The organism is Streptomyces sp. NPDC093984 (genome assembly GCF_044764595.1).
GTDB lineage: Bacteria > Actinomycetota > Actinomycetes > Streptomycetales > Streptomycetaceae > Streptomyces > Streptomyces cynarae.
Window position 1 is genome coordinate 399304 of the sequence record NZ_JBIWIM010000003.1, and the last position, 57671, is coordinate 456974.

The 57671-nt window shown below is 71.8% G+C and carries 48 protein-coding genes and 1 pseudogene (1 of these 49 running past the window's edge); 35 read left to right on the forward strand and 14 right to left on the reverse strand.

All coding sequences use genetic code 11. From position 1 onward, the window contains the following. Positions 1-190 precede the first annotated feature (190 nt). Positions 191-400 (reverse strand): hypothetical protein, encoded by a 210-nt coding sequence (locus tag ACIRC0_RS13975; RefSeq protein ID WP_403615559.1) that lies wholly within the window; start codon positions 398-400, stop codon positions 191-193. A gap of 113 nt (positions 401-513) precedes the next feature. On the opposite strand from ACIRC0_RS13975, the gene ACIRC0_RS13980 reads away from it, so the two are divergent. The 12 genes and pseudogenes from ACIRC0_RS13980 (at position 514) to ACIRC0_RS14035 (ending at position 17663) form a co-directional block, all read left to right on the forward strand. Continuing rightward, positions 514-1713 (forward strand): bifunctional adenosylcobinamide kinase/adenosylcobinamide-phosphate guanylyltransferase, encoded by a 1200-nt coding sequence (locus ACIRC0_RS13980; RefSeq protein WP_403615562.1) that lies wholly within the window; start codon positions 514-516, stop codon positions 1711-1713. Positions 1714-1795: 82 nt separating this feature from the next. Beyond that, positions 1796-2863, forward strand: coding sequence for a nicotinate-nucleotide--dimethylbenzimidazole phosphoribosyltransferase (gene cobT, locus ACIRC0_RS13985; protein ID WP_403615564.1), 1068 nt, complete (start codon positions 1796-1798; stop codon positions 2861-2863). A 66-nt stretch (positions 2864-2929) separates the two neighbouring features. After that, a pseudogene (locus tag ACIRC0_RS13990) lies at positions 2930-4654 on the forward strand (phosphatidylglycerol lysyltransferase domain-containing protein); the annotation flags it as partial. Positions 4655-5009: 355 nt separating this feature from the next. Then, positions 5010-5693, forward strand: coding sequence for a hypothetical protein (locus tag ACIRC0_RS13995; RefSeq protein WP_403615566.1), 684 nt, complete (start codon positions 5010-5012; stop codon positions 5691-5693). 39 nt (positions 5694-5732) lie between these two features. Beyond that, the gene (locus tag ACIRC0_RS14000) at positions 5733-6515 is read left to right on the forward strand and encodes an adenosylcobinamide-GDP ribazoletransferase (RefSeq protein ID WP_403615568.1); all 783 of its coding nucleotides are present in this window, start codon (positions 5733-5735) and stop codon (positions 6513-6515) included. Positions 6516-6769: 254 nt separating this feature from the next. Beyond that, complete coding sequence (locus tag ACIRC0_RS14005; RefSeq protein WP_403615571.1) at positions 6770-8299, forward strand: leucyl aminopeptidase; 1530 nt, start codon at positions 6770-6772, stop codon at positions 8297-8299. Between the two features lie 302 nt (positions 8300-8601). Continuing rightward, a complete protein-coding gene (lpdA, locus tag ACIRC0_RS14010; protein ID WP_103843875.1) occupies positions 8602-9990 on the forward strand; it encodes a dihydrolipoyl dehydrogenase in 1389 nt (462 codons plus the stop codon). A gap of 100 nt (positions 9991-10090) precedes the next feature. Beyond that, on the forward strand, positions 10091-11920 hold the full coding sequence (gene sucB / locus ACIRC0_RS14015; protein WP_403615574.1) for a 2-oxoglutarate dehydrogenase, E2 component, dihydrolipoamide succinyltransferase: 1830 nt from the start codon (positions 10091-10093) through the stop codon (positions 11918-11920). Positions 11921-12114: 194 nt separating this feature from the next. Next, positions 12115-12738, forward strand: a complete 624-nt coding sequence (locus tag ACIRC0_RS14020; RefSeq protein WP_200417025.1) for a GntR family transcriptional regulator — start codon at positions 12115-12117, stop codon at positions 12736-12738. Between the two features lie 565 nt (positions 12739-13303). Then, complete coding sequence (gene aceE, locus ACIRC0_RS14025; RefSeq protein WP_403615578.1) at positions 13304-16006, forward strand: pyruvate dehydrogenase (acetyl-transferring), homodimeric type; 2703 nt, start codon at positions 13304-13306, stop codon at positions 16004-16006. 77 nt (positions 16007-16083) lie between these two features. After that, a complete protein-coding gene (locus ACIRC0_RS14030) occupies positions 16084-17088 on the forward strand; it encodes a helix-turn-helix transcriptional regulator (protein WP_403615581.1) in 1005 nt (334 codons plus the stop codon). Between the two features lie 56 nt (positions 17089-17144). After that, positions 17145-17663, forward strand: coding sequence for a DUF4240 domain-containing protein (locus ACIRC0_RS14035; RefSeq protein ID WP_403616486.1), 519 nt, complete (start codon positions 17145-17147; stop codon positions 17661-17663). Between the two features lie 2 nt (positions 17664-17665). Here ACIRC0_RS14035 and ACIRC0_RS14040 read toward each other — a convergent pair whose 3' ends face one another. Next, positions 17666-17923 carry a hypothetical protein gene (locus ACIRC0_RS14040; protein ID WP_403615584.1) on the reverse strand — a complete coding sequence of 86 codons (258 nt, stop codon included), beginning with the start codon at positions 17921-17923 and terminating at the stop codon, positions 17666-17668. Between the two features lie 130 nt (positions 17924-18053). Then, positions 18054-18821, reverse strand: a complete 768-nt coding sequence (locus ACIRC0_RS14045; RefSeq protein WP_403615587.1) for a peptidoglycan recognition protein — start codon at positions 18819-18821, stop codon at positions 18054-18056. Between the two features lie 327 nt (positions 18822-19148). Here ACIRC0_RS14045 and ACIRC0_RS14050 point away from each other — a divergent pair, with 327 nt between their 5' ends. Further along, on the forward strand, positions 19149-20333 hold the full coding sequence (locus tag ACIRC0_RS14050; RefSeq protein WP_403615589.1) for a MarP family serine protease: 1185 nt from the start codon (positions 19149-19151) through the stop codon (positions 20331-20333). A 40-nt stretch (positions 20334-20373) separates the two neighbouring features. Here the strand turns inward: ACIRC0_RS14050 and ACIRC0_RS14055 are convergent, their stop codons facing one another. Continuing rightward, positions 20374-20862: a GNAT family N-acetyltransferase gene (locus tag ACIRC0_RS14055; protein WP_403615592.1), complete on the reverse strand. Its 489-nt coding sequence runs from the start codon at positions 20860-20862 to the stop codon at positions 20374-20376. Positions 20863-20933: 71 nt separating this feature from the next. On the opposite strand from ACIRC0_RS14055, the gene ACIRC0_RS14060 reads away from it, so the two are divergent. Then, entirely contained in the window at positions 20934-21836 is a 903-nt protein-coding gene (locus tag ACIRC0_RS14060; RefSeq protein WP_403615594.1) for a TIGR01777 family oxidoreductase, read from the forward strand. A gap of 188 nt (positions 21837-22024) precedes the next feature. Beyond that, on the forward strand, positions 22025-23395 hold the full coding sequence (locus tag ACIRC0_RS14065; RefSeq protein ID WP_403615596.1) for an NAD(P)/FAD-dependent oxidoreductase: 1371 nt from the start codon (positions 22025-22027) through the stop codon (positions 23393-23395). A gap of 14 nt (positions 23396-23409) precedes the next feature. Here the strand turns inward: ACIRC0_RS14065 and ACIRC0_RS14070 are convergent, their stop codons facing one another. Further along, on the reverse strand, positions 23410-24846 hold the full coding sequence (locus ACIRC0_RS14070; protein ID WP_403615599.1) for a regulator: 1437 nt from the start codon (positions 24844-24846) through the stop codon (positions 23410-23412). A 243-nt stretch (positions 24847-25089) separates the two neighbouring features. On the opposite strand from ACIRC0_RS14070, the gene lipB reads away from it, so the two are divergent. The 4 genes from lipB to ACIRC0_RS14090 all read left to right on the forward strand — a co-directional run bounded on the left by lipB (position 25090) and on the right by ACIRC0_RS14090 (position 28597). Beyond that, positions 25090-25887, forward strand: a complete 798-nt coding sequence (lipB, locus tag ACIRC0_RS14075; RefSeq protein WP_403615602.1) for a lipoyl(octanoyl) transferase LipB — start codon at positions 25090-25092, stop codon at positions 25885-25887. A 364-nt stretch (positions 25888-26251) separates the two neighbouring features. Continuing rightward, positions 26252-27241 carry a lipoyl synthase gene (gene lipA / locus ACIRC0_RS14080; protein ID WP_403615605.1) on the forward strand — a complete coding sequence of 330 codons (990 nt, stop codon included), beginning with the start codon at positions 26252-26254 and terminating at the stop codon, positions 27239-27241. A 277-nt stretch (positions 27242-27518) separates the two neighbouring features. Continuing rightward, on the forward strand, positions 27519-27716 hold the full coding sequence (locus tag ACIRC0_RS14085; protein ID WP_103843610.1) for a hypothetical protein: 198 nt from the start codon (positions 27519-27521) through the stop codon (positions 27714-27716). Positions 27717-27895: 179 nt separating this feature from the next. Further along, positions 27896-28597 carry a DUF4191 domain-containing protein gene (locus ACIRC0_RS14090; protein WP_403615607.1) on the forward strand — a complete coding sequence of 234 codons (702 nt, stop codon included), beginning with the start codon at positions 27896-27898 and terminating at the stop codon, positions 28595-28597. A gap of 87 nt (positions 28598-28684) precedes the next feature. On the opposite strand, the gene ACIRC0_RS14095 is transcribed toward ACIRC0_RS14090, so the two are convergent. After that, positions 28685-29152, reverse strand: coding sequence for an RDD family protein (locus tag ACIRC0_RS14095; protein ID WP_403615609.1), 468 nt, complete (start codon positions 29150-29152; stop codon positions 28685-28687). A 198-nt stretch (positions 29153-29350) separates the two neighbouring features. Here ACIRC0_RS14095 and glnA point away from each other — a divergent pair, with 198 nt between their 5' ends. The 3 genes from glnA (at position 29351) to ACIRC0_RS14110 (ending at position 32486) form a co-directional block, all read left to right on the forward strand. Beyond that, the gene (gene glnA / locus ACIRC0_RS14100) at positions 29351-30760 is read left to right on the forward strand and encodes a type I glutamate--ammonia ligase (RefSeq protein WP_103843613.1); all 1410 of its coding nucleotides are present in this window, start codon (positions 29351-29353) and stop codon (positions 30758-30760) included. A gap of 211 nt (positions 30761-30971) precedes the next feature. Continuing rightward, the gene (htpX, locus tag ACIRC0_RS14105; protein WP_403615613.1) at positions 30972-31895 is read left to right on the forward strand and encodes a zinc metalloprotease HtpX; all 924 of its coding nucleotides are present in this window, start codon (positions 30972-30974) and stop codon (positions 31893-31895) included. 6 nt (positions 31896-31901) lie between these two features. After that, complete coding sequence (locus ACIRC0_RS14110) at positions 31902-32486, forward strand: hypothetical protein (protein WP_403615616.1); 585 nt, start codon at positions 31902-31904, stop codon at positions 32484-32486. Positions 32487-32508: 22 nt separating this feature from the next. On the opposite strand, the gene ACIRC0_RS14115 is transcribed toward ACIRC0_RS14110, so the two are convergent. Further along, the gene (locus tag ACIRC0_RS14115; RefSeq protein ID WP_366029846.1) at positions 32509-32772 is read right to left on the reverse strand and encodes a hypothetical protein; all 264 of its coding nucleotides are present in this window, start codon (positions 32770-32772) and stop codon (positions 32509-32511) included. Between the two features lie 142 nt (positions 32773-32914). Between ACIRC0_RS14115 and ACIRC0_RS14120 the strand changes: the two genes are divergently transcribed. Further along, positions 32915-34126, forward strand: a complete 1212-nt coding sequence (locus tag ACIRC0_RS14120; RefSeq protein WP_403615618.1) for a winged helix DNA-binding domain-containing protein — start codon at positions 32915-32917, stop codon at positions 34124-34126. A 102-nt stretch (positions 34127-34228) separates the two neighbouring features. Here ACIRC0_RS14120 and ACIRC0_RS14125 read toward each other — a convergent pair whose 3' ends face one another. Further along, a complete protein-coding gene (locus ACIRC0_RS14125; RefSeq protein ID WP_388987245.1) occupies positions 34229-34537 on the reverse strand; it encodes a hypothetical protein in 309 nt (102 codons plus the stop codon). Positions 34538-34701: 164 nt separating this feature from the next. On the opposite strand from ACIRC0_RS14125, the gene ACIRC0_RS14130 reads away from it, so the two are divergent. The 9 genes from ACIRC0_RS14130 (at position 34702) to ACIRC0_RS14170 (ending at position 43256) form a co-directional block, all read left to right on the forward strand. Next, positions 34702-35061: an arsenate reductase family protein gene (locus ACIRC0_RS14130; protein ID WP_403615622.1), complete on the forward strand. Its 360-nt coding sequence runs from the start codon at positions 34702-34704 to the stop codon at positions 35059-35061. A 136-nt stretch (positions 35062-35197) separates the two neighbouring features. After that, positions 35198-35902 (forward strand): hypothetical protein, encoded by a 705-nt coding sequence (locus ACIRC0_RS14135; RefSeq protein WP_403615624.1) that lies wholly within the window; start codon positions 35198-35200, stop codon positions 35900-35902. A gap of 558 nt (positions 35903-36460) precedes the next feature. Continuing rightward, positions 36461-37489, forward strand: a complete 1029-nt coding sequence (glnII, locus tag ACIRC0_RS14140; protein ID WP_366029841.1) for a glutamine synthetase — start codon at positions 36461-36463, stop codon at positions 37487-37489. A 151-nt stretch (positions 37490-37640) separates the two neighbouring features. Then, on the forward strand, positions 37641-37763 hold the full coding sequence (locus ACIRC0_RS14145; RefSeq protein WP_366029840.1) for a hypothetical protein: 123 nt from the start codon (positions 37641-37643) through the stop codon (positions 37761-37763). Between the two features lie 108 nt (positions 37764-37871). After that, positions 37872-38453, forward strand: a complete 582-nt coding sequence (locus ACIRC0_RS14150; RefSeq protein WP_403615628.1) for a winged helix-turn-helix domain-containing protein — start codon at positions 37872-37874, stop codon at positions 38451-38453. A gap of 60 nt (positions 38454-38513) precedes the next feature. Continuing rightward, positions 38514-39536: an SDR family oxidoreductase gene (locus tag ACIRC0_RS14155; protein ID WP_403615630.1), complete on the forward strand. Its 1023-nt coding sequence runs from the start codon at positions 38514-38516 to the stop codon at positions 39534-39536. Positions 39537-39588: 52 nt separating this feature from the next. Further along, positions 39589-40866, forward strand: coding sequence for a sensor histidine kinase (locus ACIRC0_RS14160; RefSeq protein WP_403615632.1), 1278 nt, complete (start codon positions 39589-39591; stop codon positions 40864-40866). Next, entirely contained in the window at positions 40851-41504 is a 654-nt protein-coding gene (locus ACIRC0_RS14165; RefSeq protein ID WP_403615634.1) for a LuxR C-terminal-related transcriptional regulator, read from the forward strand. Before ACIRC0_RS14160 ends, ACIRC0_RS14165 begins: the two co-directional genes overlap by 16 nt. Before the next feature lie 201 nt (positions 41505-41705). Beyond that, the gene (locus tag ACIRC0_RS14170; RefSeq protein ID WP_403615636.1) at positions 41706-43256 is read left to right on the forward strand and encodes a DUF1996 domain-containing protein; all 1551 of its coding nucleotides are present in this window, start codon (positions 41706-41708) and stop codon (positions 43254-43256) included. A 118-nt stretch (positions 43257-43374) separates the two neighbouring features. Here ACIRC0_RS14170 and ACIRC0_RS14175 read toward each other — a convergent pair whose 3' ends face one another. Further along, positions 43375-43800 carry a hypothetical protein gene (locus ACIRC0_RS14175; protein ID WP_403615638.1) on the reverse strand — a complete coding sequence of 142 codons (426 nt, stop codon included), beginning with the start codon at positions 43798-43800 and terminating at the stop codon, positions 43375-43377. 143 nt (positions 43801-43943) lie between these two features. Here ACIRC0_RS14175 and ACIRC0_RS14180 point away from each other — a divergent pair, with 143 nt between their 5' ends. From ACIRC0_RS14180 to ACIRC0_RS14190, 3 genes are all read left to right on the forward strand, one after another. Next, positions 43944-44447, forward strand: coding sequence for a tetratricopeptide repeat protein (locus ACIRC0_RS14180; protein ID WP_403615641.1), 504 nt, complete (start codon positions 43944-43946; stop codon positions 44445-44447). Between the two features lie 237 nt (positions 44448-44684). Next, positions 44685-46601 (forward strand): hypothetical protein, encoded by a 1917-nt coding sequence (locus ACIRC0_RS14185; protein ID WP_403615644.1) that lies wholly within the window; start codon positions 44685-44687, stop codon positions 46599-46601. A gap of 115 nt (positions 46602-46716) precedes the next feature. Further along, positions 46717-47433: a TetR/AcrR family transcriptional regulator gene (locus ACIRC0_RS14190; protein WP_403615647.1), complete on the forward strand. Its 717-nt coding sequence runs from the start codon at positions 46717-46719 to the stop codon at positions 47431-47433. Positions 47434-47440: 7 nt separating this feature from the next. On the opposite strand, the gene ACIRC0_RS14195 is transcribed toward ACIRC0_RS14190, so the two are convergent. The 5 genes from ACIRC0_RS14195 to ACIRC0_RS14215 form a co-directional block, all read right to left on the reverse strand. Next, positions 47441-47797 carry a 5-carboxymethyl-2-hydroxymuconate Delta-isomerase gene (locus tag ACIRC0_RS14195; protein ID WP_403615650.1) on the reverse strand — a complete coding sequence of 119 codons (357 nt, stop codon included), beginning with the start codon at positions 47795-47797 and terminating at the stop codon, positions 47441-47443. 34 nt (positions 47798-47831) lie between these two features. Then, entirely contained in the window at positions 47832-49439 is a 1608-nt protein-coding gene (locus ACIRC0_RS14200) for a SpoIIE family protein phosphatase (RefSeq protein WP_403615653.1), read from the reverse strand. A 79-nt stretch (positions 49440-49518) separates the two neighbouring features. Beyond that, a complete protein-coding gene (pulA, locus tag ACIRC0_RS14205; RefSeq protein WP_403615656.1) occupies positions 49519-54957 on the reverse strand; it encodes a pullulanase-type alpha-1,6-glucosidase in 5439 nt (1812 codons plus the stop codon). A 202-nt stretch (positions 54958-55159) separates the two neighbouring features. Next, on the reverse strand, positions 55160-56542 hold the full coding sequence (locus ACIRC0_RS14210; RefSeq protein ID WP_403615659.1) for an alpha-amylase family protein: 1383 nt from the start codon (positions 56540-56542) through the stop codon (positions 55160-55162). Positions 56543-56849: 307 nt separating this feature from the next. After that, on the reverse strand, positions 56850-57671 hold the final stretch of the coding sequence (locus tag ACIRC0_RS14215) for a glycoside hydrolase family 13 protein (RefSeq protein ID WP_403615662.1). 855 nt of this gene lie beyond the right edge of the window; 822 of the gene's 1677 nt are visible here — the last part of the coding sequence; its start codon lies beyond the right edge, outside the window — the gene reads right to left on this strand; it ends in the stop codon at positions 56850-56852.

Here is a 57671-nt window from a genome sequence, read left to right on the forward strand (position 1 = left end):
GTGCCGGGGGGGGGGGGGGGCTGTGGTGTTCTTTCCGGTGGGGGGGGGCCCCCCCCCGCGGGGGGGGCCCCCCCGGGGGGGCGCGGGGGGGGGGGGGGGGGGGCCGCCCCCCCCCCCCGCGCCAGTGGACCGGTGCCGCGGCAGGCAACGTTTGCGCGTCGCGACGGGGCGAACGTCGCCTGTTGCGGCACTAATCCTCGGCGTGCAGGCTCATGGGCCCGTAGATCTCCGTGCCGTCCTCGAACAGCCGTACCTGGTCGGCGCCTCCGGCGAGCAGTTCCTTCCAGTGCTCCCCGATCCAGGACTCGGCGTCCCCCTGCGTGGTGAACTCCTCGGGCGCGACCGCGGGCTGGACCTCCGTCCCGTCGGCCTTCTCGAACCGCCACGTCCATGCCAGCATGTACGCCTCCACGATGTGAGCACCTGCGAACCAGGGGCCGGATCTTGGTCCGGCTCGTGATCCGAGGGTAGCCGGACGCGCAAGACCAGCGGCGACCCGGGAAAATCGGGTCCGTGGAACTCACTCTGCTCGGTACCGGTGCCCCGCTCGGACTCCCCCGTCCCTACTGCCCCTGCGCCGCCTGCGCGCGGGCGCTGGGGCCCGACGCGCGGGCGGCGACCTCCCTGCTCGTGGACGGGGCGCTGCTGCTCGACCTGACGCCCGGCGTGGCGTTCGCGGCCGCGCGGGCCGGGCAGTCACTGACGGGCGTACGGCAGGTGCTGCTCACGCATCCGCACGACGGCCCCCCGGTGGAGGTCCCGGCGGTGCTGCCGCAGCCTGGGCGGGTGCCGGACGGGCGGGAGTTGGCGCTGCTGACCGGGCACCGGGTGCGGGCGCTCGCGATGGACGCGCCGGGCACGGGGTACGCGGTGACCGGCCCGGACGGGATGCGGCTGCTGTATCTGCCGCCGGGCGCGGCGCCCGCGGGCCTGATGGGGCCGGAGGAGCCGTACGACATGGTGGTCGCCGATGTCGTCGGGCGGCCGGACGCGCTGGCGAAGCTGCGGGCGGTGGGGGCACTCGGGCCGACCACGGACGTCGTCGCCGCCCATCTGGACCATGACGTCCCGCCGGGCTCCGAGCTGGCGCGGCGGCTCGCGGCGGCGGGGGCGCGGGCGGTGCCGGACGGCACGGTGCTGCCTGTCGGAGCCTATGAGGACGTACCGGACGTCCCGCGACGCACCCTTGTGCTGGGCGGGGCGCGGTCGGGCAAGTCGGTGGAGGCCGAGCGGCGTCTGGAGGCGTTCCCGGACGTGCTGTACGTGGCCACGGGCGGGACGCGGAGCGGGGACACGGAGTGGGCGGCGCGGGTGGCCGCGCACCGTGAGCGGCGGCCCGGCTCCTGGCGCACCGCCGAGACCTGCGACCTCGTACCGCTCCTGAAGGAGGAGGGGCCGCCGCTGCTGATCGACTGCCTGTCGCTGTGGCTGACGGACGTGATGGACGCGGTGAACGCGTGGGACGACGCCGAGTGGGCGACCGGCGGCGAGCGGGCGCTGCGGGCCCGGGTGGAGGAACTGGCGGCGGCGGTCCGTGAGACCCGGCGGACGGTCGTCGCCGTCTCGAACGAGGTGGGCTCCGGCATCGTCCCGGCGACCGCGTCCGGCCGCCGCTACCGCGACGAACTCGGCCGTCTGAACACGGCGTTCGCGGCGGAGTGCGAGCATGTGCTGCTGGTGGTGGCAGGGCAGGCGCTGGCGCTGCGCGGATGACGGCCGAAGGGATGGCGTTCACGGCACACCCTGACTGCGGGTGGCGCCCTGGCGTTCGATCTCTGCCGGTACTGTTCGGCGAATGAGCTCGCTTAATCTCGACGACTTCACCGATCTGATCGAGCGCCCCGACGGCGGGGTGCGCCGCGACGCGGAGGCGCGCCGGGAGCGTCAGATCGTGCCGCCCGGGGCACTGGGGCGACTGGACGACCTGGGTGAGTGGCTGGCGGCGGCGCAGTCCGCCGTGCCGGTGCGGCCGATCGAGCGGCCGCGCGCGGTGCTGTTCGCGGGCGACCACGGGGTCGCCTCGCTCGGTGTGTCGGCGCGGCCGGCGGGCGGCGCGGACCAGCTGGTGCGGGCGGTCCTGGAGGGCGCGAGCCCGGCGTCGATCCTTGCGCGGCAGCTGAACGTGCCCGTGCGGGTGGTGGACATGGCGCTGGACTGCGACCCCGAGGGGCTTCCGCAGGACGTCGTACGGCACCGGGTGCGGCGCGGCAGCGGACGCATCGACGTCGAGGACGCGCTGACGCTTCAGGAGGCGGAGGCGGCGTTCCGGGCGGGGGTCGCGGTCGCGGACGAGGAGGCCGACGCCGGGACGGACCTGGTCGTCCTCGGTGATGTGAGCGTCGGCGGGACGACGCCGGCGGCGGTGCTGATCGCCGCGCTGTGCGGGACCGACGCCTCGGTGGTGACCGGGCGTGGGGGCCTGGCGATCGACGACCTGGCGTGGATGCGCAAGTGTGCGGCGATCCGGGACGCGCTGCGGCGGGCCCGGCCCGTGCTCGGGGACCAGTTGCAGTTGCTGGCGGCGGTGGGCGGTGCCGATCTGGCCGCGATGACCGGCTTCCTGCTGCAGTGTGCGGTGCGCAAGACGCCGGTGATCCTGGACGGGGTGGTGTCGGCGGCGTGCGCGCTGGTGGCGCAGCGGATCGCGTTCCGCGCGCCGGACTGGTGGCTGGCGGGCCAGAACAGCGGGGAGCCGGCCCAGGCCAAGGCTCTGGACCGGATGGCCCTGGAACCGCTGCTCGACCACGGTGTGACGGTCGGTGAGGGAGCCGGGGCCCTGCTGGCGCTGCCCCTCGTGCAGGCCGCCGCCGCGCTGGCCGCGGAGCTCCCGGAGAAGCCCGGGGAGGCCGAGGACAAGCAGTGAACTGGCCGATTTCTGCCTTGAACCGCTCCCCCACCCGCCCCCGAGCGCCCCATATCATCGCCCTTCATGGGAGATGCCCGATTTAGTGCGGAACGGGAACGCTCGGTTCGGCCGGGGGGTGGGGGGCGGGCCTCCCGGCGGGCCGCCGCGTTCGCCGTCTGGTACCTGCGTGCCGTCACGTTCATCAACTTCCTCTCCGCCGTCTGGGTCTCCTTCGGGCAGGACGTGCGACGGCACAACCAGGAGAACCAGTTCACGCCGTACCTGCTCACCGCGGGCTTCGCCTCCGGCGTGTTCACGATGTTCCTCGCCGTCACCATGCGGCGTCGCAAGCGGGCCGCGTGGATCCTCAACCTGGCGCTCAGCGGCCCGTTCCTGCTGCTGTTCGCGTTCGCCATGACCTTCCCGGAGATCCGGCAGTACGCCCAGAACTGGATCTCCCTGGTCCTCACCGCGGCCTTCGCCGGCGCGCTCCTCGTCGGCCGGCGCGAGTTCTACGCCAAGGGCGACCGGTCCAACCCGCGGCTCGCCGCCGCCGTCGCCGCCGGCGGTCTGCTCACCTCCTCCCTGCTCGCCGCGTTTCTGGTCACCGTCACCAACACCGCGCGGGACGCCCACCGTTCGACCTTCCCGGAGCGCTGGCGCTACGGCACCCTGCGCCTGGTCTCGGTCACCGTGGACGACTCCCACTACCCGGGGATCGCCACCCCCAACTGGGTCAACGTCACCATCAACGTGTTCAGCACGCTGCTCGTCCTCGCCGTCCTGTACGCCGCCTTCCGCTCCCGGCGCGCCGTCGACCCGATCACCGAGGACGACGAGAAACGACTGCGGGCGCTGCTCGAACGGCACGGCGAGCGCGACTCCCTCGGCTACTTCGCACTGCGCCGCGAGAAGAGCGTCATCTGGTCGCCCACCGGCAAGGCGGCCGTCGCCTACCGGGTCCTCGGCGGCGTCTCGCTCGCCTCAGGCGACCCGCTCGGCGACCCGGAGGCCTGGCCCGGCGCCATCGAGCCCTGGCTCGCCCAGGCCCGCGCGCACGGCTGGATCCCGGCCGTGATGGGCGCGAGCGAGGAGGCCGGAACCGTCTACGCGCGGCACGGGCTGGACGCCCTGGAACTCGGCGACGAAGCCATCGTGGACGTCGGCGAGTTCACCCTCGAGGGGCGGGCCATGCGCACCGTCCGCCAGGCCTGCAACCGGGTGCGACGCGCCGGGTACACGGTCCGCATCCGGCGCCACGCCGACATCCCCGCCGACGAGATGGCGTTCCTGCTGCAGAAGGCCGACGACTGGCGCGACGGGGCCACCGAACGCGGCTTCAGCATGGCGCTGGGCAGGCTCGGCGACCCGGAGGACGGGCAGTGCGTGATGCTGGAGTGCAGGGACGGCGGGGGACGGCTGCGGGCGCTGCTGTCCTTCGTGCCGTGGGGACCGCACGGCCTGTCGCTGGACCTGATGCGGCGCGACCGGGACTCCGACAACGGCCTCATGGAGTTCATGGTCATCGAACTGCTGCGCCGCGCCCGGGAGATCGAGGTCACGCAGGTCTCGCTCAACTTCGCCATGTTCCGCTCCGTCTTCGAACGTGGTGCGCGGCTCGGCGCCGGACCGGTGCTCAGGCTGTGGCGTTCGCTGCTCAGCTTCTTCTCGCGCTGGTGGCAGATCGAGTCGCTGTACCGGGCCAACGCGAAGTACCGGCCCATCTGGGAACCCAGGTTCCTGCTCTTCGAGAAGAGCGCGGACCTGCTGCGCATCGGCATCGCTTCGGCGCGCGCCGAGGGGTTCCTGGGGGGCCTGGCGTCGGATTCCCGTCGTCCGCCCGGAGGGCGGGCCCCGCGACGTCTGGTGCGTGCGATCGCAAGGCGCCGGAGGGCCCTCGATGGGGGTCCCCCCTGCTCGAGCGAAGCCGAGAGCTTGGGGGAGGAGCCACGCGGGCTCTCCGGCAACGCGGCGAGCGTGCGTGCCAGGCGTCGCGGGGCAGCCGGGAATCCGACGCCAGGCCCCGCGGCACCGGGACTGCCGAAGTGGCTGCATCGCAAGCACCTGCAGTCACACAGGTGAGGAGCACGGGGGAGATGACGAGCGCCGGGGAGCCGATCAGTGCCGGGGAGCCGATGAGCGCCGGGCGGACGGGGACCGCTGGATGAACGCCCTCGCCCGCCTGGTCCGCGCCGAGTGGGGACCGCCGTACGTCACCGTGCGTCAGGCACTCGTCCGGCGCACCTGGCGGGCGCTGCCGATGACGCTCGTGGCCGTGTGCCTCACGTCGGTCCTGCAGTTCGTGCAGAACCAGTCGTGGGGCTTTCGGTTCGTGCAGAACATCGGGTCCGTACGGGCCGAGGAGCCGCTGTGGCTGGCCCTGCTGCGCACCCCGCTCTCCCTCTTCGTGCCGGCTCTCGACCTGCCGGTGTGGGGGGCGCTGCTGCAGATACTGTTCGTCTTCGGGATCGCCGAGATCTGCCTGGGCTGGTGGCGCACCCTCGTCATCGCCTACGCGGCCACACTGGCCGGCACCCTGTACGCGCGCGTGGGCATCGGCCTGGGCGCGCACCATCCGCTGGGGCTGCCCGCGACGGACGCGCAGGTCGTCGACACCGGGCCGTCGGCGGCGGTGATCGGGCTGGCCCTTTTCCTGTGCTGGCGGTACGGCGCGCGCGTCACCGGGAGCGTGGTGATCGCGGCGATGGTCGTGGAGCTGGTGGTGAAGGACAACCTCGCGGGCAAGGAGCACATCGCGGCGATCGGGGCGGTGGTGCTGTTGTGCTCGGTGTCGGAGCTGCGCCAACGTTCCCTGGACGCCGCGTGGTTGCGTGATACCCGGGGGTGAGGGCCGGGGCGTGCCGGCTGGGCCAGCTACGCTGCCGCCGTGTCCAGGATCCCGCCCGCCCATGGCCTCCGTTTCGCCTTCGGCACCCTCACCGTGCTTCCCGTCGAGGTCACCCGGTGGGACCGGGACGCCGCGCGTGGAGGCATGTTGTGCGCACCCCTCGCCGGAGTCGTCGTCGGTGGGATCGCCGGGTCGGCCGGGGCGGTGCTGGACCTGCTGGGTACGGGAGCCCTGCTCGCCGCCGTCGGTTCCGCCGCCGTGCCCGCCGTGCTCACCCGGGGGCTGCATCTGGACGGGCTGGCCGACACCGCCGACGGGCTCGGAAGCGGCAAGCCCGCCGAGGACGCGTTGCGGATCATGAAGCAGTCCGACATCGGGCCGTTCGGTGTGATCACGCTGGTCCTCGTGCTGCTGGCGCAGGTGGCGGCGCTCGCGCAGGCGTACGGCCACTCCTGGGAGCGGGGGGTCCTCGCGGCGGTCGTCTCCGCGACGGCGGCCCGGCTGGCCCTCACCCTGGCCGCGCGCGACGGCGTACCGGCCGCCCGGCCCGAGGGGCTGGGGGCCGCGGTCGCGGGCGTGGTGCCGGCGGGTGGTGCGCTGGCGGTGGGCGTCGCCGTCGCCGTGGCCGCGGCGGCCGGGGGCGCGCTCCTCGGGGCGTACGACACGGCCCGTACGGTCCTCGCGGTCGTCGTCGCGGTCGCCGTCGCCGAACTGCTGCTGCGGCACTGCGTGCGGCGCTTCGGCGGGGTCACCGGTGATGTCTTCGGCGGGCTCGCCGAGACCGCCGCGACAGCGGCACTCGTCGTGCTGTCACTGGGCTGAACAGGGCCGCCGCCACCCCTCAGGTCGTACCGGACGCTCCGCGGGGCGGACTTCGGGGAGTGCGCGACCGCCCCCGGCGGTGATCGCCGACGCCGGGCACCACAGAAACCGGCCACCGCGCGTAGGCTCGTGCCGGATGATTCCCTGCCCAGGTGAAAACCGGATGCGGGGCAGGGCCTAGGGTCGGTTCCCGGGCCGGCCGACCCCATCCGTTCGGCCACCTGAAACTCAATCGGAAGCGAGATTTCACCACCGTGACTGCTCTCACTCTCAGCACCGCCGCCGCGGCCGGCCTGCGCGCCGACGCGATCGTGGTCGGTGTCGCGAAGGGCGCTGAGGGCCCGGTCGTCGCACCGGGCGCCGAGGCCGTGGACCAGGCGTACGACGGCAGGCTCGCCGCCATCCTGCAGACCCTGGGCGCCTCCGGTGCCGAGGGCGAGGTGACGAAGCTGCCCGCGCCCTCCGGCTTCAAGGCCCCCGTCGTGGTGGCGGTGGGCCTCGGTGCCGAGCCGGAGAAGGACGAGGCGTTCACCGCCGAGGCGCTGCGCCGCGCCGCCGGATCCGCGGCCCGCGCGCTCGCCGGCTCGAAGAAGGCCGCCTTCGCGCTGCCGATCACGGACGCCGCCGACGCCGGCGTCATCGGCGAGGGGGCGCTGCTCGGCGCGTACTCCTTCGACACGTACAAGGAGAACGGCAGGAACGGCCGGAACGCCAAGAACGGCAAGGCCCCGCTCGCCGAGGTCGCCCTGCTCGGCGGCAAGCCCCGCGACAAGGCGTACAAGGCGGCCGTGGAGCGCGCCGTCGCCGTCGCCGAGGAGCTCAACCGCGCCCGCGACCTGATCAACACCCCGCCGAACGACCTGAACCCGGCGGCCTTCGCGGCCCTCGCGCAGACCGCGGCCAAGGAGCACGGCATCAAGGTGCAGGTGCTCGACGAGAAGGCGCTGGCCAAGGGCGGCTACGGCGGCATCCTCGGCGTCGGCGCGGGCTCCGCCTCCGCCCCGCGCCTGGTGAAGCTGTCGTACACGCACTCCAAGGCGAGCAAGCACCTGGCCTTCGTCGGCAAGGGCATCACCTACGACTCGGGCGGCATCTCGCTGAAGCCCGCCGGTCACAACGAGACCATGAAGTGCGACATGTCCGGCGCGGCGGCGGTGTTCGCCGCGGTCGTGGCCGCCGCCCGCCTCGGCCTCGAGGTGAACGTCACCGGCTGGCTCGCCCTCGCCGAGAACATGCCGTCGGGCTCCGCGACCCGCCCCGGTGACGTGCTGCGCATGTACAGCGGCAAGACCGTCGAGGTCCTCAACACGGACGCCGAGGGCCGGCTGGTCCTCGCGGACGCGCTGTGGGCGGCCTCGGAGGAGAACCCGAACGCGATCGTGGACGTCGCCACCCTGACCGGCGCGATGATGCTGGCGCTCGGCAGCCGCACCTTCGGGATCATGGCGAACGACGACGCGTTCCGCACCGCGGTCCACGAGGCGGCCGGGGAGGTCGGCGAGGACTCCTGGCCGATGCCGCTGCCGGAGCACCTGCGCAAGGGCATGGACTCCCCCACGGCCGACATCGCGAACATGGGCGAGCGGATGGGCGGCGGGCTGGTCGCCGGCCTGTTCCTGAGGGAGTTCGTCGGCGAGGGCATCACCTGGGCCCACCTCGACATCGCGGGACCGGCCTTCAACGAGCAGGGCCCCTTCGGCTACACCCCGAAGGGTGGCACGGGCTCGGCGGTGCGCACCCTGGTCCGGCTCGCGGAGCTGACGGCCGCCGGCGACCTGGGCTGATCGCGGCGCACGACGATGAGGGCGGCCCCCTGACCGACGCGGTCAGGGGGCGCCCTTGTCCCGCACCGGGCGTTACGCCCTCGACGAAATCCGTACGGCCCACCGGCGCCGCGACCTTGCGACGTGACGGATCAGACGTCTCACACACCGGCCCGGCGTCTCGGTGGCCGCCGACAAGTGCAAAGATGGGGTCTCGGCAGGACAGGGCCCCACCGAAGGGCCGAAGCATCAAGCGGCCGGACACCAGCCGCCTGCCGGTCACCGACGACCGGCGCACGGCGCACATGCATGGAGGACGTGACGTGGCGAACGACGCCAGCACCGTTTTCGACCTAGTGATCCTCGGCGGCGGTAGCGGTGGTTACGCCGCGGCCCTGCGCGGGGCGCAGCTGGGCCTGGACGTCGCCCTGATCGAGAAGGACAAGGTCGGCGGCACCTGCCTGCACCGGGGCTGCATCCCCACCAAGGCCCTGCTGCACGCGGGCGAGATCGCCGACCAGGCCCGCGAGAGCGAGCAGTTCGGTGTCAAGACCAGCTTCGAGGGCATCGACGTACCGGCCGTCCACAAGTACAAGGACGACGTCATCTCGGGCCTGTACAAGGGTCTGCAGGGACTGATCGCCTCCCGCAAGGTGACCTACATCGAGGGTGAGGGCTACCTGTCCTCCCCGACCTCCGTCGATGTCAACGGCCAGCGCATCCAGGGCCGCCACGTCCTGCTCGCGACCGGCTCCGTGCCGAAGTCGCTGCCCGGTCTGGAGATCGACGGCAACCGCATCATCTCCTCCGACCACGCCCTCGTCCTGGACCGCGTGCCGAAGTCCGCGATCATCCTGGGCGGCGGCGTCATCGGCGTCGAGTTCGCCTCCGCGTGGAAGTCCTTCGGCTCCGACGTCACGATCATCGAGGGCCTCAAGCACCTCGTCCCGGTCGAGGACGAGAACTCCTCCAAGCTTCTCGAGCGCGCCTTCCGCAAGCGCGGGATCAAGTTCAACCTCGGCACCTTCTTCCAGAAGGCCGAGTACACCCAGGACGGTGTGAAGGTCACCCTCGCCGACGGCAAGGAGTTCGAGGCCGAGGTCCTCCTCGTCGCCGTCGGCCGCGGCCCGGTCTCGCAGGGCCTCGGCTACGAGGAGGCCGGGGTCGCCATGGACCGCGGCTACGTCCTCGTCGACGAGTACATGCGCACCAACGTCCCCACCATCTCCGCCGTCGGCGACCTGGTCCCGACCCTCCAGCTGGCCCACGTCGGCTTCGCCGAGGGCATCCTGGTGGCGGAGCGTCTGGCGGGTCTGAAGACCGTTCCGATCGACTACGACGGTGTGCCGCGGGTGACGTACTGCCACCCCGAGGTCGCCTCCGTCGGCATCACCGAGGCCAAGGCCAAGGAGATCTACGGCGCGGACAAGGTCGTCGCCCTGAAGTACAACCTGGCGGGCAACGGCAGGAGCAAGATCCTCAAGACCGCCGGCGAGATCAAGCTCGTCCAGGTCAAGGACGGTGCCGTGGTCGGCGTCCACATGGTCGGTGACCGCATGGGCGAGCAGGTCGGCGAGGCCCAGCTGATCTACAACTGGGAGGCGCTGCCGGCCGAGGTGGCCCAGCTCATCCACGCCCACCCGACGCAGAACGAGGCGCTCGGCGAGGCCCACCTGGCCCTGGCCGGCAAGCCGCTGCACGCACACGACTGACCCTCGGTCGACGAACGCGACGACACAGACTTCCGCTTCCCCTGGTTCTCGACTTCGCTCGAACCGGGGGAGACCCCATCCGTAAGGAGCAACCGAAACCATGGCGGTTTCCGTAACCCTTCCGGCGCTCGGTGAGAGCGTCACCGAGGGCACTGTCACCCGCTGGCTGAAGGCCGAGGGAGAGCGCGTCGAGGCCGACGAGCCGCTGCTCGAGGTCTCGACCGACAAGGTCGACACCGAGATCCCGGCGCCGGCGTCCGGCGTGCTGTCCTCCATCAAGGTCGCCGAGGACGAGACGGTGGAGGTCGGCGCCGAGCTGGCCGTCATCGACGACGGCACCGGTGCCCCGGCCGCCGCCCCGGCCCCGGCCGCCGAGGCCGCTCCCGCCCCGGCCCCGACCCCCACGGCCGCTCCGGCCGCCCAGGCCCCGGTGGCCCCCTCCACCGAGCAGGCCGCCCCGGCCCCGGCTCCGACCGCCGAGGCCACCGCCGGTGCCGGCACCGCCGAGGGCACCGAGGTCGTCCTGCCCGCGCTCGGCGAGTCCGTCACCGAGGGCACCGTCACCCGCTGGCTGAAGTCGGTCGGCGACACCGTCGAGGCCGACGAGCCGCTGCTCGAGGTCTCCACGGACAAGGTCGACACCGAGATCCCGGCGCCCACCTCCGGTGTGCTGCTCGAGATCGTCGTCGGTGAGGACGAGACCGCCGAGGTCGGCGCCAAGCTCGCCGTCATCGGCGCCCCGGGTGCCGCTCCTGCGGCCGCCCCGGCCCCGGCCGCCCCCGCCCCGGCGCCCGCCGCCGAGGCCCCGGCCGCCCCCGCGGCTCCGGCCGCCCCGGCCCCGGCTGCTGCTCCGGCTCCGGCTCCCGCCGCCCCGGCGGCCCCCGCCGCTGCCGCCCCGGCCCCGGCCCAGCCCGCGGCTCCGGCTCCCGCGCCTGCGCCTGCGCCTGCGCCCGCCCCGGCCCCGGCTGCTGCTCCGGCCGCCGCCCAGCCGACCGACGAGGGTGCCTACGTCACCCCGCTGGTGCGCAAGCTCGCCGCCGAGAACGGCGTCGACCTGTCCGCCGTCAAGGGCACCGGCGTCGGCGGCCGTATCCGCAAGCAGGACGTCATCGCCGCCGCCGAGGCCGCGAAGGCCGCCGCCGCAGCCCCGGCTCCGGCCGCCGCCGCACCGGCCGCCAAGAAGGCTGCCCCGGCGCTCGAGGTCTCCCCGCTGCGCGGCCAGACCATCAAGATGCCGCGGATCCGCAAGGTCATCGGCGACAACATGGTCAAGGCGCTGCACGAGCAGGCCCAGCTGTCGTCGGTCGTCGAGGTCGACGTCACCCGCCTGATGAAGCTGCGCGCCAGGGCGAAGGACTCCTTCGCGGCCCGCGAGGGCGTCAAGCTCTCCCCGATGCCGTTCTTCGTCAAGGCCGCCGCCCAGGCGCTGAAGGCCCACCCGGTCATCAACGCCCGGATCAACGAGGCCGAGGGGACCATCACCTACTTCGACACCGAGCACATCGGTATCGCGGTGGACTCCGAGAAGGGCCTGATGACCCCGGTCATCAAGAACGCCGGTGACCTGAACATCGCCGGTATCGCCAAGGCCACCGCCGACCTGGCGGCCAAGGTCCGCGGCAACAAGATCACGCCGGACGAGCTGGCCGGCGCGACCTTCACCATCTCCAACACCGGTTCGCGCGGTGCGCTCTTCGACACGATCATCGTGCCGCCGGGCCAGGTCGCGATCCTCGGCATCGGCGCCACGGTCAAGCGCCCGGCCGTCATCGAGACGGAGGAGGGTACGGTCATCGGCGTCCGCGACATGACCTACCTGACGCTGTCCTACGACCACCGCCTGGTGGACGGCGCCGACGCGGCCCGTTACCTGACGGCGGTCAAGGCGATCCTGGAGGCGGGCGAGTTCGAGGTCGAGCTCGGCCTCTGATCCCCTCAGGGATACGGCTGTACGACGCCCCCGTCCGGAGCTCTCCGGGCGGGGGCGTCGCGTTTGCCGGGTGTAAGCCTCGTCTCACCTGCGCAAAAGCGCCGGTATGCGCCCTTCCCCCAGACGGTGGCGGCCGTATTGTCTAAACGTCGAACGCCCCCGGGGGCCACTGGGCCCCTCTCTAAGGAGCCCTCATGACCGCGCCCGTCGTCCACTCGCTGCGCGAACAGATCCGCGAGCACATCGTGGAGGGGATCGTCAGCGGCCGCTGGAAGCCGGGCGAGCGGATCGTGGAGCGGCGGATCGCGACCGAGTTGGAGGTCAGCCAGACGCCCGTGCGCGAGGCGCTGCGGGAGCTGGAGTCGCTGCGGCTGATCGAGTCGGCGCCGAACAAGGGTGTACGGGTGCGGAACCTGTCGGCGGCCGACCTGGAGGAGAGCTACCCGGTACGGGCCGGCCTGGAGGCGATCGCGGCGGAACTGGCGGCGCAGCGGCTGGCGGAGGACTGCTCGGCGCTGGAACCGCACGTGGCCGCGCTCTACGAGGCGGACCGCAGGTCGGACGGTACGGCACAGGTACGGCACACCGTGGCCTTCCACCGGGAACTCGTCCGCGCGGCGGGCAACTCGGTGCTGCTGCACACGTGGGAGGGCCTGGGCATCGAGGTCTTCACGGCCCTGTCGATCCGCTGGCTGGGCACGGTCCAGCAGTCGTACGCGGAGGAACACGAGGAACTGGTACAGGCGTTCAAGCGCCGCGACCCGAGGATCGCGGACCTGGTGAAGGCCCACGTACTCGGCTGCGCGCCGAGGGCGTAGCCAGTCGGTTCGCGGCCGCTTCCGGCACTGCCGGACCAGACCGCCGCGGCTGAACGTCGGCTGCGGTGGGAACAAAGGGCGTCGGCGGTTCAGGCCCCCGCACTCCCCGGACCGCCTGCAGGCCCCCGCACTCGCCGGACCGCCTGCCATCCGCCGCGGCCACGGACGAACGCGGCTCAACTCTCTCCGGCGCAACGGCGATCAGCCCCCACCGCGGCGATCGGCGCTGTCGAACTGCCCGCACCCGGCAACCGGAAACCTCCTCGGACACGAGAGCAGAGCCCCGAACCTCCTCGAACACGAGAGCAGAGCCCCGCTCAGACGCGCCCCGACCTGCAAAAACCGCGGGCGGGAGCGTCACCCGGTGCCACCGACGGAGGCACCCCGTGCCGACTTTCTCGTGATCAAGAGGTTTTGCCCCTCACCCCTTTGATCGATCATCGATCAGGGAGTTAGAGTCCCCGGTGGACTCTCACCGGAGCCCACGCCCTGTCCTGCCAAAGACCAAGGGCACCCCTGACCCTTACCGATGAGGGAACCCCCTTCGACTGAGGAAGGCGGCGACATGACCGACCCCCAGGCCATCCAGCCGAGCGAGCTCGACCAGCTCCCGGACCGCGACCCCGAGGAGACCGCCGAATGGCAGGCCTCCCTGGACGCCGTCGCCAAGGCGGCCGGGCCGCACCGTGCCGCGTACCTGATGCGCCGCACGCTGGAGCGCGCCGAGGGGACCGGCATCGCGCTGCCGAAGCTCCTCGAGACCGACTACGTCAACTCCATCCCCACCGCCGCCGAGCCGTCCGTGCCCGGTGACGAGGAGATGGAGGCCCGGATCACCGCCTGGAACCGCTGGAACGCGGCGGCCATGGTGACCCGCGGCAGCAAACACGGCGTCGGCGGCCACATCGCCACCTTCGCCTCCGCCGCCTGGCTGTACGAGACCGGCTTCAACCACTTCTTCAAGGGCAAGGAGGGCGACGGCTCGGGCGACCAGCTCTACATCCAGGGCCACGCCTCCCCCGGCATCTACGCCCGCGCCTTCCTCGACGGCCGCCTGACCGAGCAGCACCTGGACAACTTCCGCCAGGAGGCCGGCGGCAACGGCCTGCCCTCCTACCCGCACCCGCGCCGCCTGCCCTGGCTGTGGGAGTTCCCGACGGTGTCGATGGGCCTCGGCCCGCTCTCCGCGATCTACCAGGCGCGCTTCAACCGCTACCTCACCAGCCGCGGCATCAAGGACGTCTCGTCCTCGCACGTGTGGGCGTTCCTCGGCGACGGCGAGATGGACGAGCCGGAGTCGACGGCGGCCCTCGCGCTCGCCGCCCGTGAGGAGCTGGACAACCTCACCTTCGTCATCAACTGCAACCTGCAGCGCCTCGACGGCCCGGTGCGCGCCAACTTCAAGATCGTGCAGGAGCTGGAGGCCCAGTTCCGCGGCGCGGGCTGGAACGTCGTCAAGACGCTGTGGGGCACCGCCTGGGACGAGCTGTTCGCCCTCGACACCACGGGCGCGCTCGTACGCCGCCTGCGCGAGGTGCCGGACGCGCAGGTCCAGACGTACCAGACCCGCGACGCCGCCTACATCCGCGAGGACTTCTTCGGCAAGGACCCGGCGCTCGCCGAGATGGCGAAGCTGCTGAGCGACGACAAGATCATCGAGTGCTTCCACTTCTCCCGCGGTGGTCACGAGGCGCGCAAGGTCTACGCCGCGTACAAGGCCGCCCTGGAGCACAAGGGCGCGCCGACGGTGATCCTGGCCCAGACGGTCAAGGGCCACACGCTCGGTGAGGGCTTCGCGTCGAAGAACGCCAACCACCAGATGAAGAAGCTGACGGTGGACGAGTTCAAGGCGATGCGCGACCGCCTCGGCCTGCCGATCAAGGACAGCGACTTCGTCGACGGCGTGGTCCCCTACGGCCACCCCGGCGCCGACTCCCCCGAGGTCCGCTACCTCCAGGAGCGCCGCGCGGCCCTCGGCGGCCCGGCCCCGGCCCGCCGCGTCCACCCGGTCGCTCCGCTGCCCGCGCCCGCCGAGAAGGCGTTCGCCGCCTTCGACAAGGGCTCCGGCTCCCAGAACGTGGCCACGACCATGGCGTTCGTCCGTCTGGTCAAGGACCTGGTCCGCGACAAGGAGACGGGCAGGCGCTGGGTGCCGATCGTCCCGGACGAGGCGCGCACCTTCGGCATGGAGTCGCTGTTCCCGTCCCTCGGCATCTACTCCCCCAAGGGCCAGACGTACGAGCCGGTCGACCGCGACCAGCTGATGTACTACAAGGAGGCCAAGAACGGCCAGATCCTCAACGAGGGGATCACCGAGGCCGGTTCGATGGCCGACTTCATCGCCGCTTCGACGTCGTACGCGACGCACGGCGAGGCGATGATCCCGTTCTACATCTTCTACTCGATGTTCGGCTGGCAGCGCACGGCCGACCAGATGTGGCAGCTCGGCGACCAGCTCGGCCGCGGCTTCCTCGTCGGCGCCACGGCCGGCCGTACCACGCTGACCGGTGAGGGTCTGCAGCACGCGGACGGCCACTCCCCCGTCATCGCCGCGACCAACCCGGCGGCGCTGACCTACGACCCGGCGTTCGCCTACGAGATCGCGGTCATCGTCAAGGACGGTCTGCGCCGTATGTACGGCGAGGCGGCGCCGGGTGAGGACCAGGACGTCTTCTACTACCTGACCGTATACAACGAGCCGCTGCCGCAGCCCGCGAAGCCCGCCGCCCCGGGCGTCGACGAGGGCATCGTCAAGGGCCTGTACCGCTTCAACACGGCGGAGTCCGCGGGCCTGGCCCCGGTCGCCAACGCCCCGCGCATCCAGCTGCTGGGCTCCGGTACGGCGATCCACTGGGCGCTGAAGGCGCAGAAGCTGCTCGCCGAGGAGTGGGGCGTGGCCGCGGACGTGTGGTCGGCGACCTCCTGGACCGAGCTGCGGCGCGACGCCCTGGAGGCCGACGCGGCCCTGCTGCGTGGCGAGGAGCGGGTACCGTACGTACGCCAGGTGCTCCAGGGCGCCGAGGGCCCGGTGCTGGCCGTCTCCGACTACATGCGCCAGGTCCCGGACCAGATCGCGCAGTGGGTGGAGCAGGACTGGTCCTCGCTCGGCGCCGACGGCTTCGGCCTCTCGGACACCCGTGAGGCGGCCCGCCGCCACTTCGGCGTCGACGCCGAGTCGATCGTGGTCGCGGCCCTCGCCCAGCTCGCGAAGCGCAGCGAGGTCAAGGCGACGGCCGTGAAGGAGGCCCGCGAGAAGTACGGCCTGTAAGGGCTCGAGTCCGGTGAAGGGGTACGGCGGTCCCGCCGTACCCCTTCCCTGTCAGTGCCCCCCGGCATGATGAACCCATGCGTGCCGCCCGTCTGATCAAAATGGTGCTGCTGCTCCAGGCCCGGCCCTCCATGACCGCCGCCGAGCTGGCGAAGGAGCTGGAGGTGTCCGAGCGGACCGTCACCCGGGACGCTCAGGCGCTGTCGGAGGCGGGGATCCCGGTGTACGCGGACCGGGGGCGGATCGGCGGCTACCGCCTGGTCGGCGGGTACCGCACCCGGCTTACCGGTCTCGCCCGCAGCGAGGCCGAGGCGCTGTTCCTGAGCGGCGTGCCGGGCGCGCTGCGCGAGATGGGTCTTCAGGACGCGGCCTCGGCGGCCCGTCTGAAGGTGTCGGCGGCCCTCCTCCCCTCGCTGCGCGACGCGCCGCGCACGGCGGCGCAGCGGTTCCATCTGGACGCGCCCGACTGGTTCAAGGAGCCCGAGACGCCCGCCCTGCTCCCGGCGGTCGCGGACGCCGTGTGGGACGACCGGCCGGTCACCGCGCGCTACCGGCGCGGCGAGGACGTGGTGGAGCGCGAACTGGAGCCCTACGGGCTCGTGCTGAAGGCGGGCGTCTGGTACCTGTGCGCGCGGGTCGGCGAGCCGCGGGGGCGCGCTGCGCAGGACGCGGGGCACGGCCCCTTCCGGGTGTACCGCATCGACCGCTTCACGGCCGTGGACGTGGGCGGGGAACGGTTCGCCCGCGACGAGGAGTTCGACCTGCCCGCCTTCTGGGCGGAGCGCGCCGAGCAGTTCGCGCGGTCCATCCTGCGGTCCGAGGTCGTGGTGCGGCTGTCCGAGGACGGCGTGAGAAGACTGCCGTACGCCGTCGGCCACGCCGCGGCTCGGGAGGCGCTGCGGGACGCGGGCGCCCCGGACGAGCGCGGTCGGGTGACGGCGACCCTGCCGGTGGAGTCCGAGGAGGTCGCGCACACCCAGCTCACGGCGCTCGGCCCGGAGGTCGAGGTGCTGTCGCCCGAGGGGCTGCGGGCGCGTTTCGCGAGCGACGCTCGGCGGCTCGCGGGGCTCTACGCCACCTGACGTCCCGGCGCACTCCGCGTGCGCCCGTTGCGCCGAAGGCCGATGCTGGTCCCGTGATGGACGAGATGGAGTTCTGGGAGCTGGTGGACGCGAGCCGCGAGGCCGCCGAGGGCGACCCCGAGGAACAGGCCGACGTGCTGGTCGAGCGGCTCCTGCAACTGGACCCGGAGTCGGTCGTGGACTTCGCCCGGCACTTCGAGTCCCGGTTCAACCGCTCCTACCGCTGGGACCTGTGGGGTGCCGCCTGGGTGCTGCTCGACGGGGCCAGCGACGACGCGTTCGACTCCTTCCGGTGCTGGCTGATCGGCCAGGGCCGGCATGTCTTCGAGGGCGCCCTGCACGATCCCGACTCGCTCGCCGACCTGCTGGAGGAGTTCGACGAGGAGATCGACGGCGACGGAGAGGAACTCGGCTACGCGGCGGACGAGGCGTACGAACAGCTCACCGGCACCGAGACGCCCGACCTGGGCATCCCGCCCGCGCCCGCGGAGCCGGAGGGCACGCCGTTCGACCTGGAGAACGAGTCCGTGCTGGCCGAGCGCTACCCGAGACTGTGGGACCGTTTCCGGGCCTGAGGCTATGCCGCGCGTCGGCGGGTGGCCTCCGAGGGCAGGTAAGCCTGTGCCTGACCGGCGCCCGGGAGGTGGGGGTGCGGCGCCCGTCCGGGGTTCGCCGCGTGGTGGAGCGGCGCCCTGTTGGCCTGGTCGAGGGCGGACGCCGTGGCCGCAGCCGGGCCGAGGACGACCGCCGCGACCGCGCAGAGCACCGTCCACGGGTTGCGCGCGGCCCCCGCCCAGGTGCTCGTCCTCTTCGTCTCCGTACTGCTGCTGCTCATGATCCACACCTCCGGTTCGGCTGTTGCCGCAACCGTAGGCCGCCGGGTTCTCAGGACCCTGCGGACGACCTGTGGCGTCGCTGTGGACCGCGGCCACGGGCGGTGCGGGGCACGGGGCCATGACGGGCCCTCACTTCCTGCCCTGGAGGTGGGCCGCCTTCTGTCTGATCGACGGGAGCAGGGCGGTGAGGGCCGCGCCGGGGCAGTTGGTCATATAGCCGTCGTTGTGGCCGGCGAGGGCGGGCAGGAGGGCGGTCTTGCCCTCCTGGTACCGGCTCTGGCCGTTGCTGGAGACCAGCTTGACCCTGCCGCGCGGGTCGATGTCCGCGAGGCCCAGCTTCCATGCGGCCAGGGCGGCGATCGCGTCGGTCATCGCCCGGGGCACGGACACGCCCTGGGAGAAGGTGCCGATGGCGGCGATGCCCGAGGTGCGGTGGTTGAAGCCCTGGGTGTGGGCGCCGGTGACGGGGCGTTCGACGCCGCCCGAACGGCCCTCGTAGATCGTGCCGCAGCGGTCGACCAGGAAGTTGTAGCCGATGTCGTCCCAGCGGCGGTTGCCGATCTGGCCCGCGTACAGCGCCCGGATGATGCGGGGCGTGTCGGCGCAGTCGTACTGGTTGGGCGAGGCGGTGTGGTGCACGAAGACGGCGACGACCTTGTCGTCGTAGCGCGGCGCCGGCCGGCTCCCCGCGCCTTCCTCCGCCTGCGCCCAGGCCGACCGCGGCAGGATGCGCGGCCTGGGGGCCGTGTGCAGGACGGCGGAGCGGGCGCCGACCGGCCGCGGGCGCCGTACCTCGACCGGGGCTTCGGCACTCAACGTCCCGATCAGCAGCGCGGCACCGGCGGTGAGTCCGGGCGTACAGCCGACCAGCAGCAGGACGACGCCCGAGATCCGCACCGAACGGAGCGAACGGAGCGGGCGTCTTTTCCTGCTCCTTCGTGCTCTTCGGAAGACACGCATGGACCCACTGTCCATCCCCTCCGTGGCGCCCGCGATGTGTGGTGTGCCACCCGGTGGAACCATCGTCCCGGTCCAGGACGTTTTCACCAGTGCGCGCCGCGCGGGTCGCCCGGGCCACCACACCCGGCCGGCGGTCCGGAGGTGCTCCCCCGGGTGGTGCAGCGCAGGTCGGCGCGCGGGGCCCGTTTCCGCGCGCCGCGTGCGTGGGGCTGATCACCGGGACCCCGCTGCGCGTACTAAGGGGTCCAAGAGAAAGGCGGCTTCGTGGACCTGCTCGACATCCTTCTGATGCTGGTCATCCTGGCCTACGCGGCGTCCGGCTACCGGCGCGGACTGGTGGCCGGCTGTGTCTCCCTGGCCGGTTTCGTGGGCGGCGCCGTCGTCGGCGTGTGGATCCTGCCCTGGGTGATGCATCTGGTGACGCGGGGGACGACCGCGGCCACGGTGACGGCGGTGTTCACGGTGCTGGTCCCGGCGGCGATCGGCCACGAGCTGGCGGGCCGGCTCGCGCTGAAGCTGCGGCGCGAGCTGGACCACGGGCCGCTCAGGGTGGCCGACGGGATCGGCGGGGCGGCGGCGAACTCGCTGTCGGTGCTGATCGTGGCGTGGGTGGCCGCGAGCGTCCTCGGCGCCTCCTCCTCGCCACTGGTCACGGAGGCGATCCGGGACTCACGGCTGCTGGGCGCCGTGCAGAACGTGATGCCGGACACCACCCCCACCTGGTTCTCGCGCGCCACCTCCGCGCTCACCCAGGCCGGCTTCCCGCAGGTCTTCAACCCCTTCGAGAACGAGCCGACGGCGGGGGTGGCCAAGCCCTCCGGGGACAACGTCACGCCGAGCGCGACGAACGCCGCCAAGCTCAGCACGGTCAAGATCGAGGGCGCCTCGGGCCTCCAGGGCCGCGAGGGCAGCGGCTTCGTGTACGCGGCGCGGCATGTGATGACCAACGCCCACGTGGTGGCCGGCATCGACCACCCGACCGTGCGCGTCGGCGGTGTCGGTCCGGCGTACGCCGCCCGGGTGGTGCTCTTCGACCCCGACCGGGACGTGGCCGTGCTGTACGTGCCGGATCTGCGGGCGCCGGTGCTGCGCTTCGACGGCGACGCCGGACGCGGTGACGCGGCCGTGGTCGCGGGCTATCCGCAGGACGGCGACCTGACGCTGCGGGCCGCCACCGTCGCGAACAAGATCCAGGCGACGGGTCAGAACATCTACAACACGGACACCGTCACGCGGGAGATCTACTCCATCCGCTCCACGGTCCTGCCGGGCAACTCCGGCGGCCCGCTGCTCACCACCGACGGCGAGGTGTACGGCGTGGTGTTCGCCCGGTCCACTTCCGACCAGGAGACGGGGTACGTCCTGACGGCGAACGAGGTGGCGGGCGACGCCCAGCGGGCGGCGAACGCCACGACACCCGTGGACACGGGCGAGCTCGTCACGTCCTGAGGGGGTCCTTGCACTGCATGGACCCCTGAGCCCGTGGGTGTCACAGAAAGCGGCCCATGAACACGTCGTCGACGTACTCGCCCTCGATCAGGAACTCCTCGGGCAGGACGCCCTCCACCACGAAACCCTCGGACTCGTAGAGCCCCCGGGCGGGGGTGTTGTGGCCGAGGACGCGCAGGGTGATGCGGCGGGCGCCGCGGCGGCGGGCCTCGTCCTGGGCGGCCCGCAGCAACGCCCGGCCGACGCCTGCGCCGCGCGCCTGCTCGGCGACGGCCAGGCCCTGGATCTGCCGTACGTGGGAGTTGCACGCGAGCGAGGTCGGGAACCCGAGCCGGATGTAGCCGACGAGGGTGCCGTCGAGTTCCGCGACGAGGTGGTCCCGCGGTCCGAACCGCTCGTTGTAGAAGGGCTTGTACGGCGGCTGGGGGCGGGGCTGGACGGCGTGCAGCGGGGACCAGGTCTCCCGGTCGAGCCGGCCGAGCGCCTCCTCGTCGTCGGGGCGGGCGAGCCGTATGTACGCAGCGGGCATGAAGGTCACTGTACGGCGGGGTACGCATGTCCTGACCGGGGTTTTGGACGGCGACGGGCAGGATGGATTTCATGGAATCTTCAAGGATCGCCGTGGCCGGCGCGTCCGGTCTCATCGGCAGTGCCCTGGTCCGGTCGCTGGTCGCGGAGGGGCACGAGGTGGTGCGCCTGGTGCGTCGCGCCGCCCGGGACGAGCACGAGGTCTGCTGGGATCCGGAGGGGCAGTACGTGGACACGGCCGGGCTGGCCGGGTGCGACGCGGTGGTCAACCTCGCCGGGGCCGGTGTCGGCGACCACCGCTGGACTGACGCGTACAGGAAGACGCTGCGGGACAGCAGGGTGCTCGGCACGGCGGCCCTGGCGGAGGCCGTCGCCTCCCTGCCCGAACCGCCGCGTGTCCTGGTGAACGCGAGCGCGATCGGCTACTACGGCGAGACCGGGGACCGGGTGGTCGACGAGGAGGCCCCGCCCGGTGACGGCTTCCTGTCCCGGATGTGCGTGGAGTGGGAGGAGGCGACGGATCCCGCGCGGGAGGCGGGCGTGCGGACGGTGATCCTGCGCACGGGACTGGTGGTGGCGCGTGAAGGCGGCGCCTGGGGCCGGCTGTTCCCCCTCTTCCGGGCGGGGCTCGGCGGGCGGATGGGAGACGGGCGCCAGTACTGGTCGTTCATCTCGCTGTACGACGAGGTGGCGGCGATCCGTCATCTCCTGGGCACGGACGGGCTGTCCGGGCCGTTCAACCTGACGGCTCCCGAGCCGCTGACGAACCGTGAGATCACGGCGGCGATGGGGCGGGTGCTGCACCGGCCGACGCTCTTCTCGGTGCCCGCGCCCGCACTGCGGCTCGCGCTCGGCGAGATGGCCGGGGATGTGCTCGGCAGTGCACGGGTGGTGCCCAAGCGGCTGCTGGAGTCGGGGTTCTCGTTCACGTTCCCCGAGATCGAGGAGGCGCTGCGGGCGGCGCTCAGGCGGTGACCGGACGGCGGGCCGACGGACGGAACCTTTCGTGTTCGACCACATGCGACCGCTGTGCGACCGTGCTCTGTTGATGCGCGACTTCACTTGACCGTGCGCGGCCCTACCCTCGAGCAGAACTCGGGTATTCCTGAAGCCGGTCGCGGGCATGACGTCTTCGCCGACCGCGCAACCTCGAGGAGGGGCACGTGTTGAAGCCCGTGTATCAGGCGGACGTCGTCATCGTGGGGGCCGGGGTGGCGGGCCTCGCGGCGGCCCACCGGCTGACCAGCGCAGGAGTGAGTACCACCGTCCTGGAGGCCGCCCATGGTGTGGGCGGCCGGATGTCGACCGAGAAGGTCGACGGCTTCCGGCTCGACCGCGTCGGACAGCTCCTGTCCACGTCGTATCCCGAACTTGGCCTGACCCCCGGGCTGGACGCGCTCGTCCTGCGGCCCTTCGCGCCGGGCGTCCTGGTGCACAGCGGCGGCCGCCACCGGCGCGCGGGCGCTCTTCCGATGGCAGGGGGCGCACGGGGAGCGCTCAACGCCGTTCGCGCTCTCGCCGGTGCGCCCCGCTCGGGGAGCGGAACGGCCGGCGTGCGGGCCGTCCGGCCGAGGGCGGCGGGATCCCCTGCCCCGCTCGGCGGTGCCGTGGACCAGGCGCGGCTCAACGCGGCACTGGCCCGGATGGCCGCGACCCCCGTGGAACGGCTGCTTGCGCGGCCCGAGTCGACCGCCGGGCGCGCGCTCGCTGCCCGTGGGATGCCCGCCCGCACGGTCGAGGGCTTTTTGCGTCCGCTGCTGGCCGCGCTGTTGTGCGACCCGGAGCTCGGCATGTCGAGCCGCGCCGCCGACCTCGCGCTGCGCGCCTTCGCCAGCGGCCGGCTGTGCCTGCCGGAGGGCGGCGCCGAGGTGCTGCCCGAACTGCTGGCGCAGGCGCTGCCGCCGGGCACGGTGCACACGGGAGTGCGCGCCACCTCGATCTCCACCACCTCGGTCACCACCGCGGAGCACGGTGAATTCCGCTGCCGCGCCGTGCTGTTGGCCACCGACGCGCATTCCGCCGCCGAGTTGCTGCCCGGGCTGCGCGTGCCCGACTTCCACCCCGTCACGGTCGTGCACCACACCATGGACGAGCCGCCGCCGACCGGCGCGTCACTGCTCCTCGACGCGGACCGCGGCGGCCCGGTGGCGCACACGGCGGTGGTCAGCCTGGTGGACCCGTCCCGGGCGCCCGCGGGCCGGCCCCTGGTCTCCTCCACCGTCCTCGGCGCGCCGCCTGAGGACGTCGACGGCGCGGTGCGCGCCCATCTGACCCGTCTGTACGGCACCTCGACCACGCGGTGGGAGACGCTCGCCGTGCACCACACCGCGCGGGCCGTCCCGGTGATGCGGCCGCCACACGACGTACGCCGGCCGGTGCGGCTGCTGGCCGGTCTGTATGTGTGCGGCGACCACCGGGACACGGGCACGGTGCAGGGGGCACTGCACTCGGGTCACCGGGCCGCCTCCGCGGTCCTGAGGGACCTGGGCACGGGTCCGACCAAGCTGGCGGACCCGCTGCCGACGGCGGCCTGAGCGGCCCCCTGGAGTCAGTGCAGGGCGGCGACCTTGTCGCGGTAGCCGCGCACGGGGGCGGCGTCCTTGTACGGCTCCAGGCGGCGCTCGAAGTCCCGTACGTACTCCGTCGCCCGCACCGACCGCATCTCCGCCGCCTGCCCCGCGGCCTCGGCCGCGAGCTGGCACGCCTGGTCCAGCTCGCCGAGGCCGAGCCGCGCCGTGGCGAGCACGACCCGGCAGAACAGCCGGCTGCGGGCGTAGCCGGGTGCCCGCAGCTGCAGCGAGCGCTCGGCGTGCTGGATGGCGGCCCGGTACTGCTGGAGGTCCCGGTGGCAGTGCCCGAACTCGTCGGCGAGCTGTGCCTCGTCGAAGAACCGCGCCCAGTGCGGGAGTTCGTCGCCGGGCCGGGCGGACTCCAGCGCGCGCTCGGCCCGTACGAGGGAGGACGTACAGGCGCGCACCTCGCCGAGCACGCCGTGCCCGCGCGCCTCCACGGCGTGCAGCAGCGCCTGCACGACGGGCGGCGCCGAGGTGCCGACACCCTGCTGCGCCACACGCGCGAGCTGCACGGCTTCACGGCCGTGGCCGAGGTAGACGGCCTGGCGGCTCATCGTGACCAGCACGTACGCCCCGTACATCCGGTCCCCGGCAGCCTGGGCGAGCCGGAGCGCCTGGACGAAGTAGCGCTGGGCGAGGCCGTGCGCGCCGATGTCGTACGACGTCCAGCCGGCGAGCCGGGTCAGATCGGCGGCGGCCGCGAACAGCCGGCGGCCGGTCTGCTCGCCGTAGGTGCCGCGGAGCATCGGCTCGGCCTCGTGCTCCAGGTAGCGCACGAGGGCCTGGCGGGCGTGGCCGCCGCCGTAGGCGTTGTCGAGGGCGCGGAACAGCTCGCAGACCGAGCGCAGGGCGGCGATGTCTCCGCCGGTGACCTTCTGGCCGGGGCCGCGCTCGGACTGGCCGCGCTGCCGGGGCACTGTGGGGCGGCCCTGGGCGGGGACGCGGGGGGCGCCCTCGCCTCGGGCCACCTTGTCGTCCGGGCGCCCGATCAGCCAGTCGCGGCTGGGGACGACAAGCCCGGCGGGCGTGAACGCGATCTTCCGGAGCTCGGCGTGGCTGCCGGAGTCCTTGCGCCACAGGCCGCTGACGATGTCGACGGCCTCCTCCGGGGTGGCGGCGAACTCCAGCCCCGCGTACACCGGGGCGCAGGCGTCGAGCCCGAGGTCCTGGGCGGTGAGCCGGCGTCCGAGTCTGCGGGTGAACACCTCCGCGATCAGCGCCGGGGTGGTGCCGCGCGGCTGCTGCCCGCGCAGCCAGCGCGTCACGGACGTCTTGTCGTATCTCAGATCAAGCCCGTGTTCGAGGCCCAGCTGGTCGACGCGACGGGCGAGACCTGCGTTGGAGAACCCCGCTTCTGCGATGAGCGCGGCGAGCTGTCGGTTGGGGGTGCGCTGCGCGGGTCGTTCCGTCATCTGCGGTGCGGTCTCCTGCCTGCCACTGAAATCGTCTGTGAGCAGCCCTTATGGCCTGGTGGACGGCGTGAATGTAGCGGAGAGTGAGCGGACGATCGCAGTCTTCGGTACCCATTCATCCGATCGTGTGAGGATTGCTGGGTCGAGCTGACGGTGGCCCGGGCGGCACTCTTGCTCCGGGCCGGACGTACAGTGGCGTGGGCGCGTTTCGCGCCTTACGAGGCTTCTAGGGAGGCGCTTGCCGTGAGTGAGTTGCGGTTCGTCCGTATGGGGTTCGGGACCGATGCCGTCGACTACCAGGAGGCGTGGGACGAGCAGCGCCGGCTGCACGCCGCCCGCTTCGCGGACGAGATCCCGGACACCTGCCTGCTCCTGGAGCACCCTCCGGTCTATACGGCGGGCCGGCGCACGGCGCCCGAGGAGCGGCCCCTGGACGGCACGCCGGTCATCGACGTGGACCGCGGCGGCAAGATCACCTGGCACGGCCCGGGCCAGCTGGTGGGCTACCCGATCCAGAAGCTCCCGCGCCCGGTGGACGTGGTGGCCCACGTACGGCGTCTGGAGGAGGCCCTGATCCGCACGTGTGCGGAGTTCGGCCTGGAGACGACTCGGGTGGAGGGCCGGAGCGGGGTCTGGGTCCTCGGGGACCCGGTCGACCAGCGCCCCTCCCTGGGCGGCCTCTCCCTGGACTTCGACCCGCGCCTGCACGACGAGGAGTTCGACCCGCGGCTGAACGGCCCGGAGTACGCGCCGTCCAACGCGGGGCAGCGGCGGGAGGACCGCAAGATCGCGGCGATCGGCATCCGCGTCGCCAAGGGTGTCACGATGCACGGCTTCGCGCTGAACGTGAACCCGGACAACGCGTGGTTCGACAAGATCATCCCGTGCGGGATCCGGGACGCGGGGGTCACCTCCCTGGCCAACGAGCTGGGCCGGGACGTGACGATCGAGGAGGTGCTGCCGGTGGTGGAGCGGCACCTGCGGGACGTGCTGGAGAACGCGGAGCTGAAGCCGCGGGAGGTCGAGCGGGCGTCGGCGTGAGGGACCGCCGGGGGTGTGTTCCGCCCCCGCCGCCCCTACCCTTCCCGTCCTCCAGGGGCTCCGCCCCTTCGACCCCGCCGGGGCTCCGCCCCGGACCCCGCTCGGGGGCCGACTTTCAGCTCGTCCGGGGGTCCCCCCTGCTCGAAGAGCTTGGGGGAGTTTGAGGACGAGGCCGTTCAGGCCGAAGCGGGGTCTGGGGCGGCAGCCCCCGGACGGGAAGGGTAGGGGCGGCGGGGGCGAAAAAACCCGTGCACCACGGCAGGGGAATGCACCCCAAGGCCCCCAGGTTGGCCTCAACGCGGGGGCAGACAACCACGGGCGTACCCTGGTGTACGCCGAAGAATCGAAGCTACAGGGAGCCGACGTGTCCGCAGTCGCACCCGACGGACGCAAGTTGCTGCGCCTGGAGGTCCGCAACAGCCAGACCCCCATCGAGCGCAAGCCCGAGTGGATCAAGACCCGGGCGAAAATGGGTCCCGAGTACACGAAGATGCAGAACCTCGTGAAGAGCGAGGGGCTGCACACGGTCTGCCAGGAAGCCGGCTGCCCGAACATCTACGAGTGCTGGGAGGACCGCGAGGCCACCTTCCTCATCGGCGGCGACCAGTGCACGCGCCGCTGCGACTTCTGCCAGATCGACACCGGCAAGCCCGAGGCCCTCGACCGCGACGAACCGCGCCGCGTCGGTGAGTCCGTGGTCACCATGGACCTGAACTACGCCACCATCACCGGCGTCGCCCGCGACGACCTGGAGGACGGCGGCGCCTGGCTGTACGCCGAGACCGTGCGGCAGATCCACCAGCAGACGGCGGACCGGGAGGGCGGCCGTACGAAGGTCGAGCTCCTCGCCCCCGACTTCAACGCGATCCCGGAGCAGCTCCAGGAGGTCTTCTCCTCCCGCCCCGAGGTCTTCGCCCACAACATCGAGACCGTCCCGCGGATCTTCAAGCGCATCCGCCCCGGCTTCCGCTACGAGCGCTCCCTCAAGGTGATCACCGCGGCCCGCGACTACGGCCTGGTGACGAAGTCGAACCTGATCCTCGGCATGGGCGAGACCCGCGAGGAGGTCAGCGAGGCTCTGCGCCACCTGCACGACGCCGGCTGCGAACTGGTCACCATCACCCAGTACCTGCGCCCGAGCGTCCGCCACCACCCCGTGGAGCGCTGGGTGAAGCCGCAGGAGTTCGTGGAGCTGAAGGAGGAGGCCGAGCAGATCGGCTTCTCCGGCGTCATGTCCGGTCCGCTCGTGCGCTCCTCGTACCGCGCCGGGCGGCTCTACCGGATGGCCGTCGAGCAGCGTCAGGCAGATGCTCCGCGGCAGGGCGGCACATACGTCGCCGCCCAGGCCGTCTGACCCAGTCGTCACCCCGGCCCTGGCACCCCGTGCCACTTCCCGTGTGTGAATCCGCACACAAGCGGCTACCGCCGGGTAGTGGCCGATTGACGCGGTCCCGACCGTCCCCGCAGCTAGCGGGCACCGTCGGGGCCGCGTTCGGCTTTTCGCGCTGCGCAGCAAGGCTTCATTGGCGTTTGACCGGTCGGTCACGTCCTGGTAACACCAATCAGTGAGCCTGGCTTTACGCCCGGTAGCACCTAGGCCACGAGCCGCCGACCCCAAGGGGACCTCCACCATGCAGGCCGCACCCGTACGTGCCAACGCGATTCCGTCGTTCACCGATGCACTCCGTGCCATCGAGTCGCTGCTCATGAGCGGTGGCCAGCGGACCGCCCGTCGCAACGCCTGGACCTCCGTCCTGGAGGACCGCCGCCGCGCCAAGGACCGGGTCGAGGCCGAGCGCGTCCTCGAGGCCGCGGCGTCCCGCTCGTAACTGCCGGTCCAGGCCGCGGCGCACCGCCCGCCCGTAAACAGCCACGCGGTCCCGCTCACGGCCGCCACGTGGCACCTCCCCGGCGCACGGGAGCGTCCCCACCGCTCCGCACCGCTTCGCACCCGCTCCACCCGGCACTGCCGTCGTAGCCGCTTCCCGGGCCACGTAGACTGCGTGGCATGGCGAGGAAGGAACCTGCAGCGGACGCTGCGAACGCCGGGCGACTGAAGCAGATCGCCCTGACCTACAAGATGACCCGCAAGGCCGATCCGAAGATCGGTCTTGTACTCGCGGCTGTCGGAATCATCACCTTCGGTGTCTTCCTCGCGATCGGTTTCTTGATCGGCCACCCCATCTATCTCGGCATCCTGGGCCTCCTGCTCGCCTTCCTCGCGATGGCGATCGTCTTCGGACGCCGGGCAGAGCGCGCCGCCTTCGGCCAGATGGAGGGCCAGCCGGGCGCCGCAGCGGCGGTCCTGGACAACATCGGCCGCGGCTGGACCACCACCCCGGCGGTCGCGATGAACCGCAACCAGGACGTGGTGCACCGCGCGGTCGGCAAGGCCGGCATCGTCCTGGTCGCCGAGGGCAACCCGAACCGGGTCAAGAGCCTGCTCGCCGCCGAGAAGAAGAAGATGGCGCGCATCGTCGCGGACGTGCCGGTGCACGACCTGGTCGTGGGCACCGGTGAGGGTCAGGTCGAGCTGAAGAAGCTGCGCACGACGATGCTGAAGCTCCCGCGGGTGCTCACCGGTCCCCAGGTGACGGCCACGAACGACCGGCTGCGGGCCCTCGGTGATCTGATGAGCAACATGCCGCTGCCGAAGGGGCCCCTGCCGAAGGGGATGCGGATGCCGCGAGGTGGCCCGAAGGGCCGATGAGCCGACAAGCCGAGATCGCGTCGATCGGCCGTCCACAGACGTCATGTCGTGGACGGCCGATCGGCGTTTTCGGGCCCGGGAGGAACCTCAGGTCCTGACCTCGACCGTCCCCGCCATCCGGTCGTGCAGCCCCCTGCCGTCCCGGTCCCAGATCAGCGGCGGAACGGCCAGGCACAGCAGGAGCGTGCGGAGCACCGCGCGCAGGGGCGACACCCGGCCCGTGCCCAGGGCCACCACCCGCAGGCCGAAGAGGCGCTTGCCGGGGGTGAAGCCGATCGTGCCGACCGTGAGGACGCCGAGCACGAAGAAGACGAGCAGCGCCCAGTTGCTCGTGGCCGGCTCGTAGCCGTGGGTGATCAAACCGTATGCGATCAAGACGCACAGGCCCCAGTCGACGGCGAGGGCGCCGAGGCGCCGGCCCGGGCGGGCGATCGAGCCCGGTCCCTGCTCCGGCAGACCGAGCTGCTCCCCGCGGTATCCGAGGTCCGCCCCGGCTTCCTCCATGGCCGCGCGGGGACCGGAGAGCCACGATCCGATTGCTTGCCTGTTGTCCACCCGTCCACGGTATCGCTCCCGATTTGGCGGGCCGGGGTCCGGGGTCACTCAGGCGCGAGCTGGTTAACCTGGGAGAAACAAATGGGTCACGCCTGAGAAACCGCCCGTCCCTATGGTCGGCTGCAGCGTGTGCCACCGCACTGGCCGCACGAACGAACTACCACCCCGGCACGGACGGTCGGGAGTAGGAGGAGCTGGATGTTCCAGAACGCCGACGAGGCCAAGAAGTTCATCGCGGACGAGGACGTCAAGTTCATCGACGTCCGCTTCTGCGACCTGCCGGGCGTGATGCAGCACTTCACGGTGCCGGTTGAGGCGTTCGACCCGGACGACGAGCTCGCCTTCGACGGATCCTCGATCCGTGGCTTCCAGGCCATTCACGAGTCCGACATGGCGCTGCGCGCCGACCTGTCGACCGCACGCGTCGACCCGTTCCGCCGGGACAAGACGCTCAACATCAACTTCTTCATCCACGACCCGATCACGGGCGAGCAGTACTCCCGTGACCCGCGGAACGTGGCGAAGAAGGCCGAGGCCTACCTCGCCTCCACCGGGATCGCCGACACGGCGTACTTCGGTCCCGAGGCCGAGTTCTACGTCTTCGACAGCGTCCGCTTCGCCACCAGCGCGAACGAGTCCTTCTACCACATCGACTCCGAGGCGGGTGCCTGGAACACCGGCGCCCTCGAGGACAACCGTGGTTACAAGGTCCGCTACAAGGGCGGCTACTTCCCGGTCCCGCCGGTCGACCACTTCGCCGACCTGCGCGCCGAGATCTCCCTGGAGCTGGAGAAGGCCGGCCTGAAGGTCGAGCGCCAGCACCACGAGGTCGGCACCGCCGGCCAGGCCGAGATCAACTACAAGTTCAACACGCTGCTCGCCGCCGCCGACGACCTCCAGCTCTTCAAGTACATCGTGAAGAACGTGGCCTGGCGCAACGGCAAGACCGCGACCTTCATGCCGAAGCCGATCTTCGGTGACAACGGCTCGGGCATGCACGTCCACCAGTCCCTGTGGAGCAACGGCGACCCGCTGTTCTACGACGAGGCCGGTTACGCGGGCCTGTCGGACACCGCCCGCTACTACATCGGCGGCATCCTCAAGCACGCCCCGTCGCTGCTGGCCTTCACCAACCCGACGGTGAACTCGTACCACCGCCTGGTGCCGGGCTTCGAGGCCCCGGTGAACCTGGTGTACTCGCAGCGCAACCGCTCCGCCGCGATGCGCATCCCGATCACCGGCTCGAACCCGAAGGCCAAGCGCGTCGAGTTCCGCGCCCCGGACTCCTCCGGCAACCCGTACCTGGCCTTCTCGGCGCTGCTGCTGGCCGGTCTGGACGGCATCAAGAACAAGATCGAGCCGGCCGAGCCGATCGACAAGGACCTGTACGAGCTGGCTCCCGAGGAGCACGCGAACGTCCCGCAGGTCCCGACCTCGCTGTCGGCCGTCCTCGACTCGCTCGAGGCCGACCACGAGTTCCTCCTTCAGGGCGACGTCTTCACGTCCGACCTGATCGAGACGTGGATCGACTTCAAGCGCACGAACGAGATCGCCCCGCTCCAGCTGCGTCCGCACCCGCACGAGTTCGAGCTCTACTTCGACGTGTGAGCCGGCCGCTGCCGCAGCACTGACACGGAGCCCCGTCCCCGCCCCCGGGTGGAGACGGGGCTCCGTCGTTCCCCCGGGGCCTCCCGGAGAGATTTCAAGAGGCACTCTTTGCCTGCCATGGAGCCGTTCGGAACCGGTTCATGGGCCGGGTTGGGCGCACAATGGGGAGGGGACGAGTGCCTTACTGCGGGGTACTGCGGGGTGATGCACGATGCGGAGCCGGTTCCAGAGCGATCGGCGGCTGACCGTCCGGATGACGGTCACGCTGTTTCTGCTCGGATTGCTGTACGTGGCGTTCGTCGCCGCGCTGATCGCGTTGCTGAAGTCCTGGGTGCTGGTCGTCGTGATCGCGGCGGTGGCACTGGGCGCGCAGTACTGGTTCTCGGACCGGATCGCGCTCTACGCCATGCACGGGCGGATCGTGGAGCGCGAGGAGTATCCGCAGCTGCACGGTGTGGTGGACCGGCTGTGCGCCGTGGCCGACATGCCGAAGCCGCTCGTCGCCGTCTCCGACCTGGACATGCCGAACGCCTTTGCGACCGGCCGCAACCCCGATCACGCCGTGCTGTGCGTGACCACCGGGCTGCTCAGGCGGCTGGAGCCCGAGGAACTGGAGGGTGTGCTCGCGCACGAGCTGTCGCACGTGGCGCACAAGGACGTCGCCGTGATCACCGTGGCGTCGTTCCTCGGGGTGATCGCCGGGCTGGTGGTCCGGTTCGCGTTCTACTCGGAGCTGTTCGGCGGGCGGGGCCGCAAGGACCAGAACACCATCGCCGTCTTCGGCGCCGTCATGGGGATCTCGGCGCTCGTCTACGCGATCAGCTTCCTGCTGATCCGGGCCCTGTCCCGGTACCGGGAGCTGGCCGCGGACCGCGCCGCCGCGCACCTGACCGGGCGGCCCTCGGCGCTGGCGTCCGCGCTGACCAAGGTCACCGGGGACATCGCCCGCATCCCGACGCGGGACCTGCGGACGGCCCAGGCGTTCAACGCCTTCTACTTCACCCCCGCCTTCGGTTCCGACCCGGGCATCTCCCGTCTGTTCTCCACGCACCCGACCCTGGAGCAACGGCTCGAGCAGCTCGCCCGTATCTCCGCGGAACTCGGCGAGGCGGCGGCGCCGGGAAAGGCTGGCTGAGCACCGATGGGGTTCCTGGACATCCTGCTCGGCCGTACGAAGCCGGTGGCGCCCGACCTCGACCAGCTGTTCGCCCTGCCGTCGGCGGCGATCACGCTCGAGGCCGCCGCCGGGTTCACCCCGACGGGGACCGGCGCGGTCTGCTTCGCCACGGTGGAGGGCGGCGCCTTCACCCAGGCCAACCGGGAGGTCCAGGCACTCCTGGACGCCGACACCGACCGCACCGGGCCACCCGTGGAGCTGCGACGGGACGACTACGGCTACTCGTGGCTGGTCTCCCGCCGCACCCCCGACCAGCTGTCCGCCCTGGTCAACGATCTGCACGCGGTGAACAGCGCGATGGAGGTCAACGGCTTCGGCCCGCAGCTGCTGTGCTCGGTGGCCGGCTTCCAGGGCCCGGGCGGGCGACGGCTGGGGCTGGTGTATCTGTACAAGCGCGGAACCTACTATCCGTTCGCGCCGCTCGCCGGGCAGGGCGAGCGGCGCGACAACGCGCTGGAACTGCAGATCAAGGCGGCCCTCGCGAACGATCTGCGGATCGAGCAGGACCTCGGCCGGTGGTTCCCCATCTGGGGCGCGCCCGGCCTGTGACGCCTGCTCCTCCTCGCGCTTCCTACTTGCCGCCCTCCTGGCGGCGGGCCTCGAAGGGGCGCTCGCGGCGGTAGCGGCGCTCCCACTTGGCCTGCTGGTCACGGCGCGCGCGGTACTCCTGGTAGCTGGCCGCCGAGGCCGGAGCCCCTCCGGTGCCCGCGGAGGACGAGCCGCGACCGTATCGCACGTACAGGACGAACAGTGCTATGGCGGCGAGCCACCAGATGTGGTTGCCGAATCCGAAGAGGACGAGGACGACGGTTCCGGCAAGGATGATGGTGCCCATGACGCCCTCCTTCGCTTGGGTGAGTGGTTGTGCCACGGGGATTCGACGGGGTGCCCGGGATCTGGGACCCCATCGGATGTGTGTCCAGCGTAGGGAGGCGGTCACTGCGGGTGCATCTGCTTTTCGATCCGAGGGAGACGGCATGGGCGGCGGAGGGCGGCACATCGGGACGGTGGAGCGGCGGGCCCGGCTCGCGGTGCGGCACCGGCTGGGTGCCGGGTCGCGGGCGGTGACGCCCGAGGAGGTCGCCGGGTCGCTGGTCGCGCTGCACGGCACGGATCCGGCCACGGTGTACCTCGCCGTCGGGGCGCGCCTCGCGGACGCGGACAAGACCGTGGCGGAGGTCGAGCGGGCGCTGTACGAGGACCGGACGCTGGTGCGGATGCACGGCATGCGGCACACCGTGTTCGTGTTCCCGACCGAACTCGCCGCCGTGGTGCACGCGTCGACGGGCCTGGTGAACGCGGCGAAGGCCCGCGCGGCGCTGGTCAAGAACATGGTGTCCGGAAGCGGTGGCCGGCTGACGGCTCAGTGGCTCGCGGAGGTCGAGGCGTCGGCGCTGGCGGCCCTGGCCCGGCGCGGTCAGGCGACGGTCAGCGAACTCACCAGGGACGAGCCCCGGTTGAAGGAGCAGTTCACCTACGGCGCGGGCAGGAGCTACGAGGCCCTGCAAACCGTGTCGTCGCGGCTCATGCGCGTCCTCGGTGTCGAGGGCCGGGTCGTCCGGGGGCGCCCCCTGGGTGCGTGGACGTCGTCGCAGTTCCGTTGGGCCGTCGCCCCGCCCCACCCCGAACTCCCGCCCGCACAGGCCCAGCGGGAGCTGCTGCGACGCTGGCTGGCGGCCTGCGGGCCGGCCACGGAGGGGGACCTGAAGTGGTGGACCGGCTGGAGGGTCACGGAGGTGCGCAGGGCACTGACGGCGATCGGGGCGGTACCGGTGACGCTGGACGGCGGGGCGACGGGGTATGTGGCGCCGGGCGACGAGGAACCGCTGCCGGCCGCCGAACCGTGGGCGGCCCTGCTCCCGGGCCTGGACCCGACGGCGATGGGCTGGCAGGACCGTGACTGGTACCTGGCCCCCGAGCTGCGCCCGGCCCTGTTCGACGGCAGCGGCAATGTCGGTCCGACGGTGTGGTGGGACGGCCGGGTGGTCGGGGGGTGGGCTCAGCGGGCGGACGGTGAGGTGGTGTGGCGTGTGCTGGACGGGGAGGGGCTGGGCCGGGAGGCGTACGAGGCGATCGAGCGGGAGGCGGCCCGCCTGGGGTCGTGGCTGGCCGGCACCCGGGTGACGCCGCGCTTCCGGACACCGCTGGAGAAGGAGCTGTCCGACCGCCCCGGCCCGTCCGGCAGTTGAGCACGAGGCCGTTCAGGCCGACCGGGCTTCCGGGGGCGGAGCCCCTGGGGACGGCAACCCGACGCCGGGTGCCCACAGGCAAGAGGGCACCCGGCGCCACGCTCAACGGCTGTAGCGCATCAGCGCCCGCACCATGTGGCACGTCGTGTCCGACGGCGGCCGTATCCCGACCCGCTCCGCCGTGCTCCGAATCGTCTCGTTGTGCGCCTGGTTCGGTACGTACACGCCGGAGTCGAGCAGGGCGATGGCGAGGCGCATCGCCTTCAGGCGCCGGTTGTGCGTGACGTACCACTCGCGCGGCCGCCCCGGCGGGAGCGGTCGCTTGGCCACCGGTGCGTACGGCAGGTCCATCGGGACCGGCCGCCGCGCCGTCGACCGGGTCGGCTTCGGCTTGGTTGCGGCAGCGGGCACAGGCATCCTCCTGTCGCGGTCAGGGAGGTGCCGGACAGTCCGGCGCCTCCCTCGAACACTGCTTCTATTTTACTGCCCCCCACTGACAAAAGCCCCTGGCCACAGGCCATTTGAGACAGGTTGTGACACGGGTGAGAAGGGGTGTGTCGGCTACCGTGTGGGGCATGGAGATCTGGATCAACCCGGCCTGCTCGAAGTGCCGCAGCGCCCTCACCCTGCTCGACGCCGAGGGCGCCGACTACACCGTGCGCCGCTACCTGGAGGACGTGCCGACCGAGGACGAGATCCGCGAGGTCCTCGACCGGCTGAACCTCGAACCCTGGGACATCACACGCACCCAGGAGGCCGACGCCGAGGAACTGGGCATGAAGGAGTGGCCGAGGGACGCCGCGTCGCGCGACCGCTGGGTGCGCGCGCTCGCCGAGCACCCGCGGCTGATCCAGCGGCCGATCATCACCGCCGACGACGGTACGGCCGTGATCGGGCGCACGGAGGAGGCCGTACGGGACGCCCTGTCCCGCTGACGCCGACTCCCCTGTGACCTACGTTACTTCGCTGACTCCTGTAAACCGCTGAGTAACTCCGTTCGGTATCTCGTACATAGCGGCGTACCTATCGCGTCCGGTCGCCGGTGACGGCGGCCGGGGACAGGAGGCGCGCATGTCGCGTAGGAGAACCCTCAGTCCCAAGAAGAAGATCGCGCTGGCGGTCACCGCCGTCGCCGTGGCCGGCAGTGGGGCCTTCGCCCTCGCCGCCACCTCGAACGCGGCGAACGTGCAGAACGCGTCGACCTCGACGGTCTGTCAGGGCCTGGCCACCGCGCTCGGCAACAACGAGTCGTTCATCGCCGCGCAGAAGGCCAACCCGGACGCCCAGTCGGCGGCACGGATCGCCAACCGCGAGGCGGTGGTCGCCGAGATCAAGCGGAAGCAGGAGGCGTCCGGCTGCCAGGTCGGGGAGTCGATCCAGGCGGGTGGATCGGGATCGGCGCAGTCCGGCGGCGCCGCGCAGGCCGGGGGGTCGGCTCAGGACCCCCAGGCCTCGCAGGCCGCCACCACCGCGCCTGCCACGACCGCGCCCACGAACAACACGGGAGGCGCCGGCACCGCTGCTTCAGGCCAGCAGGTCTGCAAGGGCTCCACGGTGACGCTCTCCGGTGAGGGCGGCGCCCCGGCCGCGTCCAGCAACCAGTTCCCGGCGGGGACGACCCTGAAGGTCACCAACCTGGACAACAACAAGTCCACGACGGTGAAGGTCACCTCCGTCTCCGGCAGTTGTGTGCTCCTCAACAACGCCGCCTTCGAACAGGTCCGCGAACCCGGCAAGTTCCTGATCCGCCGCGCCCTGATCGAGAAGGTGGGGTGACACCGGCGCTTCGGTAACTCCAGGAGGCGGCACGTCACGTGGCACGGTCCCGCTGTTCGCGGCCACGAGCAGCAGGACCGGCAAGCGGGGCGAGCGCGGCGCGGCGGCGCTCGGACGCGGGCCCGTGACCGGTTTCCGGTCGGGAAGCCGGCGGTCGCCTCCTGGAGCCGCGGCCGCTCCACTTGGAGCGGGCCCCGAGGTCGGCCACCGTACAGGGGGCGGTGGCCGACCTCACATGCGCTGAGGCTCGGCTCAGCGACGAGGTCCATGGCGTGCTCGCCAGGGGTCGATGGTGCAGGCGGCCAGGGGTTGATGGCGCACTCGCCAGGGTCAACGGCGTATGCGCCGGAAGGGGACGGACCGGTCACCGAGTGATTCCCGGCACGGGAGCCCCCGGTAACACGGGGTTCACACCAGAGCAATGGCCGGGAAATCGCCTGTTGACAAGCTGCCGGGCATCACCCGGCGCCCCATTGCCGCAGCGCCGCGCACCCGCACGACCCCTGCGACTGCGCTGTCGACCGCGCAGTCGAGACCACCCCCGAAGGATGTGGCCCCGTGACCTTCAAGGCTGAGTACATCTGGATCGACGGCACCCGGCCGACCGCCAAGCTCCGCTCCAAGACCAAGATCCTGGCCGACGACGCCAAGGGCGAGGAGCTGCCGATCTGGGGCTTCGACGGGTCCTCGACCAACCAGGCCGAGGGCCACTCCTCGGACTGCGTGCTCAAGCCGGTCTTCTCCTGCCCCGACCCGATCCGCGGCGGCGACGACGTCCTGGTGCTGTGCGAGGTGCTCGACACGGACATGACCCCGCACGCGTCCAACACCCGTGCCGCGCTCGCCGAGGTGGCCGAGAAGTTCGCCGCCCAGGAGCCGATCTTCGGTATCGAGCAGGAGTACACCTTCTTCGACGGCTCGCGTCCGCTCGGCTTCCCGGAGGGCGGCTTCCCGGCCCCGCAGGGCGGCTACTACTGCGGTGTCGGCGCCGACGAGATCTTCGGCCGTGAGGTCGTCGAGGCGCACCTGGAGAACTGCCTGAAGGCGGGTCTCGGCATCTCCGGCATCAACGCCGAGGTCATGCCCGGCCAGTGGGAGTTCCAGGTCGGCCCGCTCTCCCCGCTCGAGGTCGCCGACCAGCTCTGGGTGGCCCGCTGGCTGCTGTACCGCACCGCCGAGGACTTCGGCATCTCCGCGACCCTGGACCCGAAGCCGGTCAAGGGCGACTGGAACGGTGCCGGTGCGCACACCAACTTCTCGACCAAGGCGATGCGCGAGGGCTACGACGCCATCATCACCGCCTGCGAGGCGCTCGGTGAGGGCTCCAAGCCGCTCGACCACGTCAAGAACTACGGCGTCGGCGTCGAGGACCGCCTCACCGGTCTGCACGAGACCGCCCCGTGGAACGAGTACTCGTACGGCGTCTCCAACCGCGGCGCCTCGGTCCGCATCCCGTGGCAGGTCGAGAAGGACGGCAAGGGCTACATCGAGGACCGCCGTCCGAACGCCAACGTCGACCCGTACCTGGTGACCCGTCTCATCGTGGACACCTGCTGCACGGCGCTGGAGAAGGCCGGCCAGGTCTGATCGGCTCCGCACAGCTCCCGGAAGGGGCGCCCGCCGTCGTGGCGGGCGCCCCTTCCGCGCCTCGGCGATGCGTGGGCACGCCGGGAAAAAGAGCGTCCAAGCAGTGAGAGGAGGCTCCTGTCACGGGCGTGTGTCTGCTTCAATGAGAACCATGGCCAGCTTCCAGAAGTTCAGCGCGACGGGTCGCCGTGACCTCGAGCCCTTCTGGCCTTCCCGTCAGCACCACGACTTCGACCGGGTGTGTTGTCGCGCGAACACCGCGCGGGCCCTGTAGAGCCGTACACCCGGCAGCCGTACCGGCACAGCCGTCCCTCCGGCCTTCGGCCAGCGCGCACGACGTACGTCCCCCGACGAACTCCTCGCGCGAAAGAGCTGACCTCTCATGGCGACCACTCGTTCTCTCTCCACCGCCGCCCTCACCACCGCCACCCCGCCGAACGGCTCCGCGCGGCACCGGCTGCGTGCCGTCGACCGGGACGAGGCCGTCGACGTGGCCGACTTCCTGCCGCCGGGCGCCACCTGGCTGCCCGCGCCCCCGCACGCGCTGCCGAGCCTGCCGGGCCGCCCGCCGATGATCGGCTACCTGGTGCTCGTCCCGGCCGACCAGCAGCCCCCGTTCCCGCCCGTCGCGGTGCCCGACCAGCCGGACACGGAACAGGCCGTGGACGCGGACCCGCTCGTCCGCGTCGACACCGGCCGGCGCACCGCCGAGGTGGACGGGCGGCCGCTCGACCTGACCTATCTGGAGTTCGAGCTGCTCGCCCACCTGGTGGCGCACCCGCACCGGGTGCACACCAGGGACCAGCTGGTGACCACGGTGTGGGGCTACGGCCATGTGGGCGACGGGCGCACCGTCGACGTCCACATCGCCCGGCTGCGGCGCAAGCTGGGCGCCGAGCACCGCGAGACCATCCGGACGGTGCGGCGCGTGGGCTACAAGTACGTTCCGCCGACGGGCCGTTGACCGTCTGCTGACGGCAGATCACCGTTCCCTACGGTCGCCCGACCGGGCAGAGTCACCGGCATGAGGCTTCTGGTGCTGGGTGGTTCGGAGTTCGCGGGACGGGCCGTCGTGGAGGCGGCCGTCGGGCGCGGCTGGGACGTGACCGTCTTCAACCGAGGGACGCACCGGCCCCCGGTCGGTGTACGGGCGTTGCGGGGCGACCGCACTGCGCCCGACGGGCTCGCCGCTCTCGCGGACGGCGAGTGGGACGCCGTCGTCGACACCTGGTCGGCGGCGCCCCGGGCCGTGCACGAGGCGGCGCGGCTGCTGCGGGGCCGTGCCGGGCGGTACGTGTACGTGTCGAGCTGCTCGGTGTACGCCTGGCCCGCGCCGGCCGGGTACGACGAGAGTGCCCCGCTGGTCGAGGGCGCCGAGCCCGACGCCGGCGCGACCGACTACGCGCGCGACAAGCGGGGCGCGGAGATCGCCGCCGTCGGGGCCTTCGGCGCGGACCGCTCCGTTCTCGTACGGGCCGGGCTGATCCTCGGCCCGTACGAGAACGTCGGCCGGCTGCCGTGGTGGCTGACCCGCATCGCCCGCGGCGGGCCGGTCCTGGCGCCGGGGCCGCGGGAGCTGCCCCTGCAGTACGTCGACGTGCGGGACATGGCGGAGTGGATCCTCGGGGCGGCGGAGCAGGAGCTCAGCGGGCCCTACAACATGATCAGCCCGCAGGGGCACAGCACCATGGGCGAGCTGCTCGACGCGTGCGTGGACGTGACCGGTGCGGCGGCGGAACTGCGATGGGCCGGGCCGGAGTTGATCCTCGGCGCGGGTATCGAGCCGTGGACGCAGCTGCCGGTGTGGGTGCCGCCGGGCAGCGACATGCACGACTCCCTGCACTCCGCGGACGTCTCGCGGGCGCTGGCGACGGGCCTGAGCTGCCGTCCGGTCGGGGAGACCGTCGCCGGCACCTGGGCGTGGCTGCGGGACATCGGCGGCACGGCGCCGATGCGTCCGGACCGCACCCCGAAGGGGCTCGACCCGGAAGTGGAGGCGAGGGTGCTCGCGGGGCTGTCCGGGGGTGTACCTGACACCACCCCCTGACCGGGGGGTTCGGGCCCGTGACCGCCGCCCGGCCCTCGGCCAGACTGACGCCATGAAGACTGACATCAGGCGCCGGGGTGCCCGCGAGCGCGCACGAGAGGTGGTCCTGGCCGCCGTGCGGGGGCTGGTGCTGTCCTTGGCGGTGCTGCCGTTAGGCGTGGCGTTCCTCGTGCTGACCCTCCTGTCCCTCGCGTTCGTCCCGCTCGGGCTCGGGCTCGTCACCACCCCGTGGGTGCTGACCGGCGTGCGTGCCCTGGCGGACACCCGGCGCAGGCTCGCGGACGAGTGGTGCGGGATACGGATCCGCTCGGCGTACCGGCCGCTGCCCGCGGACGCCAATCCGTGGTCGCGCACCTTCGGGATGCTGCGCGACCCGCAGACCTGGCGGGACGTGCTCTGGCTGCCGGTGGACATCACGGCGGGCTTCTTCACCGCGCTGCTGCCGGCCGTGGTGCTGCTGTACCCGGTGGAGGGGCTCCTGCTGCCGGCCGGGCTGTGGCGGGCCTACGTGCCGAGCGGGGGCGGCGCCTACTGGTACTCCTTCGTCCCGGTCTCCGGCCAGGCGACCGCCTTCGGCGCGGCCGCGCTCGGCGCCGCGCTCGGCGCCCTCATCTGGCGGTACACCCCGAGCCTGCTCGGCCTGCACTTCCGGCTCACCCGGGCCGTCCTGGGCGCCCCGCACGGTGAACTCGCAGAGCGTGTCCGGGTGCTGACCGAGACGCGGCGGGACGCGGTGGACACCTCGGCCGCCGAACTCCGCCGCATCGAACGCGACCTGCACGACGGGGCGCAGGCCCGGCTGGTGGCGATGGGCATGGACCTGGGCACCATCGAGATGCTGCTCGACAAGGACCCGCAACAGGCCAGGAAGCTGCTGGCCCAGGCGCGCCGGAACTCCACCGAGGCGCTGGAGGAACTGCGCGACCTGGTCCGGGGCATCCATCCGCCGGTGCTGGCCGAGCGCGGGCTGGGCGACGCCGTACGGGCGCTGGCGCTGCGTCTGCCGCTGCCCGCCGAGGTCAGCGTGGAGCTGCCCGGCCGGGCGGACGCGCCGGTCGAGTCGGCCGCCTACTTCGCGGTCAGCGAGGTCCTCACCAACGCGGTCAAGCACTCCGGCGCCGACCGGATCTGGGTCGACCTGCACCACGGCGAGGGCATGCTGCGCATCTCGGTCACCGACAACGGCAAGGGCGGCGCGGTGATCGGCGCGGGTTCCGGGCTCTTCGGAGTCGAGCGGCGGCTGGGTACATTCGACGGCGTCCTGGCCGTCAGCAGCCCTGCGGGCGGTCCCACCATGGTCACCATGGAGATCCCGTGCGCGTTGTCCTAGCGGAAGACCTCTTCCTGCTGCGCGACGGACTGGTCCGGCTGCTCGAGGCCTACGACTTCGAGATCGCCGCCGCCGTCGAGTCCGGTCCCGAGCTCGCCCGCGCGCTGGCCGAACTGGCGCCCGACGTCGCCGTGGTGGACGTACGCCTGCCGCCGACGCACACGGACGAGGGGCTGCAGTGCGCGCTGCGGGCCCGCCGGGAGCGGCCCGGGCTCCCGGTGCTGGTGCTGTCCCAGAACGTGGAGCAGTTGTACGCGCGGGAGCTGCTCGCCGACGGCACCGGCGGGGTGGGCTATCTGCTCAAGGACCGGGTGTTCGACGCGGAGCAGTTCGTGGACGCCGTACGACGGGTCGCGGCGGGCGGCACCGCGATGGACCCGCAGGTGATCCAGCAGCTGCTGACGCGGCGTGCGGCGGACGACCGGCCGCTGGCCCGGCTGACGCCCCGTGAGCTGGAGGTGCTGGAGCTGATGGCGCAGGGCCGCTCGAACGCGGCGATCGCCGACCGGCTGGTCGTCACCGAGCGGGCGATCGCGAAACACACCTCCAACATCTTCGCGAAACTGGGCCTCGAGGTTTCCGACGACGACAATCGGCGGGTTCTGGCCGTGCTCGCCCATTTGGATCACGGCCACTGAATGAAATTCAAAGTGATGACGCCTACCCGCCTCAACTCCCGTTGAAACAGGGCCTTCTGCACCTCTTGCACCCGAATTGCCCTCAGGAACTTCCAAGTTTTTCTCCGGTCTCTGAACACCCCACCGGCCTCCTGCGTATGGAATGGCGCCGCTTCACCCCTGTCGGGCGCCTCCGCCCCGAAAGGAAGTCAGAGGAGTTCCATGGGACGCAACACGAGAAAACGCCGTACGCCGCTGGCCACCAAGGCCATAGCCGCCTCGGCTGCCCTAGCGCTCGGTGGGGGCGGGTTGCTCTGGGCCAACTACTTCGCCTCGGCCCACGAGACGAACAACCAGGCGTGGGGAGGGAACCAGACCAAGGCCGCCGGCGCGCAGGTCGCGACGATCTCCTGTCCGGACGTCGGCCAGAAGCTGACGAACGTGCCGGCCGCGGCTCGCAGCGGCGTGGCCGCGGAGCTCGCGAACCTCGACAAGCAGATCACCGAGGCCTACTCCCGGCTCGCCTCCACGCGCCAGGCCCAGGCGAACGACGCGAGCTTCGTGCAGAACGCGATCGTCGGGCCCCTGAAGGAGAAGCGGGCCGCGACGATCGACCGGATCAGGATCGACATCCAGCGGGTCGGCGGGACGTTCAACCAGTCGCTGTCGCAGCTCGCCGCCTGCACCACGCTGACCGCCAACCAGACCACCGCCGGCCAGAACAACGACGGCCAGCAGCAGAACGGTGGTCAGCAGCAGCAGAACGGCGGTCAGCAGCAGAACGGTGGTCAGCAGCAGAACGGCGGCCAGCAGAACAACGGTGGCCAGCAGCAGGGCAACGGCGGCCAGGCCGGCAACGGCCCGGTGGCGGCCGACTTCGTCGACATCACGAAGGTCGCACCGAACGTCCAGGGCAAGCCGCGCAAGACCGGCAACGCCTCGACGGGTCAGTTCGTCACGCGCTGCGGTGTGAACGCGAACAAGAACCACAACACCGACAACGTGATCGTGGCCCCGGGCGTGGCCAACGGCGCGCACCACCTGCACGACTACGTCGGCAACCAGAAGGTCAACGCCTTCTCGAGCAACCAGACGTTCCTGCAGGGTGGCACCAGCTGCCAGAACAAGAACGACCTGTCGTCGTACTACTGGCCGGTGGTCCGTATCCAGGACGGGACGCAGGACTTCGACCAGAACAGGGACGGCGGCGGCAAGGAAGGCAACGTCGGCCGGATCCTGACCCCCGTCCAGGCGGAGATCAAGTACGTCGGCAACCCGACCAGCAAGGTCGTCGCGATGCCGCAGTTCCTGCGCATCATCACCGGTGACGCCAAGACCACCACCAACGGCCTGGCGAATGCCAACGCGCACTGGAGCTGCACCGGCTTCGAAAACAAGGTCCAGCTGACGACGCAGTACCCGATCTGCCCGCAGGGCAGCAACGTGGTCCGCACGTTCGCCTTCCAGAGCTGCTGGGACGGCCAGAACATCGACAGCGCCAACCACCGCACGCACGTGGCCTTCGCCGACCCGGCGAGCGGCGCCTGCGGGAACGGCTTCAAGGCGATCCCACAGCTGACGATGCGCCTCGTGTACAAGATCAACCCGCCGGTCATCCAGAACGGCCAGGTGAAGAACGCCTACGCGGTGGACGGCTTCCCGGACCAGCTCCACAAGGCGGCCACCGACCACGACGACTTCATCAGCGTCACGACCGGTGGCCTGGCGAACAAGATCGCCAACTGCATCAACTCCGGTCAGAGGTGCCAGTGACCCGACCGGGCCGATGACCCGACTGAGCCGGTGACCCGGCTGAGCCGGTGACCTACTGAAGAAGGCCGGTGGCGGGATCTCCCGCCACCGGCCTTCGTCGTGTGCCGCCCGTCCAGGCTCAGCCGCTGTGACCGGCGTGGGAGTGGTGGTCCGCGCCCACCTCGACATCGCCGCCGAGCTTGCCGCGCAGCGCCTTGACCACTCCGTCGTCGCCGACGGCGACCCACTTGCGGCCCACGAGGTAGTAACCGCCGTAGTCCTTGGCATCGTTGATCCACTCACGCTGGCCGCGGTCGGTGGCGAAGGTGGCGAGCACGAACTTGCCGTCGGAGTTGGTGCAGATGGCCTGACGGATCTCGTCGGCGTCCGTCTGGATGTTCGGCTTGCAGTTCACGTCCGCCGCCAGGTCCTCGAGGCTGCCGGTCGCCGCCGCCGGGACCTGGTCCTGGGCGGCCCCGGACGACCCGCCCGATCCGCCGCAGCCGGTCAGCCCCAGCAGGGCGACGACGGCACCGGCCGCCAGCTTCTCGCGCGTCCACCTCATGTGTTCCTCCGGTCCTTCGGGCCATGCCGCTGGGAGCCCCGGCGAGGGGCCCTGCCCTTCCGTACGGCTGTGGTGCGTCCGGTGCTCAATGGCGGCACATCTGTGCGACAGTGTGCCGTCGGTACGCGAGACGAGGGGGATGGATGAGCACACCGGACTGGGAGGAGCGCCTGGCCGCGGCCTGGGCCGCTTTCGACGACTACGCCGAGGGGGGCGCCGCGGACTTCCGTGCGCTGATCGACGCCCTCGTCGCCGAACTGCCCGACGACAGCCCGCTCGGGCCGTTCGAACGGGCCTGCGCCTGGGACTCGACGGGCCACTCGGACCAGGCGGTGCCGCTGTACCGGGAGGCGCTGGCGCGCGGCCTCGACGGCTACCGCGGTCGCCGGGCCAAAATCCAGCTGGCCAGCTCGCTCAGGAACATCGGGCAGCCGGAGGAGGGCGTCAAGCTGCTGACCCCGGAACTCGACGTGCCGTCGGACGAGTTGGACGACGCGGTACGCGCCACTCTGGCCCTGTGCCTGTCGAGCCTGGGCCGCGACCGTGAGGGCCTCGCCCTGGTCCTCGGCGCGCTCGCCCCCCACCTGCCGCGCTACCAGCGGTCGATGGCGAACTACGCGCGGCTGCTGGTCGAACCCGGGGACTGAGCCCGCCGGGGCAGCCATGCCCGGTCAGCGGAGTGCGCCGGGGCCCGCCCGTATGCGGCTGATCGCCCTCCTGGCGGGTCACGCGGGGCCGGCCCGGTGCCGACACGGGTCCGCCGACACGGGTCCGCCATCGCGGCAGCGGGCGTGCTGCCACACCTCGCCGCCGCGCCGCCGCGGTGGCGGCGAGCCGGGCCGGCGTTCCGGTGACCAACCTCCGTCTCGCTCGTTTTGCCGGACGTGCAGCCACAGGATGTCGCCCCGCGCCCCACTCCGACCTCCGGACCGGTCGTCGACGTCGAGCAGGCCGAGGCCGCGCTCGTCGAGCACTACCCCCGGCTCGTGCGGCTCGCCTATCTGGTGCTGCCGCCGGGCCTCGGCCGCACCCGGCGGGTCATGACCGCGCACGCCCTCGCCCAGCGGGCGCTGCCCCGCGGGCGTGCCGCCGCGTCGGTGATCCCGGCCCAGGCGACGGGCCGCGACGGCGACCCCGGGTACTCCTACGTACGCCTCCGGGTGGTGCGTACGGCACTGGAGGCGGGAGCGCCGCTGCGGCGCGCCGCCTGGCCGAAGCGCTCCCAGCTGCCGCCGCTGCTGCCGCAGGTGTGGGGTCTGAAGCTCTTCCCGCGTTCCGGCGGCGCCGACGAACTGGCCCTGGACCAGCGGTTGTCGGCGCTCTCCGGCCCGGCCCGCGCCGCCTACGCCCTGCGCGGCCTGGAGAAGCTCCCCGACGACGAGGTGCGCAAGGTGCTCGCCGCGGCGGGCGTCACGGAAGCGGCGGTCGCGGTCCGGCAGGCCGCGAAGGTGCCCGTGAAGGACGCGCTGCTGGACTCCCCCGAGTTCGACCCGTGTTCCCTTCAGGCCCGGCCCACCGACCTGATGCGGCGCCGCCGGCACGCGAAGGCGGCCCTCGCCGCGGTGGCGGCCGTCGCGGTGTGCGGAGCACTGCTCGCGCTGCCCGGCGGCGGCTGGGGCACGGAGGACGCGGCCGCCCCCTCGCACGCGCTGAACCCGGCCGCGCAGGCCGCCCTGGACCCGGCTCGGTTGACGACGGTGCCGCCCGCCGCCTGGAAGACCTCGGCGCGCACCGACTTCTCCGTGTGGCCCGCGCGCGGCGCCCTCACCCGCGACCGGGCGCTGCTGCGGCGCGCGCTCACCGCCTGGGCGCGGCCCGGTGACTCCGTCCGGGTCTCGATGACCCCGGGCACCCCCTCGGGTGCTCCGCCCGGTCCGCCGCGGCTGCTGTACGCGGGGCAGGTCGACACGGCGCGGGTGGTGGTCTTCTACGACGGTCTGCGCATCGTGCGCTACGCCGAGCCGAAGGACGGCTCCCGCGGGGCCGCTCTCGACTTCGCCCGGGTCGACGGGGCGGGCGGAGCCGAGGCGGACGCGGTGGTGCTGGACCGCGCCGACGGCAACGTCCGCTACCTGACGGCCCCCTGGGTGACCGGTGCCGTCGAGCGGGACCTGCGCAAGCCGACGGCGGGGACGATGGACCTCGGCCTGACCGGCGGGGTGACCGCGCCGCTGGCGAGTCCGGCGCAGCAGTCCGGCTCGTGCTCGTCGTGGAACGTGCTGCAGCTGACCGGCGGTTCGGGCACGCGGCTGCTGACCGACCTCGGGGAGCTGGTGCCGGCGCGCCTGACCGTGGGCCGGCCGGGCGCGCCGGGGGAGGTTTCCGGGGCGACGGCGCTGCGCGCGTGGGCGCCCTTCGCCTGCTCCCTGGCGGTGGTGCGGTCGCAGGGTGTGAAGTCGGTGAACGCGTGGGAGTACGCGCGGCAGGCGTTGCCGGACGCCTCCGGGGACGCGAGCTGGGTGTGCACGCGGGCGGACACGTGGCGGGGTGACGGGGCCCAGGTGCAGGCGCAGTTCCACACGCCGGGCGGGGCGGCCGGGGCGGTCGCGGCGCAGGCCGAGGACGTGCCGGCGTGCGGTGCGAAGGATGCCCATGTGCTGGCGGGTGTGCTGTGGAAGTCGGCGAAGGGCGAGTGGTATCTGCTGGCCGCCGGGGCCGAGGACACCAAGTCGATCCGAGCGACGGGCGGGGTGAACGGGTCGGCGGAAGCCCGGCTGCTGGCCGTGCGCGCGAAGCAGGGAGCGGAGGCGCGGTTGAAGGGGACGCTGAAGGACGGAAGGACGATCGGCGGGTTGCGGTGACACGGCACCGGCCCCGTGCGCTGCGGCCGTTCGGTGAGAGACCTGTGATTGAGATGTGAACAACTGCTGCCGTTCGGAGCTCTGCGCGGCTGGATTCGATCGGTAAGGTGTTCGCATGACAACCGGGGTACGTCGCAGACTGGGAGTCGAGGAGCGGCGGCAGCAGTTGATCGGCGTCGCGCTGGAACTGTTCAGCCAGCGCTCCCCCGACGAGGTCTCCATCGACGAGATAGCGTCGGCCGCGGGTATCTCGCGGCCGTTGGTCTACCACTACTTCCCCGGCAAACTCAGCCTGTACGAGGCCGCGTTGAAGCGTGCCTCCGAGGATCTCGCGGCCCGGTTCGTGGAACCGCAGGAGGGTCCGCTGGGCGCCCGGCTGCTGCGTGTGATGCGCCGGTTCTTCGACTTCGTCGACGACCACGGCCCCGGTTTCTCCGCGCTGATGCGCGGCGGCCCGGCCGTCCCCGCGGACGGAGTCCGCTCAAGGGATGCTGTGTCCCGTACCAACGCGCTCGTCGACGCGGTGCGGCAGGCCGCCTATGTCCAGATCCTTGCGCACCTGCAGGTGCAGAACCCGCCCGCCCGCCTCGAGCTGGTGATCCGCTCCTGGATCTCGCTCGTCGAGTCCACGGCACTGATCTGGCTCGACGGCCGGCGGATCCCGCGCCGGGAGCTGGAGGCCCAGCTCGTGCGCGACTTCGCGGCGCTGACGGCGGTGAGCGCCGCCTACGACGACGAGATGGGCGCGCTGCTGCGCCGCATGCTCGGTGACGAGCCGGCCGACGGTCCGTTCGGCGACCTGGTCGCCCGGCTGGTCACCCTGGCGTCCTGAGGACTCGTCAGCTCTCGAACTTCCGGTACGAGGCGTCCAGGTCCCGCACCTCGGCGGACGCGTGCAGCGCGAGGTCCCCGGCGGGCTTGATGTGCTGCCGCAGCAGCTCCAGCGCGGCCTCGGTGAGCCTCGCCTTGGTCTCCTCGGTGCGCCCGGCGAGCAGCCCGAGGGTGACGTGCACGACGGCGTGCCCGTCGGTGTCGGCCCCGACCGTGGTGTCGTCGGTGCGGCGGAACTGCGTCTTGCACGCCTCGATCCGCGCGGCCGCGATGTCGACCACCCGGTCGTGGAGCGCCAGCGCGAAGGCGCGCCGGTCGAAGGCGTCCTGAAGCGGTGCGGAGTAGTCGACGGTGATCTGCGGCATGGGCACTCCTGTTCTACGGCGGGATGTGCTCACCCTAGACGGTGCCGGTCAGCCGCAGCGCCAGCAGCGCGATGTCGTCCTGCCGGTCCCGGCCGAAGCAGCCCAGCAGCGTGTCGCACAGCGACGCGACGCCGGCCGGAGCGTCGGCGGCGGCCCTGCGCAGGTGTTCCATCGACACGGTCAGGTCGGTGCCGCGGTCCTCGATGAGCCCGTCGGTGACCATCAGCAGCCGGTCGGTGGGCCGCAGCACCGTCTCGGTGGACGGCGGCCGGTCGAGGCCCAGACCGAGCAACGGCCCTTTGGCGGCGGCGTAGGCGGCGGTGCCGTCGTCGCGCACGACCAGCGGCGGAATGTGCCCGGCGTTGGCGATGCGGGCGCGCCCGCTGTCCGGGTCGACCAGAACCAGGCAGACGGTCGCGGTGACGTCCGCGTGGTAGTGCTGGAGCAGCCGGTCCAGCCGCCGGGCCAGGCTCCGCGGGTCCGGGTCCTCCAGGCAGTAGGCGCGCAGCGCGTGCCGGATCTCGACCATGACGGTGGCCGCGTCCAGCGAGTGCCCGGCGACGTCGCCCACCGCGGTGAGCACCCCTTCCCTGGTGTTCAGCGCGGCGTAGAAGTCGCCCCCGATCTCGGTCTGCCGGGAGGCGGGCACATAGCGGACGACCGTCTCGACGCCCCGTGTCGGGGGCGCCTTCTGGGGCAGGAAGCTGTGCTGCAGGGTGAGCGCCACATGGCGTTCCACCTGGTACATGAGCAGGGCGTCCGCGGCGAGCGCGGTGGCCTGGGCGAGCCGGGTGACCAGTGGGTCGGCCTCGGGACCGCGCGCGGGCACGGCCAGGCACACGGCCGGTTTGCCCTCCCGGGTCCGCGTCACCACCACGCGGGCGTCCCCGGCGTGTCCGGGCCCGAGGAACCCGGCCGGCCACAGCGGATACGGCACCACGGTCCCGCGCGCCCCGGTGTGCCCGGTGGCCAGGCCGCGGATCAGCCGCGCCACGGTGTCGTGCGTCTCGGCGTCGGGAGGAACGGCGGGCGCACGTGTGCGGGACAGGCCCCGGTACAGCTCACCGTCCTCGCCGAGCACGAAGACGACCGCGGGGAAACCGGTGAGCCGGGCGGTGCCCTCGGCGGCGGCCCGGACGAGTCCCGTCATGCACCCCGCCGCCTGCACCGAGACGATCGTCTCGGACAGCAGCGTCAGCCGTCGCGCGAGCGCCTCCGCACCGGTGCGCATCCGGGCCCCGCGCACGGCGGCCCGTACGACGGCCTGGATCTCCTCGGGTGCGGCCGGCACCGACAGATAGGCCTCGCCGCCGGAGTCCAGTCCCCGGCAGCGGACACCCGGTCCGGCCGAGGCGGCGGAGAAGTGCACGACCGGCAGGGCGGCGGTGGGCGGTGACGACTTGAGCCTGCGGCACAGTTCGAAGCCGCTCATGTCCGGCAGGCCCACCTCGACGAGGGCCACATCGGGCAGGGTGCCGTCGCGTACCCGTGCGTGGAGTTCGGTCAGCGCCTCGCCGCCGCTGGCCACGGGCACGACGTGGTGGCCGGCCCGGGCCAGCACGCTGCCCAGGGCATGGCGGCTGGCCGGAGCGTCGTCGACCACCAGCACGGTGGAGCCCGTGTGTTCGCCGTTGCCGTCCATGAGAGAGCCGCCCCTCGGCGCTCGGGAAGGGAAATGGGGCGGAGCCGGAGCTTCCGGTCCGCCCCACCACGCTAGTGTCCTAGCGCGTGCCCCGGGTGAAGACCGCGACGGTACGACCCGGAACGGCGAACGTGCCGGATTTCGCCGCGTAGGAGGCCGCCTTGACGGTAGGGTCCGCGCCCGTGGCCTGCACCGGGTGCAGCGCGTAGTGCTCGCCGGCTAGGGCGGCGACCGTCTGCTGCTGCGTCGTCGGCGTCGCGTTGAAGACGACGACCAGGTCACCCAGCTCCATCGTGATCACGCCGGGCGTCTCGTCCTTCCCGGAGAGCGGGAAGGAGAGCCGCGACTGCACCTGGTCGGCGGTGGCGAGGGAGAAGACGGGCTCGGTGGTCCGGATCCTGAGCAGGTCCCGGTAGGCGGCAGAGGCGCCCTCGATCTGCTCGCACCCCACCTTCACCGAGGTGAGCAGGGGCCCCGCGTACGGCCACTTGGACTGGTTGTCGGCGGCCGTCGGCAGTCCCCGCCCGAAGCCGTTGCCGTCCCGGCAGTCCCAGTGGACGGCGTTGAACCAGTCGCCGCTGTCGTAGGAGTTGCGGTCCAGGGACTTGGAGCGCAGCAGGTCGGAACCGGCCTGGGAGAGGGACGGGCCCTGCGAGAGGGTGGCCGTGGCCATGGCGAGCACCTGCATCCGGGCCCGGTCGGCCGCGGAGGTGTCCTTCGGCAGCTTGTAGGCGAGGGCGTCGAACAGGGACTCGTTGTCGTGCGCGTCGGCGTAGGCGAGGGCGTCGCCGGGCGCGTCCGCGTACCCGGCGGGTGAGCCGCCGTAGTCGATCCCGGCCCCGGTGACGTCCTTGCCGGCCGAGTCGGTGAAGCGGTACGTGGCGAGGTTGCCGGTCAGGCCGACCTTGATCAGGTCCTGGTCGTGCAGGAGGCGGGCCTTCTGCTCGGCCGTGGTGCCGTTCGCCGGCGAGGAGTTGGGGTCGGTGTACAGCCCGGACGCGAAGCCCTGGACGCCGGGGTCGGCGTCGAAGGGGCTGCCGCCGCGCACGGCGTCGCGGGCGCGGTCGGAGAAGGTCGCGATGCCGGTGCCGGCCATGTTCTTCTGCGTGGCCTGCACGAAGCGGGCGTCGTTGGCGACCTCGCCGAAGTTCCAGCCCTCCCCGTACAGGATGATCTTCTTGCCGTCGACTCCGTCCTTGGCGGGGGTGAGCGCGTCGAGGGCCTTCCGGACCGCCAGGATGTTGGCCTTCGGGTGGTGGCCCATGAGGTCGAAGCGGAACCCGTCGACCTTGTACTCCTTGGCCCAGGTGACGATCGAGTCCACGACCAGCTTGCCCATCATCGCGTTCTCGGGCGCGGTGTTCGCGCAGCAGGTCGAGTTGGCCACCGAGCCGTCGGCGAGGAGCCGCTGGTAGTAGCCGGGCACGATCTGGTCGAGCACGGAGGTGCCGGCCTCGCCGCTCGCCGAGGTGTGGTTGTAGACGACGTCCATCACGACCCGGAGGCCGTCCTCGTTGAGCGCCTGAACCATCCTGCGGAACTGGACCGTACGGGCCGTGCCGTCCGGGTCGGTGGCGTAGGAGCCCTCCGGGACCGTGAAGTGGTACGGGTCGTAGCCCCAGTTGTAGGCGTCCTTCGCGGCGGTCGCGGCGACGCACGCCTGCTGCCGGTCGGAGGCGGGGGCGTAGGAGGCGAGGTCGCAGCCGGGGGTGGCCTGCTCCGACTTCCTCTCGGGGACCGTCGCGAAGTCGAAGGCGGGCAGCAGGTGGACGTAGGAGGTACCTGCCTCGGCCAGCTCCCGCAGGTGCTGGGAGCCGTCGCTGTCGTTGTCGGTGAAGGCCAGGTAGGTGCCCCGGTCCTCGGCCGGCACGGTGCTGTCCGCGACCGAGAAGTCGCGGACGTGCAGCTCCTGGATCTGCGCGTCCCTGAGCGGCACGGCCTTCGGCTTCTTCAGAGCCGACCAGCCGCTCGGCGCCAGGGACTTGTCGTCCAGGTCGACGATCAGGCTGCGCTTCGAGTCGGCGGTGAGGGCGAGGGAGTAGGGGTCGGTGACCTTGTTGGTGACGACCTTCCAGACGCTGGGCGCCCACACCTTCACGACGTAGCGGTAGGGCTTGTTGCGCCAGGACGCCGGGCCGGTGACGGACCAGACGCCGGTGGTGTCGTCGCGCTTCATGGCGACGGTGGAGCCGTCGAGCTCCAGTTTCACCGACTGGGCCGTCGGCGCCCACACCGCGAGGGTGGGACGGCCGTGGTGGAAGACCGGCCCGAGCCCGGCCTTCGTCGCGTCGTACAGGTCGTCGAGGACTCCGGCGATCTGGACGCCCGTCGCCGCCAGGACCGCGCCGTTCGCGGCCCGCTGCGAGGCCACGATCTGGCCGCCGAGGGCCTCACGCACCCGGTCGCGGTCGCGAGGGTCGACGGACCAGGCCGTGTAGTCCTTCAGGTGCGGGAACTTCGCCTTCTGCGCGTCGGAGAGCGTCGTCCTTGTCAGGCGCAGCCAGCGCTCGTCGTCACTGGTCAGTGTCCCGTCCTTGACGGTGATCGAGCCGTCGTGGGAGTAGACGAGCTGGGTGGACACGGCGCCGTCGACGCCGTTCCAGGCGAGCGTGTCCTGGTCGATCCAGACCGCCTTCGAGGTGGTCGGGTCGAGGGCCGCCGCGCTGCCCGCGGGCTGCGGCAGCAGGTACTTCTCCTGGCCGTTCAGCAGCCACACCTCGTAGCCGTTCGCCCTGAGGTCGAGCGACTGGTCGGCGGCGAGGTCCTTCTCGTCGCCCTTGTGGATGATGTAGCTGAGGCCGGTGGCACCGGCGGCGAGCGGCACCTCGAAGACCGCGCCGTACGCGTCGGTCCGCACCGGCTTCAGCGGGCCGGACCAGTCGGTGGGGTTCGCGGCGCCGGTCCAGACGTGGATGCCCCAGCCGTCGTAGTTCCCGTCGGCGCGGTGGTAGTGGATGACGGCCTTGGTGGTGTCCTGCGCCGGGTACGCGGGCCTCTGCGTGAGCACCGCGTCCTTGCCCTGCTCGACCCACACCTCCCCGGTCTTGGTGACGTCGATGCTGCGGTCGGCGGAGACGTCCTTGTTCCCGTCCTTGTCGATGACGAGGAAGCCGACACCGGAGGCGCCCGGCTTGAGCTTGACGTAGGCGAAGGCGCCGTACGCGTCACGGCCGATGAAGGGGTGGCTGTCCGGCCAGGTCGTCGCCTCGCCGTCGGCGATGTCGCCCCAGGCGTACAGGCCCCAGTTCGCGTAGTCGCCGTCGGCGCGCTTGTAGTGGACGATCACGTAGTCGCGCGAGGACGCCGTGGGGATCTGCGGCGCGGGCGGGGCGCCGGTGGTGCTGCCGGCCGTGGCGCTGGCGGTGCGGCCCGCCGAGTCGACGACGACCGCCTTGTAGCGCAGGGCGGTCCCGGCCGGGACGTCCTTGCCGATCGTCTGGGTGACCTTGTACGGGGCGTGGTCGGCGGAGCCCAGGATCTTCCAGGCGCCGTCGCCGACCTGGGCCGCGAAGACGACGCGGTCGAGCTGTCCGCCGGTGACGTCGGCGGAGACCTCCACCGTGCCGGTGGCGCCCGCTTCCGGGGCCTTGAGGGTGAGGGCCGGCTCGGCGGCGGGGGCGCCGAGCGGGCCGGCGGCCTTGAAGACGACCGCCGACCGGGCCGGGACGGTGACGGTGACGTTCTTGTCGGCGTCGCTGGTGAGGGAGGCGTCGGTGCCGTGGATGCCGCGGAAGGTCATGCCGGCCGACCCGGTGGCGAAGGTGGCCGTCCTGCCGTCGTCCGCGTTGTTGAAGGCGACGACGTACTCGGTGCCGTCCGTACCCGTACGGGAGAAGGCGTAGACACCGGGGCCGTCGGCGGCGTAGCGCTGGGTCTGGACGCCGTCGACGAGCGCGGGGTTGTTCTTGCGTAGCTCGGAGAGAGCTGCGATCTCCTTGTAGAGCGGCGCACCGGTGTCGTACGAGTCACTGGCGTGCGTACGGTCGGTGCCGATCTCGTCGTCGTCCAGGTAGTCCGGGACCTCGGAGGCGAACATCGTCTGGCGGGCGTCCTTGTCGCCGCCGGAGCCGGTGAAGCCCTGCTCGTCGCCGTAGTAGACGACCGGGTTGCCGCGGCTGAGGAACATCACCTCGTTGGCGAACTCGTCCTTGGCGAGCAACTCGGCGTCGGTCGCCTTCGGGTTGTCCTGCTTCAGGAAGTACCCGATGCGTCCCATGTCGTGGTTGCCGAGGAAGGTGACCTGCTCGTAGGCGTTGGCCTTGTCGGTCGTGTACTTGTAGTCGCCGGCGAAGACGCCCGCGAGCTTCTGCGCGCTGCCGTCCTGGGAGGCGTAGCTGCGGGCCGCGTCCTGGAAGGGGAAGTCGAGCGTGGCGTCGAGACGGCCCTGGGTGACGTACGGCGAGGTGATGGAGGTGTCGGCGGAGTAGACCTCGCCGAACATGAAGAAGTTCCTGCGGCCGTGCGCGGCGGCGTACCGGCCGAGCGCGGTCGCCCACTGCGTCCAGAACTCCATGTTCACGTGCTTCACGGTGTCGATCCGGAAGCCGTCGACGCCGAAGTCCCGCACCCAGCGCTCGTAGATCTTCTCCATGCCCTCGACCACCTCGGGACGCTCGGTCCACAGGTCGTCCAGGCCGGAGAAGTCGCCGTACGTGGTGGACTCACCGGCGTAGGTCGAGTCGCCCCGGTTGTGGTACATCGTCGGGTCGTTGAGCCAGGACGGGACCTTGAGGTTCCGCTTGGCGGCGGGAACGACGGGGGTGCGCGGGAAGGAGTCGGCGTCCACGGCCGGGAAGCGCCGGGTGCCGTCGGCGTGTTCGGCGTCGTCGAAGGGCCGGCCGTCCTTGGTCAGGTACGGGAAGGCGCCCTTGGAGAGGTAGTCGTAGGACTTCTCCGCATAGTCGACGACGTCGGCGGTGTGGTTGGTGATGACGTCGAAGAAGACCTTCATGCCCTTGGCGTGCGCCTTGGAGATGAGGGTCTTCAGGTCCTTGTCGGTGCCGAAGTGCGGGTCGACCTGGGTGAAGTCGGTGACCCAGTACCCGTGGTACCCGGCCGAGGCTCCCCCAGTGCTAAACGCCTGGGAGGTACCCCCAGCCCCCGTCCCCTGGACCGGCTGGTTCTTGAAGATCGGCGCCATCCAGATGGCGGTGGTGCCGAGCCCCTTGATGTAGTCGAGCCGGTCGGTGAGGCCCTTGAGGTCGCCGCCCTGGTAGAAGCCCTTGTCGGTGGGGTCGTAGCCGGTGGCCAGACGTGAGCCGGTGAGCCCGCCGCGGTCGTTGGAGGGGTCCCCGTTGGCGAAACGGTCCGGCATGACGAAGTAGAACTGCTCGCGGGTGTCACCGTGCCGCGCGGGCTGCGCGGCGAGCTTCGCGTCGGACGGGGGCGCGGGCGGGGTGGCGGCGTGAGCGGCGAGGGGCTGGACGATCGCGGCGAAGAGTGCGGCGACGCCGAGTGCCGCAGCCCTTCTTCGACTCGGGGTGCGGCGCGTCCGGGGCGCCGGCCATCTCGGTATCACAGGTGTGAACTCCTTGCGAATACGGCTCAAATGGGTCCGACCCCTACGCCGCGGGACGGCTTCGTCGCCGGGCGCCGGCGTGACCGTACCGCTCACGCAAGGTTTACAGCAAGAGACTTGAAAGCAATGGAAAGGAATTGCATCGACAGGGGCCCGCCGCCACGCATACGGCGAGCGGCGGGCCCCCTCGGGAAGTACGGGCTCAGCAGCTGGACTTGCCCGCGTAGAGGGCGAGCGCCGTGTTCGGGGCGACCGACGCCTGGAACCAGCCGCTGCTGTTCACCGTCACGGTCCTGTTGCCCTGCACATCGCAGTACGTGCCGGGCGGCAGCGACGTCTCGAACCAGCGGTCGGCCGTCGTGCTCTCGTGGTTGATCACCACATAGCCCTTGCTTCCACGGCCGAACGCGATGAGGTTGTTGCCGTCGTCCCACCACTTGGTGACCGCCTGGCCGCGCGTGGCGTTGCGGAAGGCGACCATCGACTTGATCTCCGGCCACGCGTGCTGGCACTTCCAGCCGTCCTGCCAGCAGGCGTTGACCTGTCCCCCGTTCGGCGGACCGGCGTCCGCGTCGGACCACTCGTAGCCGGAGTTGATGTCGGGCGCGCCGTACGGCCAGGCGAGCATGAAGACGTTCGCCAGTGTGTAGTTGGCGCCGTCCTTGTAGTCGAGGGTCGAGCCGTTGCGCTCGGTGTCGTGGTTGTCCACGAAGACCCCGGCGACCGAGCTGCTCAGATAGCCCCAGGGCTCACCGAAGTTGCTCAGGTACGCGAGCTTCTCGCTGTTGAAGACCCGCTTGAGGTCGTAGGCGTAGCGGAATTCCTGGACGTCGCCGTTGCCGGTGTACTCGGTGGGCTGGACCGCCTCACCGGCGCCGTAGATGACCTCCTGCTTCCAGTACGCGGCCGGGTTGGTCAGCCTCGACTTGATGTTGGCCAGGTCGTCCGCCGGGATGTGCTTGGCGGCGTCGATGCGGAAGCCGTCGACGCCCAGGCTGAGCAGGTCGTTCATGTAGCCGGCGATCGTGCTGCGGACGTGCTCCTCGCCGGTGTCCAGATCGGCGAGGCCCACGAGTTCGCAGTGCTGGACGTTCCAGCGGTCCTGGTAGTTGGTGACCTGGGCGGTGCAGTCGTCGAAGTCGGCGTACGAGTAAAGGCCGGGATAGTCGTACTTCGTGTAGGAGGAGCCGCCCGTGCCGGTGCCGCTGCCGGCCGACATGTGGTTGACGACGGTGTCGACGACGACCTTCACACCCGCCGCATGGCAGGTCTTGACCATGTTCTGAAAGGCCGTGCGGTCGCCGAGACGGCCCGCGATCCTGTAGCTGACCGGCTGGTAGGACGTCCACCACTGGGAGCCCTGTATGTGCTCGGCGGGCGGGGAGACCTGGACGTAACCGTAGCCGGCGGGGCCGAGGGTGTTGGTGCACTCCTTGGCGACCGAGGCGAAGTTCCACTCGAAGAGGACGGCGGTGACGTCCTTGGTGCCGGGCGGGGAGGCCTGGGCGGTCCCGGCGGGGACGGCGAGTGCGACCGACGCGGCCGCCACGAGGGCGAGGGCGCCGGAGAGCGTTCTGCTGGGCATGTGGGGGTTCCTTCTCCGTTGAAGGATCTGCTGAGGGGAGGTCCTGTGAGAGGGCACTGAGACCCCCTGAAGGGAATTGCTGCAAGTTTTCAACCACTTGCAGTGCAGCAGACCGTACGAGCCCCGCCCTCGGCGGTCAACCCTGCGGACATGCCCCTGTCACCTACGCGAAAAGCGCCGGACCAACAGAGCGTGCCGCCCTGTCAGCGCCCTGCTTTGAGGAAGGTCGTCAGTTTCCTGGCCCGCAAACCGCAAGGGCCCGCCGTCCCCAGCGACGGCGGGCCCTGCGACGCATCTGACGTATCGCTCAGGAAGCCGTCCACCACACCGTCGCGTCCGACGGCAGTTTCGCCTCCGCCTCCGCGATCGTCACCTCGGAGCTCGCTACCAGCACGCGGCCGTACGCCGGGATCGTCACCGCCTCGCCCGTCGTGTTCGCCACGCAGACGAACTCGCCGCGGCGGAAGGCGAGGACGCCCTCGGGGGCCTTCAGCCACTCCACCGCGTCACCCGCGCCCAGGTCGGCGTGGGAGCGGCGGGCCGCGAGTGCCGTGCGGTACAGCTCCAGGGTGGAACCGGGGACGCCCTGCTGGGCCTCCACGCTCAACTCACCCCAGTTCTCCGGCTGCGGGAGCCAGCTGCCGCCGGCGCCGAAGCCGTACGACGTACCCGTACGCGTCCACGGGATCGGGACCCGGCAGCCGTCGCGGAAGCCGTCCTGGCCGGCGCCCCGGAAGTAGGCGGGGTCCTGGCGGACCTCGTCGGGGAGGTCCACGACGTCCGGGAGGCCCAGTTCCTCGCCCTGGTAGACGTACGCCGATCCCGGCAGCGCCAGCATCAGCAGGGTCGCCGCCCTCGCCCGCCTGAGACCCAGTTCGCGGTCGCCCGCCTCGCGGATCTGGGTGCCGAGGGCCGCGTCGTGGGCGAAGCGGGTGGCGTGCCGGGTCACGTCGTGGTTGGACAGGACCCAGGTGGCGGGGGCGCCGACCGGGCGCATCGCGTCGAGGGTGCGGTCGATGACGTCGCGCAGTTCGGCCGCGTTCCAGTGGGTGCTCAGATACTGGAAGTTGAAGGCCTGGTGCAGTTCGTCCGGACGGACGTAGTTCGCGGTGCGCTCGATGGTCGGAGT

Coding starts and splice junctions, on each gene's coding strand:
- ACIRC0_RS14020 (WP_200417025.1), top strand. CDS start 12,115: ATGACCGCGCCCGTCGTCCACTCGCTGCGCGAACAGATCCGCGAGCAC.
- ACIRC0_RS14030 (WP_403615581.1), top strand. CDS start 16,084: ATGCGTGCCGCCCGTCTGATCAAAATGGTGCTGCTGCTCCAGGCCCGG.
- ACIRC0_RS14130 (WP_403615622.1), top strand. CDS start 34,702: ATGGAGATCTGGATCAACCCGGCCTGCTCGAAGTGCCGCAGCGCCCTC.
- ACIRC0_RS13995 (WP_403615566.1), top strand. CDS start 5,010: ATGAACGCCCTCGCCCGCCTGGTCCGCGCCGAGTGGGGACCGCCGTAC.
- ACIRC0_RS14120 (WP_403615618.1), top strand. CDS start 32,915: ATGGGCGGCGGAGGGCGGCACATCGGGACGGTGGAGCGGCGGGCCCGG.
- ACIRC0_RS14040 (WP_403615584.1), bottom strand. CDS start 17,923: ATGAGCAGCAGCAGTACGGAGACGAAGAGGACGAGCACCTGGGCGGGG.
- ACIRC0_RS14070 (WP_403615599.1), bottom strand. CDS start 24,846: ATGACGGAACGACCCGCGCAGCGCACCCCCAACCGACAGCTCGCCGCG.
- ACIRC0_RS14090 (WP_403615607.1), top strand. CDS start 27,896: ATGGCGAGGAAGGAACCTGCAGCGGACGCTGCGAACGCCGGGCGACTG.
- cobT (WP_403615564.1), top strand. CDS start 1,796: ATGAGCTCGCTTAATCTCGACGACTTCACCGATCTGATCGAGCGCCCC.
- ACIRC0_RS14115 (WP_366029846.1), bottom strand. CDS start 32,772: ATGGGCACCATCATCCTTGCCGGAACCGTCGTCCTCGTCCTCTTCGGA.
- ACIRC0_RS14190 (WP_403615647.1), top strand. CDS start 46,717: ATGACAACCGGGGTACGTCGCAGACTGGGAGTCGAGGAGCGGCGGCAG.
- glnA (WP_103843613.1), top strand. CDS start 29,351: ATGTTCCAGAACGCCGACGAGGCCAAGAAGTTCATCGCGGACGAGGAC.
- ACIRC0_RS14195 (WP_403615650.1), bottom strand. CDS start 47,797: ATGCCGCAGATCACCGTCGACTACTCCGCACCGCTTCAGGACGCCTTC.
- ACIRC0_RS14180 (WP_403615641.1), top strand. CDS start 43,944: ATGAGCACACCGGACTGGGAGGAGCGCCTGGCCGCGGCCTGGGCCGCT.
- ACIRC0_RS14200 (WP_403615653.1), bottom strand. CDS start 49,439: ATGGACGGCAACGGCGAACACACGGGCTCCACCGTGCTGGTGGTCGAC.
- aceE (WP_403615578.1), top strand. CDS start 13,304: ATGACCGACCCCCAGGCCATCCAGCCGAGCGAGCTCGACCAGCTCCCG.
- ACIRC0_RS14085 (WP_103843610.1), top strand. CDS start 27,519: ATGCAGGCCGCACCCGTACGTGCCAACGCGATTCCGTCGTTCACCGAT.
- sucB (WP_403615574.1), top strand. CDS start 10,091: ATGGCGGTTTCCGTAACCCTTCCGGCGCTCGGTGAGAGCGTCACCGAG.
- ACIRC0_RS13975 (WP_403615559.1), bottom strand. CDS start 400: ATGCTGGCATGGACGTGGCGGTTCGAGAAGGCCGACGGGACGGAGGTC.
- ACIRC0_RS14035 (WP_403616486.1), top strand. CDS start 17,145: ATGGACGAGATGGAGTTCTGGGAGCTGGTGGACGCGAGCCGCGAGGCC.
- ACIRC0_RS14145 (WP_366029840.1), top strand. CDS start 37,641: ATGGCCAGCTTCCAGAAGTTCAGCGCGACGGGTCGCCGTGACCTCGAG.
- ACIRC0_RS14135 (WP_403615624.1), top strand. CDS start 35,198: ATGTCGCGTAGGAGAACCCTCAGTCCCAAGAAGAAGATCGCGCTGGCG.
- ACIRC0_RS14210 (WP_403615659.1), bottom strand. CDS start 56,542: ATGCCCAGCAGAACGCTCTCCGGCGCCCTCGCCCTCGTGGCGGCCGCG.
- htpX (WP_403615613.1), top strand. CDS start 30,972: ATGCGGAGCCGGTTCCAGAGCGATCGGCGGCTGACCGTCCGGATGACG.
- ACIRC0_RS14170 (WP_403615636.1), top strand. CDS start 41,706: ATGGGACGCAACACGAGAAAACGCCGTACGCCGCTGGCCACCAAGGCC.
- ACIRC0_RS14150 (WP_403615628.1), top strand. CDS start 37,872: ATGGCGACCACTCGTTCTCTCTCCACCGCCGCCCTCACCACCGCCACC.
- ACIRC0_RS14055 (WP_403615592.1), bottom strand. CDS start 20,862: ATGCCCGCTGCGTACATACGGCTCGCCCGCCCCGACGACGAGGAGGCG.
- ACIRC0_RS14155 (WP_403615630.1), top strand. CDS start 38,514: ATGAGGCTTCTGGTGCTGGGTGGTTCGGAGTTCGCGGGACGGGCCGTC.
- ACIRC0_RS14175 (WP_403615638.1), bottom strand. CDS start 43,800: ATGAGGTGGACGCGCGAGAAGCTGGCGGCCGGTGCCGTCGTCGCCCTG.
- ACIRC0_RS14110 (WP_403615616.1), top strand. CDS start 31,902: ATGGGGTTCCTGGACATCCTGCTCGGCCGTACGAAGCCGGTGGCGCCC.
- ACIRC0_RS14160 (WP_403615632.1), top strand. CDS start 39,589: ATGAAGACTGACATCAGGCGCCGGGGTGCCCGCGAGCGCGCACGAGAG.
- ACIRC0_RS14060 (WP_403615594.1), top strand. CDS start 20,934: ATGGAATCTTCAAGGATCGCCGTGGCCGGCGCGTCCGGTCTCATCGGC.